This is a genomic window from Anabaena sp. 90 (assembly GCF_000312705.1).
Classification (GTDB): Bacteria; Cyanobacteriota; Cyanobacteriia; order Cyanobacteriales; family Nostocaceae; genus Dolichospermum; species Dolichospermum lemmermannii.
Genome location: NC_019427.1, coordinates 807,402 through 865,072 on the forward strand (window position 1 = coordinate 807,402; position 57,671 = coordinate 865,072).

Below are 57,671 nucleotides of genomic sequence, written 5' to 3' on the forward strand. Positions count from 1 at the left end.
ATGTGTGCTTTATTTATGTACAAAATACTAGAAAATAAATTTCAAGTTAGATATATAGGACTAATATTTGATTTTTGAAATATACGTAGGGTGGGCATTGCCCACCGTAGGGGGATTTTGGTGGGCAATGCCCACCCTACACTACTTAAAATTTTTCAAATATCATTTATGATTCCTATAGTAAAATATAATAATATATAAAAAGACTAAATTTTAAACCAATGCCAGCTAAAGATATTTTTCATGATGCTGTGAGGAAAGGATTAGAAAAAGAAGGTTGGGTAATCACGGATGATCCTTTGAGGATTGAAGTTGGTGATGTAGAAATGTATATTGATCTTGGGGCTGAAGAAATTCTCGCTGCTGAAAGAACTGGAGAAAAAATAGCAGTGGAAATTAAGAGTTTCACTGGTACATCTAATATTTCTCAATTTCATACAGCAGTTGGCCAGTTCTTTAATTATCGTTTCGCATTAGAACAAAAAGAATCAGAAAGAGTTTTATATTTAGCTGTTCCTTTGGGTGTTTATCACGCTTTCTTTCAATTGCAATTTATCAAAACAGTTGTCGAACATTATCAACTTAAAATCATTGTTTATGATCCGATTCAGGAGGCGATTCTAGAATGGAAAAACTAAAGCAATATCAAAATTATGTTCAACAAGTTATCAGAGAGTATGCTCAAATAGGTTCAAAGAAAGATGAGATTGAGCAACAACTGATTTTTGATCCCGTTGGTAATCATTATCAGTTAATGTATGTTGGTTGGAAGAACAGACGCAGACAGCATGGTTGTGTTTTACATCTTGATATTAAAAACAACAAGATTTGGATACAACATGATGGAACGGAGATTGGTATTGCCGATGAATTAGTTAAATTGGGCGTACCAAAAGAAGATATTGTCTTAGCTTTTCATGAGCCTTTGATGAGACAATATACAGGCTTTGCAGTTGGTTAATTTCAGATCCCCGACTTCTTTGAGAAGTCGGGGATCTAACGGGATCTAACTACTTATTCCAAGCAGGATGACACAACAGAGAAGACATCACCCGCACACCACGCAATTGATTAGAGAGGGGTAAATGACCTCTAGGGGCGGTTAAATCCCAGGTGAACCCGTTAGGATATCTTGTCCAGTTATTACCATTCTTCCAGTCAATTTTTGGCCACAAGTTGACCCAATTTTTACTTAAACCTAACCAAATTTCGCGCTGGACAGAAAAGCCAAATTTACCTTCTGAGTGAACTACCCAGAGTTGATTAATGGTGCGTAAGTCTTGAATTGGTAAACTTTCTACTTCTGTAAAGTATAGCCATTTTCTTTTTACTGCTTGGGGACCTGCTGCTTCACACATCTTTTGAATTGTCAAGAGGTCAGCGGCTTGAAAATCTTGATCTGCAAGTAGCTTTTGCAAAGAATTGTAACTGATCCCACAGTCCGATTTTAGAGGTACAATTCCTTCAGGAAAGTTAGTTTGTAGAAATCCTTGACTTGTCGGTGCATCAGTATTGTAGATGACTTGGTAGACTTTGCCATCAATCCAAGTTGCTGGGGTATCACGACGTTTCAGCAAAAATTCCTTCAACACATCTAACCCATCATTACCCAAGTCAGCTAACTGCGGGATGATTTGTTGTTGGACTTTTTCGGACCCAGCGATTAACTTTTGGCGGAGGGAGTCGAGATCATTTGTAGTGCCTGATACAATCATTGGGTCTGTCATGCCGTTACTCGTGTTAGCGTGAGCGTGAATAAACTATCTACTGCTATCGGTTATTCTACAAAATGAAAGCCGAATAGCGAAAAGTAGTTTACTCCGAATCTTGGGTAAAGTTGGCAAGCCCTTGAGTATATATCTGAAAGAATCACTCACGGTGGCTTTAGCGAAATCCTAGCCCACAATACTTTATCAGGTAAGGAGTTACAGAATCCAGGAGTTACAGAAATTATGACTCCTGACTCCATACCCGGTGAATTTCTTCTATTTGGAATTTGTGAATTATGTACGAAAAGATTACTCCTCCCACCACCGGCGCGAAAATTACCTTCAAAAATGGTGAACCGGTTGTTCCTGAAAATCCCATTATTCCCTTTATTCGCGGTGACGGTACGGGTATAGATATTTGGCCGGCGACGGAAAAAGTGCTTGATGCTGCGATCGCTAAAGCATACAATGGTCAAAGAAAAATTAGCTGGTTTAGGGTTTATGCTGGTGATGAAGCCTGTGATTTGTACGGCACATATCAGTATTTGCCCCAGGATACATTGACGGCTATTAAAGAATATGGCATAGCAATTAAAGGACCTCTAACTACTCCCGTTGGTGGTGGAATTCGGTCTTTAAATGTGGCATTACGCCAAATCTTTGACCTTTATACTTGCGTGCGTCCTTGTCGTTATTACGCTGGGACACCTTCTCCCCACAAAACTCCTGAAAAACTGGATGTGATTGTTTATCGGGAAAATACGGAAGATATTTATTTGGGGATTGAGTGGAAGCAAGGTAGTGAAATCGGCGATCGCCTGATAAAATTCTTAAATGAAGAATTGATACCCGCTACCCCAGAACACGGTAAAAAGCAAATTCCCCTCGATGCTGGTATCGGTATCAAACCCATCAGCAAAACTGGTTCTCAGCGTTTAGTTAGACGTGCTATTAAACACGCCTTATTATTGCCCAAAAATAAGCAACAAGTCACCTTGGTGCATAAAGGCAATATCATGAAATACACAGAAGGCGCTTTCCGGGATTGGGGTTATGAATTAGCCACAACGGAATTCCGTCAAGAAACTGTAACAGAACGGGAATCTTGGATTTTGGGTAATAAGGAAAAAAATCCCCATATTTCCGCAGAAGAAAATGCCCATGAAATTGATCCCGGTTTTGATTCTTTGACTCCAGAGAAAAAAGCGCAAATTGTCAAAGAAGTAGAAACAGTTCTAAATACAATTTGGGAAAGTCACGGAAACGGCAAATGGAAAGAAAAAATCATGGTCAATGATCGCATTGCTGATAGTATCTTTCAACAAATTCAAACTCGTCCAGATGAGTATTCTATTCTGGCGACAATGAACCTCAACGGTGATTATTTATCTGATGCTGCTGCTGCTATCGTTGGCGGTTTAGGCATGGGTCCAGGGGCAAATATTGGCGACTCCTGCGCGATTTTTGAAGCTACCCATGGGACAGCCCCAAAACACGCTGGGTTAGACAGAATTAACCCCGGTTCTGTAATTCTTTCCGGTGTAATGATGCTGGAATATATGGGTTGGCAAGAAGCCGCAGATTTGATTAAAAAAGGATTAGGTGATGCCATAGCAAATGGTCAAGTTACCTATGACTTAGCGCGGTTAATGGAACCACCTGTACAACCATTAAAATGTTCTGAATTTGCTGACGCAATCATCAAACATTTCGGTTAATTTCCGTTATCGTGAAATTAAGATTCCCGACTTCTTCAAGAAGTCGGGGATTTGAGTAGCGTTTGCTTAGACTGTCTGAATCAGGATAACCAGGATTTAAGGATTAACAGGATGTGATTTTTTATTTAAAGTGGGGTTTTCGGATCATAGAGAAGCTGCTATTACTTAAATAATAAATTATTATTTAAGTAATAGTTTACAAAATAACGTTTTCAATTTGAGAATATTCAATTTATCAATCTGTGCTAGTAATTTTTCCAAAGTTTCAGATTCTTCATTTGACAATTGATTATCAGAATTTTTTATTAATAAATCATCTTCGTAAGAAATTACTAAAACCTGGAATAATAACTCCTTTTATGATTCACCACTAGAAAAAAACAAAGGTAAAACAAATGCTGTGATAATTCCCGCCAATACAATCACCTCGATTATTTTCATTAATAAACCAACTGCCATAAATTGATTAATTTCTTCTCTAAGATTATTAGAAAAATCATTGAACCAAGCACGTAAACGATCATACCAGTTAGCAGGGCTATCTTCTGGACGAAATTTCCATGATAATATTGACAGTAATAATGGCACACCACCAACTTTAGCAGACATCAAAACATGAATTGCTAAACAACAAATCATGATTAACCAAGCTATTAAATGAGCATAATACCAAATATGATCAAGTTCTCCTGTGGGCAGCCATTCTTCTTTCATCATTCTTCCAGATACTACCGCCAAAACAGCAGCGAGTAACATTTTAGTATTTACTAAACGTTGGAGACTTACCCACCAAATTGGTTTACCAAATTGAGTTAAATTTTGGATAGAGTCTGGTTGTAATAGTCGTCTTTTTCCAGCATGAAAACTATAAACAGCAAAAAATGGCAGTAAAATCAAGAAAAATACTGCCAATGTCCCATGAATATCCTGTATAGGATTGATTTTGGGAATGGGAATATATCCAAATCTTTTGTCAAAAGTGTTGTACACTAAGAATCCACTAATAATTGCGCCAATGACTAAAATCCCGCTTATACCATGCAGGATTCTGAATATTAATGGTTGATAGGGGGCTGAACGGTTCATAGATTGATGTAGTAAGTTTGAAGAAGGGTAATTTTGTTGTAAATATTAAAATGTAAAATATATATTATCACTTCTTGAACATTGAACAAAATGAATATCAAAAGTCCTCTCCGTTATCCTGGTGGAAAATCAAGAGCAATTAAAAGCATCGCTGAATGTCTCCCAAAAAAGTTTTCTGAATTTAGAGAACCCTTTGTTGGTGGTGGTTCAGTTTTCATCTATCTTAAACAAAAATTTCCTCATCTCCAGATTGCTATTAACGATTTAAACCCAGAATTATATCTATTTTGGCATTTTGTAAAATCTGATTTATCAAAATTAGTTTCCGAAGTTTGGCAAATTAAAAAAACCTCCCAAGATGGAAAATTACTCTTTGCCAAATTAGCTCATGTAGATGTTAACACCTTATCTGATTTAGAAAGAGCAGTGCGCTTTTTTGTTCTTAACAGAATTACATTTTCGGGAACTATAGAATCAGGAGGTTTCTCCCTAGAATCTTTTCATAAAAGATTTACTAACTCATCAATAGATAGACTGGAAAAATTAGAACATATACTAACACAAGATGTGAAAATCACCAACTTAGATTATAGTCATCTAATTAATGAACCAGGAAAAGACGTATTTATATTTTTAGATCCTCCTTATGTTAAAGCCGAAAAATCTAAATTGTATGGTAAAAAAGGAGATTTACATATAGGATTTGATCATCAAAGACTTGCACAAATATTAAAGCAATGTCCCCATAACTGGTTAATTACATACGACGATTGCCCAGAAATTAGAGAAAATTTTCAATGGGCAAATATCATCGAATGGGAATTACAATATGGCATGAATAACTATAAACAAAAAAAAGCCGAAAAAGGTAAAGAACTATTCATTAGTAATTATGAAATAAAACCAAAACCCGAAAAATCTCTTCCTTCTCTACCTCTGTGACCTCTGTGCCTCTGCGGTTCGTTCTCATTCCATAAAATATCCACTAACAGCGATAGCGCGAAACAAAAAGCCATTTTTCGGTAAAATCACATGGAACATCATCAAAAACCCGAACAATGGATTTTAGTATTTGGTCTAACTTACTCAAACAATTATTAGAACGTCAATCATTATCCCGCACTCAAGCCGCAGAATTGATGCAAGGATGGATAAATGAAACAATTCCCCCAGAACTATCAGGGGCGATTTTAATGGCCTTAAACTTCAAAGGCGTTTGTGCAGAAGAATTAACAGGAATGGCCGAAGTCTTAAAATCCCTGTCTTCCGTACCCATAAACAAACGTGAGCATACCCCATTTGTCCCGTTAATTGATACTTGTGGTACAGGTGGTGATGGAGCATCAACCTTTAATATTTCCACCGCTGTCGCCTTTGTAGTGGCTGCTGCTGGTGTACCTGTCGCTAAACATGGTAGTCGTTCAGCCTCCAGTCTTACAGGCAGCGCCGATGTTTTAGAAGCACTGGGAGTAAACTTGACTGCTGCGAGTGAAAAAGTCCAAGCAGCAGTGCAAGAGGTAGGAATTACATTTTTATTTGCCCCTGGTTGGCATCCAGCCCTGAAAGCAGTGGCCCCATTACGGCGAAATCTCAAAGTGCGGACAGTGTTTAATTTACTTGGACCTTTGGTAAATCCCCTGAATCCCACCGGTCAGGTAATTGGTGTTTTTGATTCTCAACTGATAGAAACCGTTGCCGAAGCCTTAAATCTCTTGGGGACGCAAACAGCAATGGTTCTCCATGGACGAGAAAAATTAGATGAAGCTGGTTTAGGCGATATTACCGATTTGGCGATCTTAAAAGATGGTAAAGTATTGTTAACTACTGTTGATCCCCAAGAAGTCGGTGTCACACCTGCCCCCATTACCGCCGTCAAAGGTGGTAACGTTCAAGAAAATGCGGTGATTCTGAAAGAAGTTTTGCAAGGGAAAGGAACACAAGCGCAACAGGATATAGTGGCGTTAAATGCTTCCCTAGCATTACAAGTAGCAGGTGCAGTTCCCTGGCTAAATCATGCTCAAGGAGTGACTTTAGCTAAAGAAATTTTACAAAGCGGTAGCCCTTGGACAAAGTTGGCACATTTAGTGGAATTCCTGGGGGATTAGCTTCTGAGTGGGCTTGGGGACGAAATTCCACAACGTTACGTTTGATAGTTACATCGTAATTACCGAAAAAGTCATGTCCTAAAAGTCCTGTGTCTAATTCTGTCCCAGCGATCGCTACTGGGACTTTATTTACCGTCATCCCCCCAACTTCCATAGAATCAAGATAGCCAATGGGGAATTCCACAGCCTTAGCGCTGGCCGTATTCGCTTTAGCTTTTCCTACCGTTACCACTCCTAAAGCCGCTGCTATCTTTTGGGTGATTACAGTCCCACTAGCTCCCGTATCCACAATCATCTCAAATCGCTGTGTACCGTTGAAGGTAACTTCAATAATTGGTGTACCACCAATTCGCCGCTTAATTGGGGCAATAAATACCTCATTATTGCGGGGGAGGATAGTTGATGACGGGAAACTAGGCTTAGATAAGGATGGTTTTAGGGTTTTGACAGAGGAACGGGGGGGAACTATGCCATGACTCTGTGGCTGAGGAACATCAATGACAACCGATTGCGGTTGAGTTAAAGAAGATGCTAAATTTTTGGGGTAGGCTTTGCGGCGAGCAAAAGCAATTTGACGGCGATATTCACCGATTTGGCGTTGAGCAAAGGCAAAATTGCCACTATCACGGCGGACTTGCTTCATGAGAGCGATCGCATCTTGCAACTGACTCACTACCAAATTCCAATCATCCACAGACACAGCAGATTGGCTGATACTTTTAGCACCAGCAGCTTTATCTAGTGCCATTGCCAAAGGACTTAATTGGGTGAGAGAAGATTCTCGTGGCGTTGATTTCGGACTAGCTAACAATTGTTGACGTTGACGGGGAGAATGGATGGCTGCCAAACTCCCAGTTGACAAAGATTGCTTAGATTCATCAGTTGTCGTTGTCTGCTGATCTTGATCACAGGCAACAGTCAAAACCGCTAAACTAACGGAACAAAAAATGAGGGCTGTCCGGGACAAAAAAGACTGAAGCATAGTGAATGTTTTAACCGCCCTGGCTGCTCTTCCCAAGTGTACTCCTCCCACCCAATTAAAGATGCGTGACTATTGAATCATTTTAAAATTAAAGTTTTGATGAAGAATTTTTGGTGATTTTATATACATATATATGATTTATATGATTTTTTTTGTAAAGGATTGTATAGTAACTACGGGAAGGTTCTGAGTTTTCGATCAACAATATGAATATATTGTCTGTCTGGCATTACCAGATATTATAAGGGAAATGCCGAAAACATAGACTGAAACTCTCTATAGAATCTCCGCGTCTAAAGACGCGGAGAGTGTCAAATACAAGTAGAGGTATTAACCATGTCTAGCGCAGTTTTAATTGATTTTGGTCAAATTTATCAAGTTCGAGGCAACAAGGTTGCTTCTGCTGCAAAATTTGATGAAATTACTTCACGTTTAAAAAAAGCATCAAGAGAGATCAAGACTGAATGGAACAATTTTTCTTCTGAACAACGTGATTACTTAACAGATTTTGCCTACTCTTTCATTGAACCAACGCAGGAAGCTACAGGGTTTTTGGATATCCTCAAATCAAAAATTTATTTGCTTTTTTTGAATCTTACCTCCCAAAGAGAATCTTTTGATGCTTGTGTTGATGCTATTGATTTCTTGGTTGATACAATTCTTGATTGTATTGAGCAAGATGATCCCGGCTATCAGGCTGTTTTATCTGATACTTTAGAGGAATTGCGTTTAAATTACGAACGGATTCCAGAAGTAAAGCCGGAGGATAGTAGTGCCTGGTTGCGAAATATATTCGATAAGGCCATTGCCGAAGTTTGAGATTAGTCTTGTTAAACTTGTTAAAACTCACTACAAAAAAAATAAAAGAGCTAGAGATTCATTTGAGACTTTGATACAAAAGTATATAGAGACTCTTGCAAAAGATCCGCTTTTTGATGAATCAGATAGCGAGAATTTTCCTAAAGGTGCTTACAAACCAGATTTTGAATTTAGAAAAATTCGGTTTTTAATGCCGGAACTTCAAGGTGCTTCTCGTCAAGGCAGATTTATGTATGTTGTTCATCAAGCTTCTTGCTCTGTCTATCCTGTATGGATTTATACACACGAAGAATATCGGCAAAGACCTAGCGATCAGGAATTGAAAGAGCAATTTGCAATTATAGAAGAAATGAATATTGTAGATGTAGACTCTCCACCTTCATAAACCATGAGAAGATATACCTTTGCTGTCTTCTAAAAAAATAATTTATAGAAGATATAAAACCCTTTTTTCTCTCCAATTACTAATTACAAATAATCTATGCCCCTATCTGACGCAATACCTGCTCTACTTGTCCTAGCAGATGGCTCTATTTATCGCGGTTGGTCTTTCGGAGCGACAGGAACTGCCATTGGCGAAATCGTATTTAACACAGGCATGACCGGATATCAAGAAGTGTTAACCGATCCTAGTTACTGTGGTCAAATTGTCATTTTTACCTATCCCGAATTAGGTAACACTGGCATTAATTCCGAAGACGAAGAATCAAATCAACCCCATGTTAAGGGAGCGATCGCTCGGAATATTTGTCATAAACCCAGCAATTGGCGTTCCACCCAATCCCTCCCCAACTACCTCCAACAGCACCAAATTCCAGCTATTTACGGCATAGATACCCGCGCCCTCACTCGGAAAATTCGCACCTTTGGGGCGATGAATGGCGGCATTTCCACAGCAATTCTCGACGAAGCAGAATTGTTAGAAATGGTACAAGCTGCTCCCAACATGACAGGCTTAAACCTAGTCAAAGATGTCACCACACCAACCGTTTACGAATGGCTGGAAGCCACAACAGCCCCTTGGGAATTCAATTCCGCAGCAGTGGCTAAAATTGGCGAAACCTTCACCGTCGTCGCCCTAGACTTTGGTGTCAAGCGGAATATCTTGCGTCGTCTAGCCAGTTATGGATGTCGCGTCATAGTTGTTCCTGCCGATACACAACCAGAAGAAATTCTCAAATACAATCCAGATGGTATTTTCCTCTCCAACGGACCAGGAGACCCCGCCGCCGTCACAGAAGGTATCAACACCACAAGAGCCTTACTAGACAGCCAAAAACCCATATTTGGCATTTGTATGGGACACCAAATTTTAGGTCATGCTCTCGGTGCAGAAACATTTAAACTAAAATTTGGACATCGGGGTTTAAATCAACCTGCTGGTTTACAAACAAGAGTGGAAATTACCAGCCAAAATCACAGTTTTGCTCTTGATCCAGACTCCTTACCAACTGCTACAGTCGAGGTCAGCCACTTGAACCTCAATGATCTGACAGTAGCTGGAGTTCGTCACAAGACCCTACCTGTGTTTTCTGTTCAGTATCACCCAGAAGCCAGTCCTGGACCCCATGATGCTGATTACTTGTTTGAGCAGTTTGTACTAAAAATGCAAGCAGCACGTCAAGGCGCAATCGCCTAACTTGAGGATAAAAAATGTCATGATGGATATTGGTAATTAGTAAAAATTTTTGCCAGTCCCCAACATAGACAAATTGCTCAAAAACCATCTACACTAGAACGTTTACTTTTAGTAAAAAGAACGAGGAGAAAATCATAGCTGAACCACTGAATCTAACCGTGAGCCTGAGAGGTACACGCGAAGTCCGCGATAGCTGTCAGCTATTCCGCCTCACAGGTTTATTAGACGCTTTCTCTGAGCCAACATTCATTAAAGTAATCGGCAGTAAAATTGAGGACGGTCCAAAAAACATCATTTTGGATCTTTCACAGATCGACTTTGTGGACAGTTCTGGCTTAGGTGCGCTCGTAAGACTAGCCAAACTGGCTAAACCTGAACCAGATGGTGAAGGCAGTTTCCAAATTGTCAGTAATGCCCGTGTAACCCAAACGGTTAAGCTTGTTCGTTTAGAAAAATTTCTCTCCTTACAACTTACAGTTGAAGCAGCCCTAGAAAACATCCCCTCTGCGGCTTGATTGCTTAAATGGAAAATCTAAATTAGGCTGTCCGATGTCAAATCTGGATAGCCTAATTTTTGGATATAGTAGGGAATGGAGTTGAAAGTCTTTTAAGTGCATACTGTTATATCAGGGAATAACCCTTATAAGAAAAATGCTGAAAACCCTTGAGAAACAGCAACGCAGTTGCATTTTTCGGACTTCAGGCAAGGGATGAAAGCTGATTGCAGCATTTATACTGCGCTAAAAATGCTAGAATGCTCTTATCAGTACAAGATTTAAAAACCTACCCCCGGACTGGGGGAAAGTCTACGCCCAGAAAATCTTGAGGAGATATCAGCACGCCCAAAGGGCAAACGTGTTGAGCCTGGGAACCTTAGTGATAAGGATATTAAGAGCGTAATCTCTTAAGAATCCCCGTCTCTTTAGAGCGGGGAGTGTCAAGTTGAGAGTTAAATATAATTTAAGTTGTTTTAGATAATGCCGGCAAAAATTGTCTCCCGATGTAGTGCTTTTTTAAGGAATGATTAATCTGTGAAGTCCAAGGAGGAAACAGGCGAACACGAAGAAGATGAAACCGCTACACAGCATTCATCAGATATTTTCCCGTGGTTGGTAAATGCGACGCAACTGCCCCAGCAAATATCCCCAGCCCAAATAAAACAGATATCTCCTTCAGCTTTAGCCTACTTGGGGGATGCAATTTATGAATTATATGTTAGAATGTTTTATCTGTGGCCACAACAACGACTAGACAACTACCATCGTTCCGTCGTGGATCAGGTAAGAGCAGAAACACAAGCGCTACATTTGCGAATGTTAACTCCTTACTTGAGGAGTAACGAATTAGAAATTGTTCGCAGAGGTCGTAACTCTGCTACGAGTCGTCATAAACGACTGAATCCCGAAATTTATCAACAGGCAACTAGTTTAGAAACCTTAGTTGGCTACTTATATCTTACTGATTACCCCCGTTTAACCGAGCTATTACAAAAACTTCCCCTAGAGAAATAGTGAGAAGCTACATCTGGCGATTGTTACTGATTTGTAATTGTTCATTAAATTGATGTCATCGGGCTGTTCCCTCATTTAAATCAAACCTCAATACTGTTATGACAAGTCAACCAAAGAAAAGTAATTCTGGCGGACAACCAAAACGTGGTCAGCCAGTGAAAATCAAGGGCAAACGCGTTGTCCCTCAACCTAGCCGTAATCAAGGCAAAAGTGATGGTAAACCCATTACTGCAAAACCTCGCTCTCGCTACGGTTCTGAACAATCCCCAGAAGTGAAAGTAGACAGAGAAGGTAAATCCTATTCTGCAAAACCTCGGACATCTCGCTACGGTTCTGAACAATCACCAGAAGTGAGAGTAGATAGAGAAGGTAAATCCTATTCTGCTAAACCTCGCTCTCGCTACGGTTCTGAACAATCCCCAGAAGTGAGAGTAGACAGAGAAGGTAAATCCTATTCTGCTAAACCTCGCTCTCGCTACGGTTCTGAACAATCCCCAGAAGTGAGAGTAGATAGAGAAGGTAAATCCTATTCTGCTAAACCTCGCTCTCGCTACGGTTCTGAACAATCCCCAGAAGTGAGAGTAGACAGAGAAAGTAAGTCATTTTCCGTGAAACCCCGCACATCTCGCTACGGTTCTGAACAATCTTCAGAAGTGAGAGTAGACAGAGAAAGTAAGTCATTTTCCGTGAAACCCCGCACATCTCGCTACGGTTCTGAACAATCTTCAGAAGTGAGAGTAGACAGAGAAAGTAAGTCATTTTCCGTGAAACCCCGCACATCTCGCTACGGTTCTGAACAATCTTCAGAAATCGCATTACCAACGGGCGGTAAATCCTTCACTGCTAGATATCGTCCCTCTTCCCAATTTTCCGAGCAATCCTCAGAAATCACACCCACAGAAGAAACTGATCTAATCTATGGTCGTCATCCAGTTTTGACTGCCTTGGAAAATGAACACAGTATCAACCGTCTTTGGATTACTACTCGTCTCCGTTATGATCCCAGATTTCATCATTTGATTTTGCAAGCCAAAGATAATGGCGCAGTTATTGATGAAGTTGAACCAATGCGGTTAGACCAAATTACTGGTCGGGCAAATCACCAAGGAATAGCGGCTCAAATTGCTCCTTATTCTTATATTGAACTAGAGGATCTGATTAGCAACGCTAAAGCTGTGACTGATCCTGTAATTGTAGTTGCTGATGGTATTACTGATCCCCACAATTTAGGGGCAATTATTCGCACAGCAGAAGCGATTGGCGCTCACGGTTTGGTGATTCCTCAAAGAAGGGCAGCGGGAATTACTTCTACGGTAATGAAAGTCGCAGCAGGGGCATTAGAAACCTTTCCTGTATCTAGAGTTGTCAACCTTGGTCGCGCTTTAGAACAGTTAAAAGAAGAAGGCTTTTGGATTTATGGAACTGCGGTTACAGGTAGCGAACCATTACAAAGTGTTAAGTTTAGCGGACCTGTGGTTTTAGTCGTGGGTGGTGAAGGCGAAGGTCTGGGGATGTTGACACAACGTTCTTGTGATGTTTTGGTGTCCATTCCCTTACAGGGCAAGACTCCTAGCCTCAATGCTTCGGTGGCGACTGGTATGGCACTTTACGAAATTTATCGCCAAAAATCTCAAAATACACTGTATCTTGATAAACTACAGACAATTGCTTTGAAAAAACAATAGTACAGTTACTGATTTCGTAGACAAATATCCACGAAATCAGTGACTATAAACAATGTAAAAGACAATAAATCTCACCTATTTTCACACATCCAGTCACACGTTTATAAATCGGCGAAAACCATGAAAACGATTTGGCATAACTTCCAAGAGGGGTTGATTAATACATTCAATGGACTCGGCCTTGCTTGGTGGGTAGAAATTGTCACACAAAATCCCAGTTGTACATACTACTTTGGTCCATTTTTCAGTTCTGTGGAAGCTACTAAAGCCAGCAATGGCTATATAGAAGATTTGGAAATTGAAGGAGCGCAGGGAATTATAGTGAATATCAAACGCTGTAAACCTACTGTTTTAACAATTGCTGAAGATTTGGGGGAATGGATTGACCGTAAAGTAAAGCCTGTCTTTAGCGGTCAAATTTAGTCTAATCAACAATTCCAGAGGCTGTTATCGTTCCTGGGCTAATCCTGGGAACGAACTATGGCTAATTTAAACTTCGATTATTTGGGGGTTGGTTACTAACCAACTATCAATGTCTCCTAATAACTGTTGGGGTATTTCCCAAGGAAAGAGGTGGGCTGTGTTGGGGTAACATTGCCATTGAGAGTTTTTGATGTGTCTGGCTGTTTCTAAACTGGCATCAGCGGTAATGTGACGGTCTTGTTCACCAGCAAGCACTAGGCTAGGACATTGGATTTGCCAAAGGTCGGGGGTGCGATTATAACCTGCTCTAATGGCACTGTAGAGGGCGTTTGTAGCTGCTGATGAGGTTTGTAAGTAGGCTGGTAGGGCATCCCTAGCTATGTAATTGTATGCTGTGGATGTGTGTTGTTGAATTAAGTAGCGAAAGAGCGATCGCTTGCCGAAAGTATCAATATTCCATTGCCAACTGGGTTTTATATAGTTCAATATACCAGCAATGCCTGTATAAATATTGTCTTGCCAAGAAATCCGGGGATGATTGCCCCAAGGTCTAGCGGCAGTGGCTACTAAAATTAAGCCTGTCACCCGTTGCGGTAGGCGCATGGCCAGTTCCATGGCTAAAATGCCTCCTAGCGACCATCCCAATAATAAACATTTTTCTATTTTAAATTGGTCTAATAGGGCTTCTAGGTCGTCTAAATGGTCTTGCATCTCAAATTTGCCCTGAAACCGACTTTTGCCATATCCACGCAAATCTGGGGCAATGGTTTGGTAGCGTTTTGATAGATGATTGGTAAAGATAGAGAGGCTACGTCCCGAACCAGGATGACCATGTAAACCAAGGATGGGAAATCCTTGACCTTGGATGTAGAAGTTAAGTGGTACAGCCATAAATCCTGATTGTAAGTTCTATTTTTCGATATAACCACCAGCATAGGTAATGACGCAGATAGTTCTGTATTGTTTGTGAGAACCGTAAGCTACACCAGTTACCCGAAAAGATGGGTTAAAAATATTTGTCCGATGTCCACGGGAAGGTACACCATCATCAATTATTAGTTGCATGACAATGTCTTGGGCTGTATTTGGTCCATAACTGATATTTTCACCAGCGGTAGTTTGCCATTTCCCATAACGATTGATGCGAGTGTCAGGTCTGCTACCATCACTACCATCATGACCTGTTGTTCCCTTTGGTCCTTGGTCTTTAGCATGATCTCGCGCACCTAAAGACATTCCTTTGGAGGCACGTAATGCACTGACGGGACGGACGGATTTTAAAAAAGTTATCGCTTCATTAACCGGTTTTACGCCTTCTTGGGTGATTAAATAGGTATTATAGGAAATTTTGACGCGATTTCCCTGAAACCGCTGTTTATAATTTTCTAAAATGGGCAAATATGATTGAGGATTTGTTCTGACTTTGTTAGTTTCCGCAATTACTTGTTTTTCCAAGGTGGACAGATAACTTGTTTGTGCTAATGAAGTTTGATTATTTTTATTAGCAAGCAGTTGAATGGTAGATTCTGGAGGTTTTAGTAATTGATCAGAAAAAGTAGTTGCCAGCGTAATAGGTAATAATATCAAAAATCCCAGGTAACGCATTCATGACCCCGTTTTCTTGTTTACTGTAGTAGTAATCTTTTTGGATAACTACCTATTACCTGTTGTAATATTTTTGGTTATTAAATGTAAAGGGTTATTTGTAAATAAACTGATGATTTGTCAAAATAGGAATTGAGAAGCGAAAAGTTATCCTCATCACTTCTCATAAGACTACTCCTTACACTTATTGCAATTAGAACAGTTAACCAATACGTGCCACCTCTAGCTAAAGGTGCAGATTTATTGGCAACAACGATAAAATTGGTATAAAGTATTGCTTAACCATCAGATTTTATTATTTACCTTGCAATATTTCTTCCACTTCTGTGAGTTTTACCGGTCCAGCAAAATTTGGACTGGTCATAATAAAAGATGGTGTGCCACCCAATCCTAATTGTTGGGCTAATAATAGGTCTTTTTGGATGGATTTATTAGCTAATTTGCGATCATTGCCAAATTTTGTGAGGTTTAAATTGAGCTTTTTAGCAGTGTCTAAATATAAAGTCTCACCCAATTGTTTTTGGTTGGTAAACAAGGCATCATGATATTCCCAAAACTTACCTTGTTGATATGCGGACCAAGCTACTGTAGCTGCGGGTAATGCTTGATCATGAATTTGATAAAGGGGAAAATGCTTATAAACTAAGGTGAATTTATTTGGATATTTTGCCAATAAATCTTTGAGTGTTTGATGGGCTTCGGCACAATAAGGACATTCAAAATCTGAAAATTCTATCAATAAGGTTTTTGATTTGGTTGCACCAATTGTGGGAGAATCACCAATTACAGATTGAGGATTTGTTTGAAAATCATTGATAAATTTTTGTCGTGATTGTTGTAGTTTCTCTTGCTGTTGCTGCTGGTATATTTCTACAGATTTAATAATGATTTCGGGATTTTTGCGGATAATTTCTAAAACTTGTTGTTCTAGTTGGGGGTTGATTTTGGTATCAGCTTGGACAGGAAGTGACCAGGTTAATATCAAGCCGATCAAGCTAACAATTGCTAAATTTCGGAAATGAGTCAAAATTTTGAACATTTTTTTTCAAGGTATAGCACTAGCAATGTGATTTTATCAAGTAGCGGATAAAACAGCAATTATTTCAAGTTTCTGAAATAATGCCTTTAGTTAATATACATTTTTTAAATTAAAGTTTACATAGAATTTAATTCTGGACAAAATTTATCAGTAAATATCCCAATCAAACAGGAGTGAGATCACAGTTATGCTAATTAGTTGGCTTTATCTGATAGCAGCAATTATTTTTGAAGTTTCTGGTACAACTTGTATGAAACTGTCAGAAGAATTTACCAAAATTATCCCCTCAATTTTTATTTTTGTATTTTATGGACTTTGCTTAACGTTTTTAACTCTTTCTCTCAGGACAATTCCGGTGAGTATAGTTTATTCTATTTGGGCAGGTTTTGGTACTCTGATAATTGCTACGATTAGCGTGATTTGGTTTCATGAGTCTTTTACGCTGGTAAAAATTATCTCTATGTCTTTTATAATTATCGGTATTATTGGTTTAAATTTGGCTGAGTAAAGGGACGAGGCAGAGGCAGGGGGAAATAATTACTAACAACCACTGACAACTGTACGGGCGAAGCATTTGGAGAACTATTTTTGGCAATGACCGATAATTTATCTTCCAAATGCTTCGCCCCTACTGACAACTGATAACTGACCACACTAAACCAGAAACTTAGATTAATACAAAAATAAATTATGAACAGTAAAATTTTGCTAACATCTGTATTTTTAGTCACAGTCAGCTTATCAGGTACAGTGCAAGCGGCAAATTATGAAGATATTAGACAGTTATTGGCAAATAAACAATGTCCAAAATGTCTTCTTGGTAACGCTGGGTTAGTAATGGCTGATTTAGCTGGGGCAAATTTAAACGGTGCAAATCTTGCGGGTGCGAATTTAAGTCGGGCAAATTTGGCTGGTGCGGATTTGCGAGGTGCGAATTTAAGCGGTGCGAGTTTATTTGGCGTGAATTTAAGTGAGGCTAAACTTGGTGGTGCAAATTTAAGCGGTGCTGATTTAAGAGATACTTATTTAATGAATGCTGAATTGAAAGGTGCGAATATTACAGGTACAAATTTTCAAGGTGCGGTAGGAATACCTTCGCAAATTGCTAAATCAGAAGATTTTTATGCTTGGGGTGTAGCAGCAGCAGAAAAGGGGAATCTTAAACCAGCTATTGATTATTTTAGCCAAGCGATCGCACTTAAACCAGACTATGCTGGGGCATATTTAGCCCGTGGTGTCGCTAGTTACCAAAGTTTAGATAGAAAAAACGCTTTAGAAGATGCCCAAAAAGCAATAGAACTATTTGAAAAAGAAAAGAATAGTGAAGGAACACAAACAGCCAAAGCATTTATTTTAGAATTAAAAACCCCTTACACAGAAACAGTGAATACAGGTAAACCTAGCTTTATGGATTTTGCGGGTAGTCTAGGTTCAGTCTTATTACAATTTTTGCCCTTCTAATACCCAGTTCATTAATCTATCATTATCTGCGGTTAATGATTATGAAAATCTTGTTCTATGCAGCTTCGTCTTAACTTAGGATACTAACTAAGAAGCAATAATGGCACAGAAGGGAAAAAGATAAATGTCAGAAAATCTTAGAAGTAAAACTATCACACAAGGGGTACAAAGATCGCCTAATCGCGCCATGCTTAGGGCTGTAGGTTTTGAAGATGCAGATTTTAACAAAGCCATTGTCGGTGTAGCCAATGCCTATAGCACCATTACCCCTTGTAACATGGGGATAAACGAACTGGCACAAAGGGCGCAAACCGCGATTAAAACCGCCGGTGCAATGCCCCAAGTTTTCGGGACAATTACCATTAGTGACGGCATTTCCATGGGAACAGAAGGGATGAAATACTCCCTCGTTTCACGGGAAGTTATCGCTGATTCCATAGAAACAGTCTGTACTGGGCAAAGTATGGACGGTGTATTAGCAATTGGTGGCTGTGACAAAAATATGCCAGGGGCAATGTTAGCCATGGCGCGGATGAATATCCCTGCTATCTTTGTTTACGGTGGTACAATCAAACCCGGACACTATGAGGGTAAAGATCTAACCGTTGTCAGTTCCTTTGAAGCCGTTGGTCAATACAGTGCTGGTAAAATTGACGAAAATGAACTGTTAGCAGTTGAACGCGGTGCTTGCCCCGGTGCGGGTTCATGTGGAGGGATGTTTACAGCCAATACCATGTCTTCAGCTTTTGAAGCCATGGGCATGAGTTTACCCTACTCCTCCACCATGGCTGCTGAAGATCCAGAAAAAGCCGACAGCACCGAAAAATCAGCCGTTGTCCTCGTTGAAGCTATACGAAAACAAATATTACCTCGGCAAATCATCACCCGCAAATCCATAGAAAACGCCATTTCCGTGATTATGGCTGTGGGTGGTTCTACCAATGCAGTATTACATTTTTTAGCGATCGCCCGCGCTGCTGGTGTTGAACTAATTTTAGACGACTTTGAAACCATTCGCGGTCGTGTTCCCGTCATCTGTGATTTAAAACCCAGTGGTAGATATGTAGCCACCGACCTACACAAAGCCGGCGGTATTCCCCAAGTCATGAAAATGCTATTAGCCCATGGCTTGCTGCATGGTGATTGTATCACCATTTCCGGGCAAACAGTCGCCGAAGTCTTAGCAGATATCCCCGCAGAACCACGGACAGACCAAGACGTAATTCGTCCTTGGCATAACCCCATGTATGCCCAAGGACACCTAGCCATTCTCAAAGGCAACCTGGCCATAGAAGGGTCAGTAGCCAAAATTACCGGAGTCAAAAAGCCTGTAATTACAGGACCCGCGAGAGTATTTGAATCGGAAGAATCCTGTTTAGAGGCAATTCTCGCCAAAAAAATCCAAGCTGGGGATGTTATAGTTATCCGCTACGAAGGACCAAAAGGCGGACCCGGTATGAGAGAAATGTTAGCCCCCACCTCCGCTATTATTGGGGCTGGTTTAGGTGACTCTGTAGGCTTAATTACCGACGGACGCTTCTCCGGTGGTACTTACGGCATGGTAGTCGGTCACGTTGCCCCAGAAGCGGCTGTAGGTGGTAACATCGCCTTAGTAGTAGAAGGTGATAGCATTACCATAGATGCCAATGCCCGATTGTTGCAACTGAATGTATCAGCAGCAGAATTAGCTACTCGTCGCGCAAATTGGCAACCACTTCCACCCAGATATACTAAGGGCGTACTTGCGAAATATGCCAAACTTGTAGCTTCCAGTAGTGTGGGTGCAGTAACAGATTTGGACTTATTTGCTAATTAGTAATTATATGAGATCCCCAACTTCTTTGAGAACTCGGGGATCTGAAATTTAGTTAGTATATTTTAAGATTATACTTCGACAGGCTCAGTAACCATGCAGCTAAATTCAAACTTATCAGAAACAGTTACTCAACGTTGGCAAATATTGAAAAATGGTATTAATCACAATTTAGATTCTTTCACTCAATCTGTACAACAACAAGCGACAAAAACAACTGATAATACTAAAGATTATTTAGAAAATAATTGGCACAATGTCGAGAGAATTAGTAATAATACATCAGGAGTAATTCAAAAAACTATTAATACATCTGTGCATGATTTTTTATCACAATATCCCTGGTTTTTCCAAGTATTAGAAATATTCACATGGGGAATAAATCACCCTGTCAGGGGTGGAATAATTTTATTATTTACAATTGCAGTGATTTGGAGTATCATTAAAGCAATTGTTAGAATCATAGAAACTGCCAGTTGGTCAATTTTAAAAATTCCTTTTATATTACTACAAAAATTATTAAAATCTCTTTGGATAACATTTCCTAAAGTGGGAATTTTCGGCATTGGTAAAATTCAAAGTAAACAGCAACGGTTAGCTGAAATTTCCCAGCGTTTAGAAGTTATTCACAACGAACAAAAAGCACTATTACAAGAAGCTGCTAAACTCATGAAATCAGATCCAGAAAATATGATGACTAATTCTAACGGTCAGGAGACATCTGTTTAATTATCTCATCTTTTTGACCAGATACAAAATTAGCAAACCGGACAGCTAAAGGTGGTACAAAGAGAAAAGGACTACTAAAACCGGAAAATATATGTAGTCCTGAAAGTTCAGAAATAGCACCAATTAAAGGCAATTTATCCTGAGTAAATGCCACTAAACAATGATGCCATGTTCCTGGTAAATTTCCTAAACTTGGTAATATGTTCGTAATACTTTCTCGTAACCATTGTTCACTTGCTGTTGAGTTAATTTCCGCTTGCGGATTTGTTAAAACCCGGCTAATTTGACCTATGCGTAAACTCCCGTCCAGAAATTGCACCACACCAGCATCTAAAATTGGTGATACTATTTCATGATTGGGGTTATCCCATAATTCATCAATTTGAGTAGATTCTGCTTCTAGTTCATATCTTTGCAAATTTGCGGGTGATACTAAGCTATGTAATTGAATATCTGTAGATGGTATTTCAATGATTTCTGCATGAGAAAAATATATTTTCGCAGCAATACCCATTGATTTTAGTAGTTTACGAGTAATTCCCCCAGCACAAATCACAACATTATCACTATGAAAAGTATTAGTATTTGTTTTCACTCCTGTACATTTTTTTATGGGAGTAGTGATTAATTCTATAAATTCCCCAAATTGGATTTCTCCTCCTAAATCTACCATTGCTTGAATGTAAGCTTGGGTAGTTTTTTCTGGGTGAACATGACCATGTTTAACAGTTAATGCACCAGATATAGCTTCGGGGTTTAAAAAAGGTTCTAATTCACAAGCTTCTTGAATACTAATTAAATGCGGAGGAATAACAACATCTTGATAAGATTTAGCCATTGTTTCGGGATTAATATCTACAGGAATAGTCATTAATAAATTTAATTCCCGAAATTGAGTATCTGCATTTAATTCTTCTGATAATATCCGATGACGGGTTAACCCTTCTGTAGATAATTGTTTTGTAATTGCTGTTGTTGCTGACCAAAAACTAATGCCACCATAACTATAACGGGTAGCATTTTGGGGTGTTTGGTATTGTTCCAACAAAAGTACAGAAAATCCAATTTTTGTTAATTCATACGCAAGTGCAGCACCAGTAATTCCCGCACCAATAATAATCCAGTCGTAAGTTTTCATAATTTAGTAAAAATGTATATTGCACATGAATTATTAAATGTTTTATTCATTTTAATGAAAGCAAGAATTCTTTTGTCATAAATTCATCAGCGATTTTTCCATCAGTGGGTAAGTATATACAAACTTGAATATCTAACTCTTTTAAAAACTTGCACATCAATGGTCCAACATCTTGCCATTGTAAATTACCAAGTCCACAACCTAAAGCCGACATTGCCAAAGATTTTATACCTTGTTGTTTATAATTATCCTGAATCCATTTTAACACCAATCCACTTATCTCAGAGTAGTTACTCAACTACGTAGAAGTTTTGCTTGTATACTAGGAATTAAGCAACTGAGCTTTACGCTTACCTGGAAAGGGTGTAAAGTCTATTTATAATTCCTAGTGTTGATGACTCAGCAGCTTACAATTAAATAGACTGAAATTATAAATATCATAACTGCTTGACAACGCTTTCAATTAAACTATTTCAGAGTATTTAAAACGATGAATATGCAAGAACAACCTAACGGTGCAGATAATAAACGCGCTGACAAGACAGAAATCGCTCTGCATCTAGATTCTGAATTAATAGAGCAAATTCAACATCTCACTAATGACCCCAGTAAAGTGATTGAAGTGGCTATCCGTCAATGGTTACGCGGTGATTTCACCAGAGATGATGAGTTAACACGTACACCCCTACGCACACCCGTTCCCCCTCGTGGTGAATGGAATGATTAAAATCATCCGACAAGTGTCAACAAATAATAAGAAATGTAAAATTTAATGCCTTGAATGCCATAAAGGTCAAAAATCCACAGTTTAAAAATGGGAAAGCTGTAAAAGTTTATGCCAGAATTCAAGTAGCGTTAGTTTGACACTCCCCGTGTCTGTAGACCGGGGGGTGTCAATAAACAGAACTACCAGAAATATTCGCCGAACACTAGATTTAGTGAAATTAGTGGTTTTGTTGATAATTGTTTACAGGTTGCCAAATTATGGTAGAATAGTGTACTGTTGTTGAAGTGAAGTTATAAATCAATGACTAAACTAAAACTACAGGGTTAAAATCCAAGTAAATAAGCGCCTTTGGCCGATTGGGGAGGCAACGAACTCATAATTCGTCTTCAGGCTGGTTCGATTCCAGCAGGGCGCACTTTGCAAAATCCTAACTATAATAAATCACGTTTTTCAGGTTTTTGCCTGTTAATTGCCCATTCTATCTGTCGTAAAATCCCCCTTAACATTCTCACTTCCGCAGTTTGTGGATAAGCACGATTATACAGGTAGCGGAATTTTTCCATGCGACTAGCTGCGGTATGAGGATAAAGATAACCAATGGACAGCAATAAAGATTCCAATTGTTGATAGTATGCTTCCATCGCATCTAACGGGGCAATTTCTGAAACAGGTATATTCTCATCTATAAATAATTCTGTAGATTGTGACAATTCATAACAACAAATAGAAACCGCAGTAGCTAAATTCAAAGATGGATATTCTGGATTAGTGGGAATAAAAACTAATTTGTGGGCATAATTTAATTCTTCATTAGTTAATCCCCTATCTTCCCTGCCAAAAATTAAAGCTACAGGCTTTTCTGCTGCTGCTAATAACCAGGGTAAAGCGGTGCGAGGGGTTTCTAGAGGAATTTCTCCACTGTAGTCCCGTCCCATGGTTGCAATGGCACGGACACAGCCCTGTAATGCTGCTGGTAATGTATCTACTATGATCGCAGATTCTAAAATGTCTTTGCCACGAACTGCCATTTTTATAGCATCCGAGGATGTGCGATCGCATTGAGGATTGACTAATATTAATTTAGATAAGCCAAAATTTTTCATAACTCTGGCCACTGAACCTATATTCAATGGTCCGGCTGGTTCTACTAATACGATAATTACGTTATGGCAACTGGGTTGTATATTAAAACTTTCTGTCATACTTATTTACTTTTACTGGCTCTAATCATCATAATTCAACATTTCTGGCATTATCTATATGCAAAACTAGTGGTTTAAGTAAAAAAATATCAAATACTAGAACTTATGCACAATATTCAAAAGTTAAAAAACCTTGGCAAAACTTGGAAAAATATCAAGTCCTGCCAAGGTATTTAGTTACAAGTAATTACTATTAAATGCTGGCTTTAATTAAACCAGGACAAACTGATTAGGATTAGCCACACTCAAAGCACTGGCTTGAATACCAGTTAAAGTGGCTAAAGTTTGACCACCAAAGATAACCGCAGTATCAGCACCAACTTGAGTCAAAGTTAGATTGGCTGTAGTGATACCTAAACTGGCAGCGCCAGAAATACCAATTACATCAGTACCAATTTGGAAATCTAGAATGGTGTTAGTAGCTTTGGTTAATTCACCAAAAACAATCCAGAATTGGTCAGCGCCAGCACCACCAGATAGGGTGTGACCACCACCAAGACCGATTTCAAAGGTATCATTACCATCACCACCCAAGGCACGACCACCAGTACCATTACCCAGGAAGAATAAATCATTACCAGCGCCACCAGAGGCACGGAAATTATTGGCTTCATCTCCAAAGAATGTGTCGTTATCAGCACTACCAAAAGCGCGATCGCCATTGGCTAAAAACACGGTATCATTGCCACTACCACCGTCAATAATGTTATTACTGGCAAGAGCGCCCGCAGCCGCACTATCAACCTCGTCATTACCAGCGCCACTAAACACGACATCCTTAATACCACCAAAGCCAGGAGTTTGCTTGGCTACAATCGTATCGGCATTAGGTGTACCAGCAAAGAATTGTGTGTCCTGAATCAAATTGGCATTAGGCGCAGTCAAGAAAGATAACTGACCACCTTCAACCAGGTTTTCTTGTCTAGTTTTTGTGCCATCACCATTACCATCAATATTTGTGGCGGTAATAATTGTTCCAGAACGAATACTATGCGCCTGGACATCAAACACAAACTGTGTACCAGGAGCGTTACCAAAAAGACTAGAAACGTCTAGAATACCTGAAGTTTCCCAGTTACCGATATCAGTGGGGCTAGAATCAGTTTGACCAGAAGGAACAGCCGAGCGATCAACTTGTGCAATTTTAGTTAAGCTGTCCGCTGGATTGGCAGCAGCAGGATCAAGAACGTAAATAGAGGCTTCTTGCTTAGAAGTTGCACCCCAGATATCTGCTCCTAGTGCGCGGTCTTCTTGTAAGTAAATTTTGCCATTATCAGCCCAGTCGAGGTTATCAGGACTACGCATACCGAAATCTTGTTTACCAGCGTCGTTGCCATCGTAAAGGATGTCAATTTTTGCAGTGATTTCTGGTGCAGTTGTAATCTTCCACAGAGCATCATTTCCAGATGTGGGGTGTTGAATGGCAACGATAAATTCATTGGGATTGTTTGTAGAAATCAACCCAGTAGGTTCAGATCCAGGAACTCCCAAACTAGCCCAACGAGTAATTGATTCAGCTACACCATCCTTATTGCTATCAGATGCCTTCCAGATATCGCCAGGACCGTTGTCTTCGATAATGTAAAGATTACCAGCAGCATCACTAGCCAAGTTGTCAGGGTTATTGAGGTTGGTACCCGCAGCTAAAGCAGTACCACCATCAATTGTGCTACGACTAGCAAAAAGCTTAACTTCATTAGTTTTGAGGTTAATGCCATAAACTGCGTTTTCGCTAGTTGTAGCTACATAAAGAATGTCACCAATAATTTCTAAGTCTTCTGGACGACCGTAGGGTGTACCACCAACTTCATCCGCTGCTGCCCGTCCGCCCGTAGTAGTGCTACTAAAGTCAAAGGGATCGGCGGTGGTGGTTTTCACGCCATTAGCATCGGTAATCGCCACCCAAGTAGCTGCACCAGTGCGAGTAGTAGCTGTATTTGTAGCAGAGTCCCAGTTTTCCGAAGCAATACCTGTAAAGGCAGTTACCTTCAAGACAAAACTTTGTCCAACACTCAAATCACCAGCAGTCTTAGGTACAAACTTGTAGATAGAACCAGTGTTGCTCTCATCAATAAAGTACAAAGTACCAGAAGCATCAAACTTCAAGCCTTCATGGGAAACAGCAGGAATATTACTGCGCCAAACCACATTAGCTGTATCACCAGCAGCCATCAAGGGGTTAAGCCACTCAAATAGACGACCATTGGTTCTTTCTTCGGCTGTAATAACTGTTCCATAGGGAGTATATACCGCAGGGTCAAAAGGACCAAAATCATCATTATTCTTATCCCAAACCGTAGGATTGGTGGTGTAGGGTAAGGCCGCTTGACCAGTCAAGGCTGAAACAAAGTCACCAGTTTGGGTGTCGTAGCGAGCTAAACCAGCGCCTTGACCTACTTCCATCGGAATGTAGATGTAGCGGTTGGTGGGATCGAGTGCCACCATGTCCCAGTTACCAAAGGTGGCAGCAAATTGAGGATCTAGATTAGCTTTGTTGCGGTCAACAATTTCTGTCTGAGTGAATCCTGTTGGTAGTAAAAAGGGTGCAGTGTCTTCTGCTGTAGGAACAGTAGCAGTAGTAGAAAGAAGTTGGCTAAAGTCAACATCAATTTTGTAGGTTGTACCCCAAACATCAGGTCCTGCAGTAATACCAGTGGAGGCTAAAACAGCTTGAGTACCATCGGAAGGATTTGTAGCGATATCTTCAGGACGAGAAAACCTGAAGGCATTAACTGCGGTAGCTAACTCATTTTGTTTTGTTTGTGTAGCAAAACCTTGAGAGTCATAACCTGTAGTATTTGCTTTTGTGGGATCGTAGTAAGAAATTTCTACAAATTGACCGTTTGTGCTGTTACCACTGCCTTTGAACTGGCTAGGATTAGCTTCAATTGCATCAGTAGCATTTGCAGGATCGTCAGCCACCCATACGAATAGTTTACCCTGTGCTAAACCATTGCGTTCCAGGAAACCGCCAGCTTTTTTATCGCCAACATAGAGATATAAAGGCGCGTTATTGCTATCGTCACCAATTAAAAAGGCAACTTTATCAGTGCGGCTTGTATTTAGTTCTGTGACGTTTTCCCACGAAGCGCGACCAAATGCGGGTACTGCATATAAAGTATTTGTTTGTGTATCCAAGGCGAATTGTGTACCATTACTGGTTTCTTCACCAGAGAAGAAAATACGATCAGCTAAACCAATACCTGCACCAAACTGGTTGGCTTCAAATAAAGCAGCAGAACAAAAACGTTGAATACCAGCGTTCTCTAAATCAGCAGCAGCATCAACAACTTCACCTTTGCGGTTGATAATGGTGTCATGGGCTAATCCAGCATCGACGATTTGCAATGTGCGCTTGTCAACATCAAAATAGTTAACTCTTGCACCGGGGAGTTGAGTACCGTTTTTCAGGGTGTACTTATAACCATCAGCAGCCCCTACTTCATTAACAACTAATACACGAACAGTTGTATCGTTGAGTGAAAAAGCACCAATACCGTCAAGAATACCGGGAGGAACATAGTTGCCAATTTTGTCGCCAACTGTAAAAATTGGGTCAACTGTGTAACCGTTTAATCCTTTGACTTGAGACGGTTCGGTTGTATCGAATGGTGTGTTAGCCATAAAATCCCTCAGTTTTCTTTGTAATGCTTACTGAATCAATGCTTGGTAAATTTAGGAAAACCTATATTTACCGAATATGAATATTACCTTCCAGTAGAATCTCACGCAGAGGTTAAGAAGGCACTATGATTTAGCTATTTCTTAATTAAAAATTTTTCTAGAAGTTAATTTTAGATTAAGAAAAGAGAAAAGATTATCTATTGATCGGTACTATGCCAATATTAAAACTAATACACACCCGATCTTCATCACTCATATTCATTTCCACACCATGTAACAGCCAACTGGGAAATATTAACATTGTCCCTTCACGAGCTTTATAAGTGATTTTGGGGAAAGTCCAGAGATTAAACTCTATAGATGGTGGTACGATCATTTGTGAAGCTGGTCGAGGATCAGAGAAAAATATGCCACCACAATTTTCAGGAGTTTTCAGATAATAAACTCCACTTAAAATTGAGTTGGGATGATTATGTACAGAGTTGGAAGCAAGTTTACGATTAATAATTCCCCAACAAGTTGTAATTTTGAGACTAAACTTTTGTAAGTCCCATTGTAAAAATGTGGCAACTTCTAAGACATTTTGATTAATGATTTGTATCAGGTTGTCAAAACTATCCCTTTCATGCAACCTATCTGTACTATGCCATCCTAGTATATTTGACCATTTCTCACCCTGACTATCTCGACGTTCTTCCGCATAGATAGTTTGTAAGAGTGGAGGATTTAATTGTTGATAATTTTCTAGGGAAAAATGCCAAACAGAAGTGGGAAACCAATCATTTCTAGAACCAACCATAATTTTGATTTATGTTTATATTGACTTGTGAACTTTGTCGCTGGGCAAAAAACATGGACGGCTAAAAACAAAAAAAGCCTAAGTCCTGTTAAGCTCAATAGGTAACTTTCCTGCACTGAACTGTTTTATGCACCTACCTTCCTTTCTATGGTTATGGAAAATAGCCGCTTGGTCAATGGGATTATCTTTACTAGCCTATTTATTTTTAGCCATAACTGGTATTTGGATGTTACGGGTTAGAACAAACCCAGAATCTTTCGGTATTCTCTTACCTTGGTATCGTCAGCAGGTGCGATCGCTCCATTATATAATCGGCATCACGATGGTTAGTCTAGTATTACTACTTCTAGCTGTTGGCATTGTGGGTACATTAGGACACTTTGGTTCACTGGGACATTCACCACATTTAGCCGCTGGGTTAATAGTCGTCATCTTAGTTTTAGTATCCGCATTTAGCGCCACTCAAATTAATACCACACAACTTTGGGCTAGACCATTACATCTTGGTTGTAATTTCTGCTTATTACTAGGATTCGCTTGGGTATCTCTCAGTGGTTGGACTGTGGTGCAAAAGTATTTGCCTTAATTCTCAGTTTCTACCATGCTTCTATTATGCCTGGGAAATTGTGCAGACCACACACAAATAATTTATCCTGAAAATCCTGATTCAGCCCTTGACAAAATTCTCAGTTTCGATTACACTTATGTTATGAGTGGAAAAGTGTGCGCCCATATATATAGGGTTTTCATTTATCAAATCATTTAAAACAGTAAAACCTTTATAAATGATTCATGCTTTCAAGAACTTGGGTACGCAAGACATTTTTGATGGTAAAGATTCTAAAGCTGCTCGAAAAACCTGTCCCTCAATTTTGTCTGATAGCGAAGCGTGGCGCAAGCCATATCAGGATGTCCAGGATTTGAGGATTTTCAGGATGTGATGGCAAGATTGTTTTTGAGGAAGTCGTGATTTTTTTAGTCAGAATCAGGATATCCAGGATTAAAGGATTTACAGGATGTGATTTAAGGATTGTTTTTGAGGAAGTGGTGATTTTTTTAGTCTGAATCAGGATATCCAGGATTTGAGGATTTACAGGATGTGATTGAAAGATTGTTTTTGAGGAAGTGGTGTTTTTTTTGTCTGAATCAGGATATCCAGGATTTGAGGATTTACAGGATGTGATTTAAGGATTGTTTTTGAGGAAGTGGTGATTTTTGGAAGTTGGGATATTTTAAAGATGTTGTTTTATGCTCTTCTTTAGATGGTTAGTTTACAGCATTTTCGCAATTACCAATTACCCATATTGAAAATCCTAATTCTGACAAAATCATCTCCAAAATCCCCACAAACAATCATTAAACAACATCCTGTAAATCCTGTAAATCCTGTAAATCCTGATTCTGACAAAATCATCTCCAAAATCCCCACAAACAATCATCCAACAACATCCTGAAAAATCCCAAAATCCCACAAACAATCATCCAACAACATCCTGAAAATCCTGAAAATCCTGGATATCTTGATATGGCTTGCGCCACGCTTCGCTATCAGACAAAATCAAATCATCAACTCCCCACCAAAAATCATCCAACAACATCCTGAAAATCCTCAAATCCTGGATATCCTGATTCAGACAATTTTACCCCTTGACAAAATTCTCAGTTTCGACTATGCTTAGGTTATAGGTGGAAAAGTATGCGCCCACATATATAAGGTTTCCACATCCAGTATTTATCCAAAAGAAATTCCGCCTAACTGCGGGACAAGGGAAAAGAAAAAAGAGCAGAGGGCAAAAGAGCAAGAGTATAAAGGGCAACTAAGTCCTCGCCGCACCACTACATACAACCCGAAAACCAATAGTGTAGGAGTAGTCGAGACCGTTGTTGTTGCGATAAGCAGAACGGCAATCTTCAGGATCGAAGCACCACGAACCACCGCGCAGCGTGTTTTTATCGCTTTGACTAATCAAAGCACTGCCATTTATAGGCGCGTTTATATAATTTTCCTGCCAGTCATCTTCGCACCATTCCCACACATTTCCGTGCATATCATACAAACCAAAAGCATTAGGGGGAAAAGTTCCTACATCTGTGGTTTGTTTTCGATATTGTCCTTTTGGTGCAGCAGCGTAGGGATAGTTACCAACACAGTTTACCAAATCTGGGGTAATACTTTCACCAAAATAAAAAGGTGTGGTTGTTCCTGCCCTACAAGCATACTCCCATTGTGCCTCACTGGGCAACTTATAGTTTTTACCTGTTTTTTGGTTTAACTTTCGACAAAATGCCACTGCATCATCCCAACTCACTTTTTCAATAGGACGATTAGCACCTTTGAAATGAGCAGGGTTATTCCCCATAATAGCTTGATATTGTGCTTGAGTCAAAGGATATTTACCAATAAAGAAGCTAGGAACAGTAACTTGATGTTGGGGACTTTCTATATTGGATCTTCCCATTTCATTTTCCGGTGAACCCATGTAAAATGTTCCTGCGGGTATTTCCACCATTTCCAACTTCACCCCATTTCCCAAATCTTCCACAAAGTAATTTGCTGAGTGGTTGCGTTTGTTGATAATGCTTCCTTTCGCGTTCGTTGTGACAACTTCAAAAGTGAAAGTTTTCAGGTTAGTTAAAAACCTCTCTCCCAACCTCTCTCCTACAAGAAGAGAGGCTTTAATATCCCCCTTCTCTTGTAGGGAAGGAGGGTTAGGGGGGTTAGGTTTTTCATTTGTTTGAATACCTAAAAACCTAAACCATTCTGTAATAGACTGAGGACGGTTTTGATAATCTAACTCCATTCCCTTGAGAATAGCATCATTTACCTTTTGACTAATTTGAGAATTGTATTTTTGCGGTGGTTCAATCGCCATTTTCATATCTAGCATTATCTTAGCATTCAGATAAGGACTAGGCAGAGGAATGAAAGGAGGTTCATGAACAGCGATAATTACATATAATGTGGCAGCTAAAGCATAAATATCTAAAGCCGGAGTGAAATTACTTCTATTTTCAAATTGTTCTGGTGGTGCAAAAACCGGAGTTTTGGCATTAGTTAAACTCATCAATTCGGCAAAGTTGACTTCTCTGGCTAAACCAAAATCAATTAATATGGCTTTATTGTCTTCTTCTCTTAGTAAAATATTCGCAGGTTTAATATCTCGGTGCAGATAATTACGACTATGAATATAAATTAAAGCTTCTCCAATGCCTTTAATAATTTCTAAACCCGCACTTTCACTAAAAACACCATTCGCGTATAAATATTGTTCTAAATTTTTGCCTTTGACATATTCCATCACCATACAAGATAAACCATTTTCTTGAAACAGTTCAGGATACACTTTGACAATGTGAGGATGATCAAAGGTAGCTAAGACCATCGCTTCGGTGTTAAACTTGTCCTGTTCTTCTGCTAAAAATTCTCCAAAACCTTCTGTATTCCCATATTTATCTCGATAGCGTTGTTTCAAAAAAGAGACATTGAGACTTTTGATAGCTACTTGTTTTTTGCGTTTATGGTCTTGCGCTAAATAGGTAATACCAAATCCTCCCTGTCCAAGAGTATCAATAATTTCGTATTGTCCTTTTTTGAGTAGTTGCCCTGGGGTAAAATAAGCCATAATAAAATTTAAATTGTCTGAATCAGGATTTGAGGATTTTCAGGATAAAGAGGAAAATAATTATATTGGTGTTGGAAAAGTCTATATATATGGGCGCACACTTTTCCACCTATAACATAAGGATAACTCAAGCTTTGAGCTTTGTCAAGTCTTGATGGATTAAATTGTCAGAATCAGGATGTCCAGGATTTGAGGATTTTCAGGATAAAGAGGAAAATAATTATATTGGTGTTGGAAAAGTCTATATATATGGGCGCACACTTTTCCACCTATAACATAAGGATAACTCAAGCTTTGAGTTTTGTCAAGTCTTGATGGATTAAATTGTCAGAATCAGGATGTCCAGGATTTGAGGATTTTCAGGATAAAGAGGAAAATAATTATGTTGGTGTTGGAAAAGTCTATATATATGGGCGCACACTTTTCCACTCATAACATAACTATAATATAAACTTTTGGCTTTGTCAAGTCTTGATGATGATTTTAGTGATTTTGAATTAAACCGCATCTACTTTGAACCCCATAGTTTTTTCTTAATCGGGTTTTTGCTGATTACCTATCCACCAAGCCAAACCACCCATAAATAATACCCCCATAACTCCCTGTAAAGGATTATTATTCACACCAGTCACCCAATCAGGAACTTGACCCGAATATTTGGTTAATTGTCCCACATTAATGATGTAATAACCCCAAACCAACCCACCATGTAAACCAATAGGTAAACCCAAACGCCCCCGTTTCCAACGTTTTCCCCATACCTGCGTTAAGCCCAACAGCACCAAAGCCGGAAACTGGGGTAAAGTGTGAATAATTGCCTCCAAAGGTTTAATAAAATGGGATACAGCAAATAAAATTGCATCTATCCAGAGAGCGATATTTAATTTATAATCTCGTTGTAACTCATCCAATAACCAACCCCGAAATAATAATTCCTCTGCAAAACCCACACCCAAACTTACTAATAAACCTTCTAAAATTATTCTCCCTAAAAATACTTGTGGTTGTTGCCATACCAACCAACCTAGTACACCTTCCAAACCAAATAAAACTAAAACAGTAGTTAGTCCAATAGCCAACCCCTGCAACACATTCACCCCATTCAGGTGTGTAAATTCTAAACCATAATGGCTGAATATTTTTGGTTGTTGATAAACTTGCTTACCCCAAATATTCAGCAGAAAAATAAACTCTACATATAATATCACCAGCGTCAAAATACTTTCTAAATTGGTATCTTTGACTAGCAAATAAATTGGTACAGCTAGGGGTAGCCATAAAAATAGTAAGGCCAGTATAAAACAAACCAGCCTCACAGGAACGGGGTATTGGGTAAGTTGAGTGAGATTAATTTTCATAAAGTTAGTCAGTTATCATTAGTCAACAATATACTGCTAATGACCAATGACCAATGACTATTCGTCAGGTTCAATCGTACTACTTAAACCATGATTATTGAGGGTTTCAGAATAGAACTCCGCGTGTTCTTGAGCGCACCTAATTACTAAAGCTAACCCGTTATGGTGAGCTTCCATCATAATACTAACAGCTTGCGGTTGGGTGATGCTATTAACAGTAGTCATTAGCACCTGTACTACATACTCCATCGGATTATAATCATCATTATGGAGCAAGACGCGATACTGAGGCGCAAGCTTGCGGGATGTAGAACGCTTCTCAATGGTTTCGACTGACACGATTCTTTGCTCTTTTATTGTTGATTTACTACAATACAGTCCTGTTAGGCATTTGCTCAACAGTTATTTACTTCTGCACTGCCGCGGTTTCACCTGGAAATACTTTTGGCGTTGCTGAGAAGTTTTTTCCTAAAACATCATAACACAAATAAAAGAAATTTGCATTGATAATGGGACAGAGAAAATTTTTCTTTGCCTTCTATCTCCTCACTAGCAACAGAAATTATTAAAATCAAGGAAACTGCAACATAGTTCCTACTCTAGATAGTTATGGATATCAGCCCAAAATTTCAACCAGGACAAATTGTGTCCTTGGATTATAGTCGTCAAAATCTTTATGCAGAAGTTATTGAAATCGTGGTTTCCCGTCAATTGTGCTGGGTGCGTCCTTTACTGCTTGTGAACTCTACCCAAGAATTACCACTTGTGATGGATTTACGAAATGTATCTGATTTGTTATGGCCATTAGATTTATTTAGACCGGCTCTAGATACAGAAGTTATTGCTTTTTTAGGGCAACTTTTTCCCAAAGAACTCAAATTTGAGCCTGATTTAGGAGCTAAACAACAATTTAATTTATTTATTCATCAACTGTGGCAAGCATATCAACAAGGACAAGAAACATAAAGAGACTTAATTGCATAGGTAATACTAGCAATATAGGATGTTAGTAAGCAGCGTTGATGCCCAGTGCGATGAGACTTATCCCCAAGTAGGAACTAACTGTACTCTACCAGCATCCATCTCGGCCATTAGTAATTCTAAAGCTTCATAGTCAACATCAGAGATATGACCAAGCTTTGTTAATTCTGAGTTAATCTCATTTTCGATTTCTGGCGTTAGCTTGCGGATATGCAGGGCTTTTTCTACCAACTGACGAATCACGTATCGAGTTTTCATAACAAATAAACCAAATTGCAGTTACTAGTCATTATCTCAGACAATGTTCGGTATAAAAGGTGATTTATACCTCTCGACCCTGTGATTTAGATCACTACTAAATAATCAAGACCAGTTATTCGGTAACTCTGTTTTTATCAGCGACAAGGGTAAAAATCAGGGCTGACAACTACAGAGAAATTTTACTGAAACCACCTCCATTCCTAGCTTCAGCAATAGTATTGCTATAGCGACAGATGATTAATCTGCATTCAGAAGGCATAAGTAGATTGTTTTTTAACTCGCTAAAAAAAAATGTATATATAAGTACACTTTACCATTGACTTATGACAATCTTTAAATAAACCCACTCAACCGATAAAGATTGAGTAAAGAGACTTCCAACTTGTAGCCAAGTGAGGAAAAAAAGTTATCTTCAAACCAAATGCAAATTTAAACTTATAAAAGCTTATATGATAATTTCAATATAATTCCTAAAACTTTGCGCCTTTGCTTCTTTGCGTCTTTGCGCGAAACATAATTCATGCAGCACCAAATTTGCAAGATAAAATTATTGAACTCAAGTTAAAATCTCTAATTAATGCTATTCTTAGATTGGTTAGCTGTAATTTATGGTAGCTAGAAGATAGCAAGTGGCTGTTTTAGTTGAACAATTAATAACATCGGATATTTTAAAACCTGCTCGTTACCTGGGTAATGAGCGTTTAGCAGTCCATAAGCCTTGGGATACGGCAACAATTCGTTGGGTTTTGACCTATCCAGAAGTGTATGAGGTAGGAGCATCAAATTTAGGGCATATCATCTTATACAACATTTTGAATGCCCAACCTCGTCAATTATGCGATCGCGCTTACCTACCAGGAGCGGATTTAGCCGCAAAACTCCGCACTACGCAGACACCCCTGTTTGCAGTGGAATCTAAACGGTGGTTAACGGACTTTGATATTTTAGGCTTTAGTCTCAGTTACGAATTAGGCGCAACTAACATCTTAGAAATGTTAGATTTAGCCGGAATTCCCGTCACTAGAGAAGAACGGTTACAGGGAAATTACCCGCTAATTTTTGCCGGTGGACAAACAGCAACATCTAACCCCGAACCTTATACAGATTTCTTTGATTTCATCGTTTTGGGAGATGGTGAAGAACTACTTCCCGAAATAGGCTTGGTTTTAGAAGAAGGGAAAAAAACAGGCTGGAATCGAGAAGAACTATTATTAGACTTGGCACAAATCCCTGGTGTCTATGTGCCGCAGTTCTATGAAATGGGTATTGGTGGGGCTGTATATCCCCTGCGTCCAGATGTCCCCAAAAGAGTCCTGAGAAGAGTAGCTACGCCCATTCCTGCCTATTCTATTGGCTTAGTACCTTATGTAGAAACAGTCCATGATCGCCTCACCATTGAAATTCGTCGAGGTTGTACTCGCGGTTGTCGCTTCTGTCAACCAGGAATGCTAACTAGACCAGCGAGGGATGTCGAACCGGAAAAAGTAGTAGAAGCTATAGAAAAGGGAATGCGGGAAACTGGTTACAATGAGTTTTCCCTGTTGTCTTTAAGTTGTTCTGATTATTTAGCCCTACCAGCGGTGGGGATGGAAATTAAAAATCGCTTAAAAAATGATAATATTTCCTTAACCTTACCAAGTCAAAGAGTAGATAGATTTGATGAAAATATTGCTAATATCCTGGGAGGTACGCGCCAAGGTGGGTTGACCTTTGCCCCGGAAGCGGGTACACAAAGAATGCGGGATATTGTTAATAAGGGTTTGACAAATGAAGAATTATTGCGGGGTGTAAAAACAGCTTGGTCACAAGGTTGGGATAAAATCAAGTTGTATTTTATGATTGGTTTACCCGGTGAAACAGATGCCGATGTGATCGGTATTGTAGAAACGGTCAACTGGTTAAAACAGGAATGTTGGGAAAAAGGCCGAAGATCGTTAAACTTTACCTTGACCATTTCTAATTTTACCCCCAAACCCCATACTCCCTTTCAATGGCATTCAGTCTCCACAACGGAATTTGCGAGAAAGCAAAATCTCCTGCGACAAGAGTTTCGCAAAATGAAGAATGTGAAAGTAAATTTCACGGATTTTCGCATCTCCGCCATGGAAGACTTTATTGGTAGAGGCGATCGCACTCTGGGGAAAGTGTTACGTCGCGCTTGGGAACTGGGTGCAGGTATGGATTCTTGGTATGATAATGTAGATGCAGCATTTACAGCTTGGGAAACAGCCATTACCGAAGCCGGTCTAGACTGGAAATACCGTCAAGTTGAAAATGGCGAATGGAATCTGTTTGCTGCTGACAACAAAGAACCAGAAACCCTCTCACCTCTGGATACTCCCTTACCTTGGGATCATATTGATACTGGCATTGATAAAAAGTGGCTACAAGAAGACCTCCAACGCGCTCTAGAAGCCGCAATTGTCCCCGACTGCTCTTTTGAAGGTTGTTCTCATTGTGGAGTCTGTGGCACTGATTTCGGTCATAATGTGGTTGTGGCTGCACCACCCATTCCCAGCTTTACCGGTGATTTTGTTCCCAACACCACCAAAGCTCAACGATTGCGAGTATGCTTTGGTAAACAAGGGGATATGGCTTTGGTCAGTCACTTGGATTTAATGCGTCTATTTGATCGAGTTATGCGCCGTGCCAGTTTACCAATTACATTCACAGGTGGTTTTCATCCTGGTCCGAGGATTTGTCTAGCCAGTGCTTTGACTTTAGGTGCTACCAGTGAAGGGGAAATTGTTGATTTTGAGTTGACCCAAGCCATTGATATTGAAACTTTTCATGCCCAATTGGTTAAGCAGCTACCTACTGACATCCCTATATATAATGTGGTAGAAGTAGATATCAAGTCTCCCTCTGCTACCCAATCTCTAGAAGCAGCCGAGTATTTACTAACAGTGTCTATACCCCAAAGCGAGGTACAACTGGCACAATGGCAAGGTTGGATTGAAACTATTAAAAATCAAGAGGAGATTTTATCGGCACATACAACTAAATCCGGTAAGCAGCAATTAATAAATCTGCGCTATCGCCTGTGGGAGATAGAATTAGTATCATCCTCTCACCGAGAATCAGACTCAACAGCAGTATTGCGTTATTTGGGTGTCTGTCGTCCCGACGGTGTGATCTTGCGTCCTGAGCAAATATTGTCTATGCTAGAAACAGTGGCGAATGGAGAATTTCACCTCTTGCATATCCACCGCAAGCGTCTAGTTATTGGATAACTTGCTAGTAGTTGCCAAAAATTAGGACATTGTGGGAATTGATTTTTCGCAAGGTTGCGTTAGAATGATAATCAAGAGAAATTTTCTGGTGCTGCCTTGAATGACCGAAAAGACGGGACACAAGCCTCGTCCTTCCAGGACGGCTTTATGTTAAAATTTGGTCATAGTCGCCATAGGGCATTGGGAGACTTTAAACGGACATGGAGGGACGATAAGACCACTTGTGGCGTGTTCTGGCGAAGTGTCAAGAATCACCGCACCTTCAGTTCGGTGAGTATGTCAATTGATTCACTACCTGTGATCATCACGGGAGCGAAGGCAAAAATATAAGAGTGTAACTTCTAAGATTGTATCCCAGACAAATTCCGCTGCTGATTACAAACCACTCTCTCTATAGCTACCTTGTGAATCAATCACTAACAATAGCTTTCGTCAACTTCTCCATTCACTGATACATTCTATCTCTTAAATAAGACTTGCTTTGATTGCGGGCTTTTATGCAATTGCTGCAAATGCAAGTGTGTTTAATTGTAAAAAATACCACGTAAGTATTGACAGAGATTAAAACCCTGCCAAAATTCTTGTAAAGATGACTCAGTGAGTTATCTGCACCCAGCTAGACTTTCTAGTAAAAACACGGATAGTGAATCCAGTGCTAAAGGCAGATTTCCCTCCGTCAGCAGATGGTAAACCCAAAAAGAAACCGTGTCTAAACGCGGAGGTTTTCCACAAAGTGTGTGCTATTTAAATATAGTCAACTTTACTTGATGAAGCGTTAACTTTGAAATAGATATCTACGGATATCCAAAGTTTAAATAGCAGCGTATAGTATGGAAAATCGGCCAAAGGCGGTTGATTGAAGTCTGTAAAATATATGCAGCTATTCAGGAATAATCCGGCGTATAAACGCATCCAAGGTATCATTAGTTAGCTCTTCATAACTTTGCAGAGCTACTCAAATTGCGAATTTTTATTACTAGTAGCGTCTTGTAGCAGCGACCGTCAGGACAAGCGGGATAACAGAGAACTTCCTTGTAATTCCCAGCGGTGCTGCCAATTTTTGAGGAAATTGAATGCCAAAACAAATTATCATCGCGGAGCAGCATCAAATCGCTGCTGTATTTTCGGAAGATCAAATACAAGAACTCGTTGTAGCTACTGGTCATCACCAAATTGGTGATATCTATTTAGGTGTAGTAGAAAATGTCTTACCTGGGATAGATGCGGCTTTTGTCAATATCGGCGACCCAGAACGCAACGGTTTTATTCACGTCACTGATTTAGGTCCATTAAGGCTAAAACGTAGTGCAGCAGCGATTACAGAACTGTTGACACCACAGCAAAAAACCTTAGTGCAGGTGATGAAAGAACCAACGGGATCAAAAGGACCCAGACTGACAGGTAACATCACCTTACCTGGTCGTTATGTCGTGTTGATGCCCTACGGACGGGGAGTAAATTTATCGAGACGGATTAAGAGCGAAAGTGAACGTAATCGCCTGAGAGCTTTGGCAATTCTAGTAAAACCAGCCGGAATGGGGCTGCTGGTACGCACAGAAGCAGAAGGCAAGCCAGAAGAAGCAATTATTGAAGATTTAGAAGTGCTGCAAAAGCAGTGGGAATTTGTGCAACAAGAAGCAGTAACCTCTCGTTCCCCAGCTCTACTGAATCGTGATGATGACTTTATTCAGCGCGTTCTCAGGGATATGTATGGTGGTGATGTGAATCGCATTGTTGTTGATTCCAGCACGGGCTTAAAACGGGTCAAGCAGTATTTACAAAATTGGAGTGGTGGACAAACACCCCAAGGATTGCTAATTGATCATCACCGCGATCGCTCTCCTATCTTAGAATATTTCCGGATCAATGCGGCTGTCCGCGAAGCCCTCAGACCGAGAGTAGACTTACCATCAGGTGGTTATGTCATCATCCAACCGACAGAAGCCTTAACCGTCATAGATGTTAACTCTGGTTCTTTTACTCGTTCCGCAACCGCTAGAGAAACAGTGCTGTGGACAAACTGTGAAGCTGCGGCGGAAATTGCTCGTCAGTTACGGTTGCGGAACATTGCTGGGGTGATTGTGGTTGATTTCATTGACATGGAATCTCGACGTGATCAAATGCAAGTTTTAGAACACTTTAACAAAGCTCTAAAAGCTGATAAAGCTCGTCCCCAAATTGCTCAACTGACTGAACTAGGTTTGGTTGAACTCACTCGTAAACGTCAAGGCCAAAACATTTATGAATTATTTGGCGAAACTTGTCCTACTTGCGGCGGTTTAGGACATACCGTCAGATTACCGGGAGAAACGGAAAACCGCTCACCCATTCCGGCTGCGGACATCCCAGAGCGGTTTGTACCGATGCCACAAAGGGAATCTCGGACACCTGCACCTACCCGCATTCCTGATATTGGTAGCGTAGCCCAAGCCACACCCCGCGATACCTATGATGGTTTTGGAGATGGTTTTGAAACTGAACCAGAATTTAGCTCTCTCCATTTGATCAATCATCCTAGTTACCAAGAACTAAATGATAAGCGCCGGACCCGGACTCGTCGGAGTCGTATTGGTGTGAATGGCGCTAATGATAAAGATGAATCCCGCTTACCTACCAATCCTTTAGCTTTTGTCAATGATGCAGATTTAGACTTAGAAGAACCTGAATTACCAATCCCAGAAATCGCTCCACCTACTATTAATAAATCCGGTTGGACAGAAAGGCCAGAACGGGCAAAAGTCAAACTAGAACCGATTAAGGTAGAACCACCAGAGATTATTAATGTGGAAATGTCAGCAAAGGAACAAGATACTTATGCTGAAATGGGAATTTCTCCTTTACTCAAGTTAGATCGGGAGGGAAAAAATCCAAGATCGGTGATTATTAATGTTGTTCAACCAGGACAATCACCTATTGAAGAAACTGAATTTATCCCCGAACCAATTGTAATGGAAAAGACAATTCCTGAAGTTGTCACCATTAAAATACCGCAACCAACTTTTGAGCTAGAAGAAGAATCATCTTTCCCACCATTAGCAATATTCCCAGAATTGACAATAGTTCCCCAAGTAAAAGCAACTGAAACTGAAGGAAAAACTGAAATAGAAGCTGAAATAGAAGCTGAAACTAATAATGGATCTACTCCTAATCGTCGTCGTCGTCGTCGTTCATCAGCCTTAGATCCAGATGTTTTCGGACTATGATTTTCATGATTTGTGTGATTTATGTGATTGATTGATTAATTAATTAAGTAGGTAGGTAGAACGGCTTGAATAATTCAAAGTTTGTAGTGAGGAATAAATTCCAGATTTTTTACATTACTTAATCTACTTTGATTTATTTTCGTCTACTTACTTACTTAAATCAATTACATAAATCATAGTTACGACTAATCATCTGAATCAAACAAATCACACAAATCACAGTTTAGACAATGGGAGAAATTAAACCTGCACTCTGGGATAATTCGAGTTGGTTAGAGTTTTCTAGCTACTCAAATATGCAGGGTGCAGTTGGGGGTGTGGACGAGGTAGGAAGAGGGGCTTTATTTGGTCCTGTGGTGGCAGCGGCAGTTATATTACCAGTAGAGGCTTTATCAATCCTGATGGTAGATAACATTAAGGATAGTAAAAAGTTGTCTAGCTCTCGCAGAACTAAACTAGCTGAAAAAATTAATACCCTGGCGTTAGACTGGAGAATTGGTTATGCTACAACTGCGGAAATAGATGAGTTGAATATTTTACAGGCAACTCTATTAGCTATGAAGCGGGCTGTTTTGAAGTTGAAGGTAAAGCCTGAACTGTGTTTGATTGATGGTAATCAGTTGGTGAAGAATTTGCCAATACCACAAGAAACAATTGTTAAGGGTGATGAACTATCGCTTAATATTGCCGCAGCTAGTATTATGGCTAAGGTTTGGCGTGATGATTTGGTGCAACGGTTAGCATTAAAATACCCTTTATATGATCTAGAACGGAATAAAGGTTACGGAAGTCCGCGTCATTTACTGGCACTTCAAAAATACGGACTCTCACCTTTACATCGGCGTTCTTTTCGTCCTTGCCAAATTCCATCTTAAAACTACTCAAAATTCAAAGTTGGTAATATGGCTTGGTCACTCTACCGCTATCAGGAATGTTATGATCAATCTCGTTATTTTGAGTTTGCGAGATTACCCAATGCCGATAATCTGCTAAGAGGTGATGTAACAATCTTTGTTTAATTGTCAGTAGCACACTTTTGAGTAATCCATTCCCTGTAGTTTCTAAAATTGATTTGGGTGTAAAGGAAAATGGTTGTGGTATGTCTACTAAAACTTCCAAATCAGCTTTCCCTTGCAAGTGAGTTTCACCATTGAGTTGAACTGGTGATAAATAGCCTTTTAAATTCAGCGCAAACCTTTCGTTAATATACTCAAAACCCAGTATTTCACAACCGAGCGATCGCAAATAAATTGTACCGCTGGCATCTGCCCAAACTCGCATATCTACGGTTGGCTGAATACTCAGTGACATAAAAGACAGAGGACGCATTTTTAACCGAAAAACTTCGTCAGAAAGTTGTTGAATTCTTGTATTATCAGCTAAGGCATTGACCAAACGTTGAGGTTGACGCAAGTAGTGTTGAATAGGAATAGATTGCTTAGGAACGGAAATTTCCACCGATTGAGAGGCAATAAACTTAGTAACCATGAGCAAATTAAACCATTTGTTTTTTTTATTGTAATATTTTTTAACAATTTAAATTGCTAAAAAATCAAACTTTCATTTCATTATTAATTAAATTCGCCAAATTTAAAAGCATGAATCTGAAAATCGCTCATTTAGGTCCACAGGGAACTTATACCGAACAAGCAGCTTTTTTTTATCTCAACTGGTTAAAAACCCATCAGGGCATTATCGCTAATTTATATCCTTATCCTAGCATAGCTCAATCACTACAAGCTATAGCAGATAAAAAAGCAGAAATAGCTGTTGTCCCTGTGGAAAATTCTATTGAAGGTAGTGTCAACATGACACTGGATAGCTTATGGCAATTGGATAATTTAAAAATTCAGTTGGCGTTAGTTTTACCAATTCAACATACATTAATTTCCTATGCAACTAACTTAGATACTATTAAAACTGTCTATTCTCATCCCCAAGCGTTAGCTCAATGTCAAGGATGGTTGTCACGTTTTTTACCAAATGTCAATTTAATTCCTAGTAATTCTACTACTGAAGCACTACAGAGATTAGAACAGGAAGTAACTACAGCGGCAATTTCTTCTAGTCGAGCGGCGCAATTGTATAATTTACCTATTTTAGCTAAAGGTATTAATGATTACCCAGAAAACTGCACTCAGTTTTGGGTGGTTAGCACGGAGGAAAATCATCCCATTGATTGTACTCATACATCCTTAGCATTCAGTGTACCAGCTAATATACCGGGCGCATTAATGAAAGCATTGGCGGTATTTGCTCGTTTGGGTATTAATCTCAGTCGGATTGAATCGCGTCCTACAAAACGCTCTTTGGGCGAATATTTATTTTATTTGGATATTGAAGCAGATGTGAATGCACAGATGATGAAATCTGCTTTAAGAGAGTTACAAAATTATACAGAAATCTTGAAAATCTTTGGTAGTTATAGCGTGTTACCCATTAGTTTATAATTGGTGATTGGTGATTGGTGATTGGTGATTGGTGATTGGTGAAAACTATTCTTCTTTTTTCTTCTTTTTTCTTCTTTTTTCTTCTTTTTTCTTCCTTCTTCTTCATCCTGACTCCTGACTCCTGACTCCTGACTCCTGACTCCTGTAATAGAATCTTCTGCAAATATCCATTACATTACTTTTTAAAATGTCAAGTTTTCAGACTTCTACCTTAATGCAATTATCTGTATCGCCAAAACTTTGTCAACCTTTAAAGATTGTCGCCTTGGGAGATAGCTTAGTATATGGATACGGTGATCCAGAAAAAGGTGGTTGGGTGGAACAACTGCGACGGTGGTGGATGCTACCGGATAGTGTGGGTCATGTGCTTTATAATTTGGGAGTAAGGGGCAATCGCACACAGCAAATTGCCCAACGCTTAGAAGTGGAATTTCGCCACCGGGGAGAAATCCGCAATCGTGTACCAGACTTGATTATTTTATCTGTCGGTGTCAACGATACACCTCGATTAAGAAGTCCCAAGGGCAGAAACTACACAGATTTTAGTCAGTTTGAATCAGAAATCGCCACATTACTAGATCAAGCTCAAAAACTTTGTCCTGTGGTGTTTGTGGGGATGGTTCCCGTAGACGAAACAAAAATGCCTTTTCTGGATTGTTTATTCTACAATCACGCTGACCAATACCGCTACAAAGAAGCAACACGGCAAGCTTGTGAACAAAGACAAATTCCCTATTTAGATATTTTTGATCAATGGATGCAACGTAGTCAAGGATGGAGAAGTGAACGGATTACCAATGACGGACTGCACCCGAATACACTGGGTTATCAGGACTTACTAGAATCTGTACTTAACTGGAAAGAATTATCGGAATATCATTGTCAAGCTGATTATGGGGCAGAATTGCAACAAGAATTTAGATGAAAATAGGGATTTTATTTATTAACTTACCTTTGGGGGTTAAAGTCCCCTGCTTCTACAAGCAGCGGGTTTTGCGTCGGGGTAAAATCCCCGTTGCAAAACGTAATTCTAAATTCTAAATTCTAAATTCTGCATTCTTTTAATTACCCTTAATTTGACACCAATGAGCATTGCTAAACCCCTACAGTTTAATGCTGTTTACCTACTTAACTTGAGTTGATACCGTTAAAACCTGTGGTGGTGAAGCATCTGGTGGATACAGAAAGTCAACTTGGACTAAAGATGTATTTCCTGGTTTTATATTCAACGATACCAAAGGTTCTCCCGTTTCACCACGCTTTTGAATTAAATGCACAAATTTATTTTGCCATTTTCCCTGGTCTTGATAACGTAAGCGCACAGTCCCTCGGAAGAAGATTTGACGCGCTGGTAGCTTAAAAAAGCGAAGTCCAGGTTTACTTAATTGATTTTCTTTGAGGGGAGTTTGGACTGCAACACTTACGGTTTGTTGATTTTGAGTATTGTTGTATAAAGGTAACTTGAGACTATATTGAATCCCATAATTACCATGAGCGTAATAAGCAGTATCAGGATAGCGCACTAACATGGGTGCGGTTTGAATTTGATTTGTTCCTAATGTTCCCCCATGTAAGGTACTCAAACCGTAGGAAAACGCTGCACCCGGTTGAGGAATAGTTAAATACTTGCTTTTTGGTGTATCTACTATATCGGCTAACCATCGAGAACCCTTAGATACTCCCGCTACACGTCCGTAAATTGTCGGTTTGTTGTTTCCTGTGATAGGAGTGGGGACTTTATCTCTAGGGGTGGATAATTCACCATTATCTAATAAATTTTGCCATTCTGCTAAATTAGGCGATCGCTCACTACCGTCAGTATTTGTCCGGGCAAACATCGCCAAACTTGCGGCGTAAACATTACCATTACTTCGCAGTCGCAGATATGTAGAACGACCATTTAAAGGGGGTGTTAGTCCTTGGACGGGAATTGGTAAATTTAATAACATCTGACTTGTCCCTGGGGGAATGACAATTTGGGAGGGAAAAATATCTTGTCTTTTTCCTCTCAAAATATCAGACATGACTCGACTCCCTGGACCTGCAAAAACTGTTCCTAAATCATTAGGGATTAAAGATGGTAATTCCTTAAATGGGGCATCTGGTTGACTTAAATAACTCGCACCTTGCCATATATTTACTGTCACCGGTTGAGAACCAGGATTATGTAAGATGATGCCCAAATACAAAGAACGTAAATTTTCCGGTGGGTCAGCTTTAGCAATATGATGGGCAAAAATATCAAACTGTCCACGCAAGGGAAAATCTAAATGGGCTGATGTGACTTTTTTTCCCGTTGCGGGAAAGGTAGAAAGTAAAATTCCTTCTTTTAATACCAGTTCTGGACTATTGCTATTAAATACCGGCACTGAATCCAATTTTCCCGGTAAAGGACGGACTGATTGTATTTGTAATATTTCTTCTGGTGGTGGTGTGGCAGGAACAGCTTGAGCAAGAGTTAAAGCTAGTAATAGTGGCAACATAATAATACTGAGTAATTTTTTTTTAACAGACGGGAATTTTTCTAAAGAAGTGCCAAGTTATTCATGATCAAAACGAAATCGGCAATTATCTTGAGCGAATTTTCTGGATTTAAAATTGGGACATGAACAAAAATACACTTAACTGACAGTTGAGACCGGTGTAAATAGTCTAAAACTGAATAATAAAGTCCCTCGCAGACAAACTTACCACAGTCGTAGCTAATCTCAACTGCGGCTGTTCCGACTAATAATTTTTCTAAATCCACGCTGGTTTGGAAAATATTTTCGGGGGAATTTCTAGACTCTTGAGGTAAGATGTCGGCAGAATTTGTAGACTCTACAGGCAAGGTGCTTGTGCTACTGGCAAGGACTTCTACGCTTAATTGGGAACGACTTGCAGCCATACCACAACAGATAATATAGTCAGGTTGGAGTTCATTAATTTTGGCAATGACGAGAGAACTTGCCAGTTGCACATCGACAGGGAGACGGTGCAAAAATTCTAAATCATGGGAGAGTGAAGCCATTTTGGCTAGTCCGAGTAACAAGTCATCGGATGAATTTGACTCTTGTTGGCTTAACCAAATGTCAAAAGAAGTTAATAGTATTTTTTTTTGCATTATAAATAATAATTAGAATTAGAATAATTAAAAGCCCTGCCTCATAAATTTACAAGGAGCAGCTAAATGGCAGTGATTGCAGTTGTTGATTACGATATGGGAAATTTGCACTCTGTTTGCAAAGGATTAGAAAAAGCTGGTGCGACCCCTCTCGTTACTTATTGTTCTCAAGAGTTGGCAAAAGCAGATGCTATAGTTTTACCAGGAGTGGGAGCATTTGATCCAGCGGTACAACATTTGCGATCGCGTGGTTTGGAACAACCGATTAAAGATGCGATCGCTTCTGGTAAACCGTTCTTGGGTATTTGTTTAGGATTACAAATTTTGTTTGAATCCAGCGCCGAAGGAACGTTACCAGGACTAGGAATTGTCCCCGGAAAAGTCCGCCGTTTTCGTTCTCAACCGGGGATGACAATTCCCCACATGGGTTGGAATCAACTCCAACTTAACCAACCAAAAAGTCTTTTATGGGAACATTTACCTATCGATCCTTGGGTTTATTTTGTGCATTCTTATTATGTTGAACCCACAAATCCCCAAGTTCGCGCGGCAACTGTGACTCATGGTGATCAAAGTTTTACAGCAGCGATCGCTCATGAAAATCTCATGGCTGTCCAATTCCATCCTGAAAAATCATCAAATGTCGGATTGCAAATTCTATCTAATTTTGTGGCTCAAGTCCGTGAAAAAGTTTTTGCTTAACAAAAGTTTGTAATATTTTCAGGTGTTTATTTGCTCAAAGTTGAAGATTTAATGATCAATTAAGTAATGAGTCTAAGAATTTACGGGAATCGTCTGCTTAAAACTTTACCAGGTGAACATACCAGACCTACCAGTGCGCGAGTCCGGGAAGCATTGTTTAATATTTGGCAGGGAACAATCGTTGGTTGTCGCTGGTTAGATTTGTGCGCCGGTAGTGGTTCTATGGGTGCGGAGGCTTTGTGCAGGGAAGCCAGCGTCGTTATCGGCATTGAAGAATCTAGTCAATCCTGTGCCATAATTCAAGAAAATTGGCAGCACGTGGCCAAGCCAGACCAAAAATTTCAGCTATTACGGGGAGATGTCACCCAACAGTTAAAAAAATTATCAGGTCAAAAATTTGACAGAATATATTTTGACCCACCTTATACTAGTGGATTATATGAACCAGTATTACAAGCGATCGCTCAATATCAGCTTTTAGATTGCCAAGGAGAAATAGCCGTCGAACATCGTTACAGAAATTGGCAACCAGCAAACATTGACAACTGGGAAATCTGCCGTCAAAAAAGCTATGGCAAAACAGCTTTGACATTTTATCAAGAACAGGGAACAGGGAACAGGGAACAGGGAATAGGGAATAGGGAATAGGGAATAGACGGAGAATTTTCTTCTTTCTTCTTTCTTCTTCCTTGACTCCTGACTCCTGACTCCTGACTCCTGACTCCTGACTCGGTGACTCCTGACTCCTGACTCATCAATTAATATCAGCCGCCCAATTCGGTGGGACGTTTGTATTGTCTATAAGCAGCGTAGAATAATCCGCTTAAAGTTACAAAAACTAAACCAAGCACAATACCTGATAGTAGGGGTTCAACCACTGTAAAGCTCCTTGTTGTAATTATGGAAAGATTCGTGTCCTGTTTTTGATTTTACCAAATTTGGCAATAATCTCCCATCCCATAACAGTTTTAAATCTAAATACTAGTTGACACTCCCCGCGTCTTTAGACGCGGGGATTCTATAGAGAGTTTCAGTCTATATCCCTCAGTTATCCCAGTTTCAGGCAGGATTCCTTAAATATTTGGGTTCTTGCCCTGATCCTGTTTGCCATTACTGGCAGAATCATCTCTGACAAGCGTAACTTTCCGAGAGTCCCCCGGTAGGTTTTTAATGTCTTTGCTGACAATTTAATTGTCTCACGAATATGGATTAAAATTTGAAATAATTTCAAATTTTTCAATTAATGTCAATGCAGGATAAAGGAAAGCCTCTAGCCTTCATCCCTTGTCTAAAGCACAGATGTAGCTGACTTAGTCAGCTACATCTTCAAGGGTTTTCGGCATTTCCCTTATAAAAATTATCATTTGTACTTGCGAACACCATCAAGAAATTTTAAGCTATGTGTAGGAAATGAAAACTTGCACATTGTCAAAGCAACCCTTTTGGATAACCAGCTCATCAAACCTGAAACCCTAATTCAACAGTTCGTTATGTTCACCGTAGCGATGCTGATAGCCCTCCCATTAATCCTGTTTGGGATTGAGATAGTAAAAGCCTCTGATCCTTATGTTAAAAGTGTTCTATCCCTCCAGGGAAACCCAGTCCAGGGAAAAGCTATTTTCCAAATCAACTGTGCTGGTTGTCATGGTTTAGAAGGAAATGGACTAGTTGGTCCGAGTTTACATGAAATCTCCAAATATAAATCCCGCTATGGACTAATTCATCAAGTAACTAGCGGTGAAACTCCCCCCATGCCAAAATTCCAGCCCAGTATTCAAGAAATGGCAGACCTTTTAAGCTATCTAGAAAGTCTATGAACTTTTGTCAGACAAAATTAAATTCACTCGTTAAAAGAGGCAATAGGGAACAGAGAACAGAAAAATTAGTTGTGTATACTAAGTAAGTGAACAGAAAAATTCAAAGGTATGTAACGATATGTAAAGTTGTCTTAATACGAGATTCTGGTTGAGGGTAAAACGCAAAGATTGTAAAGTTTTATTGCAGGATTCAACAATTGTGGATTTGTATTAACTGATAATCAATAAGAAGTATACATGATATGATATGACGGCGTTACATAATAGCTATATAAATTATGTTTCGCGTCAAGGCGTAAAGACGAAAACTTTAAGACTCTTTGTGTAATAATTCTGATACACACTATTTAATGGGCTATAGGGTTTGTGACTTTGACAAAAATTACCCCTGGACAACCACTGACTGATACGCAAAGAAATGGCTTACAGTTAGTATCCCTGTGGGGTGGGGGTAAACGTGATGTGGTTTTAGCTATTGATATCACGGAAAGTGTAGGTTTAAATGATCAAGGTCGGATTCATTTACGTCAAATAGTTGAAGACAGTCTCAAACCTGGTGATTCTGTTTATGTTGTTCCCTTTGCTCAAGATTTGGTTTTTGATGCCGTTATCTCTGTTGAAAATCCATTAGGAACACCCATATATTTTAGAGATAAAAATTCGGAAAATATTAATAAAGTATTAGCGAAAATTCCTTTTAATTCTGACCCTAACCGCTATGGAACAGATATTCAAAGAGCAGAGTTAATAGTATATCAAGGTATTGCCCAGATTAATCAAAATCGAGTTTCCAAAAATCAACTAATTAAGCCGCAATCGGTTGTTTGGATTACTGATGCACCGTTATTTACTCAACCAGGAATTACTTCCCAAGTTTGGATAGAAACTCCTGCTAATAGTCCTTTGAGAATTGCGACATCACCGGAAAGTCAGGAAAGACAGAATTGGATTAAGGCTTTATCATTCAAAGAGCGATCGCTCATCATTAAAAACCAAGATAATAAAGATTATACATTATCTGTAGTAGACATTAATCCTACAGTTCAAGAAGTTTGCACACCAGTACCAGGAGGACAAGAAACTTGTTTAGTTAATCCTTATTTATTCAAACAGCTATGGCTACCAAGTTTAATTTTATTATTCATACTTGCATCAATGGTAGGGGGTATATTAAAATATGCTAAATTGCAAAAAAAATGGGAGGTACGAATTAAGTTAGAAGATGATGGAGAAGATGAAGAACGAATATGTAGATTACCAAATAATAAAAAAATTGCTATTGGTGAATATGATCCTAGCTGTATACATTCTATTGACTTTAGAGGTGGAGAATTACAAGCATATTTAGAACGGAAAGGAGAAAAACTTTATTTAGTTCCCACAGAAGATACAAAAATTGAACTTAACAATAAAAAAGTTACATCACGAACTCTCATAACCAATTCTAGATTTACGCTAAATTGTCCAGATTCACGCCAGCGTGATTACCAAATAAATGTTAAAATTGAAAAATAGTATTCAGGGGAAAAACTATGACTCAAGCATCTGCAAAAGAAACCCAATCTAGAGGCATTAATCGCACAATTTGCATCGGTTTAGGGGGAACTGGTAGAGATGTATTAATGCGAATTAGACGGTTAATTGTTGACCGTTATGGAGACCTAAATAAGTTACCAATTGTCAGTTTTGTTCACATTGACACAGATAAAGCAGCCACCCAAGTCACAGGGATTAGAACAGGAAGTACCTATCATGGTGTTGACTTAAGTTTTAAACAATCTGAAAAAGTCAGTGCTACCATGTCATCAAGAGATGTCACCATGTTTGTAGAAGGACTAGAACGGCGTTCGGAATATAGTAATTATGGACCTTATGATCATATTGGCAGATGGTTTCCTTCTGGGTTATTGCAAGATGTTGGAGCAATTGAAGACGGAGCAAAATGTATAAGACCTGTAGGAAGACTAGCCTTTTTTCACAACTACCAAAAAATTAAAACATCAATTGTAACAGCAGAAAACCGAACGAGAGGACACGAATCTTTTTTGCTGAAATCGGGGTTAAGAATTGAACCAGGGTTAAATATTTTTGTTGTTGGTTCTCTCTGTGGTGGTACAGGAAGTGGGATGTTTTTAGATGTTGCTTATAGCCTTAGAGATATCTATAGAGATGAAACTGCTAAAATTTTTGCCTATTTAGTGATTAGTCCTGATTTATATGACAATAGCAACAAAATGATTACAAATACTTACGCGGCTCTGAAAGAATTAAATTATTACAGCACTCCCGGTACAACTTTTGAAGCAGTTTATGATCTTGAAAATTCGGTAATTGTACAAAATAAAAAAGAGCCATTTGACTATACTTATTTAATTTCTAATAAAACGCTAGGAGAATATCAGATTCTGACACAAGGTAAACTATGTAATGTGATTGCTCATAAGATTGCTCTTGATTTTTCAGGTGAATTAGCACCTGTAATGAAAGGCAACAGGGATAATTTTAAAGAAAAAATGATTGAATCAGATAAACATCCTCGTCGTAACACCCAAAGATACTTAACATTTGGACTGTCAGCAATTTATTTTCCTCGTGATACTATTATTGAAATTGCTTTAACAAAGGTAGGTTTAGAGTTAGTCAGGTTTTGGTTAAATGGTAAAGGTCAAAGTCCAGATCCTATTAACTTACTTGAGCAATTTTTGATTCAACATAATTGGCATAATGACTTAGGCAAACGAGATGGTTTAACTAATAAATTAGCAGAGTCTGTAGAAGAATCTAATAAGACCTTTAGTAATAGTCTTAAAACTTGGCAAAATAAATTATCCCGGTTAATTGCTGAATGTAAAAACAAAGATGACCGCACTAATATCCGTCAGCAATTAGCAACAGAGTTTTATAAACAATTTCGCACAGTGCAACCAGGAGAAACAGAAAGCAGTCGCGGTTATTGGTTGACGAAATTAATGCAAACTACTCCCAAGATTACCAAAGAACTTAATGGGAATATTGATGATTATGTGATGCAATTACTCACACCAGTAGATCCTAATTTCTCCATTAAAAATACACGCAATTGGTTAGATTCTCTGCGACACGAATTACATAAATATCAAGGGGATTTACAGGAGAAAATTACCGATTTTGGAGGCATGAAGCGCTTAGAAGATGTAGAAAGAAAATGGGATAATGCAGAAAAAACAATTGAAGATATGGAAAATAAAATAGGTATTCCCTTTGTTGATTTCAAAAACATTCCATTTCAGGAGGAGTGCAAAAAAGTGATGCAAGAAGTTTACAAAATTATCAAGCATAATTTTGAATTAACTGTATTGCAAGAAACTTTAAAAATTGTCAATCAATTACAAAAGCAAGTTCAAGAAAAAGAAAAGCGAATTGCAGCTTTTAGTAGTTTAGTAGAGGACTTAGAAAGTGCTTATGAAAAAGAGGAACGAGAATTAAAACAATTGAATTTTGATGAAATGAGTGGTGAGGCAATTTTTGACAGTGAAGATATAGAACTTTGCTATCAAACAATGATACCAGAAAATGATAGTCGTCCTCAATTAATATTAGCAAGTTCAGAAATTACTAAAGAAACCGATAGAGGAGCATCTTTAGGATTTTTCCTGAATATGGAACGCACTACTTATTCTCAGCTAAAAGAAAAAATTGACTTGAAAGTTGATAGTTTATTTGCTTTTCGTGGTAGAAATATCGTCAATTCCGTGATTAAACGCTTCATGCAAAAATACTCATTAGGTGCGCGTTCAACTCGTTTAGCGCAAATTATACAGGAAGCTCAACCACTTTTGCGTTTAAATTTGAATGATCCTTATTTCCGAGACGAAGATGCTAAGAGTAGCAAATTAGTAGGATCTAAAGATATAGATGAATCAGATGTAACAGAGTTTAAAAAACTGCTAACACAAGAATTGGGAATTTCCACAAGTGTTTTAAAAGCAATACAAGCAGATGATGAAATCCTAATTGTGAATGAGTATGCAGGGTTTCCGTTGAGATTAATTAGTAGTTTGGAAAGAATGAGAAACCCATATTTACGAGAACAAAATTCTGGGACATCTTTTTTGCATAATGATTATCGTATATCCTTTCCTGATATTATGCCACCTAATGCTGGAAAAATGGAAGAAGTGGAAAATATTTTTTATCCTTGTTTAGCATTAGAACTGTTAGCAGAAAATCATGCTACTCAAGAATTAGAGTTTCAATATTATGACCATTTTCAGAATAGTTATGATACTGTTTCCTTGAGTGGAATTTGGATAGAATCTTTGGAATATCTAGCTAGTAACCCCAATATGACTGAAGCATTAAAGCAAATTTTGGATAATACAATTTTAGAAATGGAAAATAATCCAACATTATGGGAAAATGAATATTTACCCAAATTGCGTCAATTTCCTGATAAGCTGACCAGAATTTCCGAAGATAGTCCTAATTCTCTCTATAAGACAAGAGTATATACAGATACAAGGAATACTAACGATAATACAAGGGAGGGGATTATAAATCGTTTTTTGAAGAAAATGGAAGCAAAATTTATAAACACAAAGTCAATTTTACCAAGAAACAATACAGGAACTCAAAAATCTATTGTGGGGGAAATAGTTGCTAATTCTTCTGATAATCGTTCAAGACGACGACAAGAATTAGAGCAGCTTAAACAAGATTTAGATGAGGGTTTTATGACTCCAGAAGAATACGAGCGAGAAAAACAAAAAATCTTTCTGCAATATCCATTATAGTTTTTCATGGGTAGTTCATATCTACCCAATTCTCACAAACTTCTTGCACTACCAAAGGTCATTTTTATGCCACTATTACTACTTTACTTAGTTTTCATCATCCTATCTATAGTTACTATAGTTACTATTTTTCTTCGCAGATCTCTTTATCGCTATTTAATACTTTTAACTGATAAAGTCCAAAGATTAATTAAGACAGGATTACGAGGAGAACAACCGAAAATTATCCAAACATTGGAGGATAGATTTCAGCAAGCTAGTAAACAATTAGAACAGGTAAATACAGGAGCATTAATAGACCAGATTTATAGTCAGGAAACAATCAAGGGATTTACCTGTGAACAAATAGATTATTTATGTCGAATTCTGCCAAATTTACTGTTAGCTTTTGGGTTACTGGGAACTTTTTTAGGTATCACTATTAATTTATCTACCCTTAGTCAAACGATTAATCAAACTAATGCTAGTGATGTTAGTAATTTAGTTACTGAATTAAAGAAACCATTACAAGGAATGAGTATTGCATTTAGTACGAGTTTGATAGGAATTTGCTTGAGTTCTATATTAACAATATCCAATGGTATCTGGAATACTAGTTTTGCAAAATATCAATTAATTAGTTCTTTAGAAGATTATCTAGATAATGTATATTTTCCTGAAGTACAGGGTGATACCCGTCTTGATAAAATAGTTAATAGAATGGTATCCCAGCAGGATGAATTTTTAACAAATTTTGGGGAAACAGTGCGAAAAGCTGTAGAACAATCTATGGGAAAAGTCGCAAAACAAATTGCTGACGGGAATAAAGAAACTACAGATTTAGCTAGACAGGTTTATGAAAAATTTACAGTTTCTGCTGGAACTATATCTAGTGCTGCTAATGAGTTCAGAAGTTCAATGTCAGAATTAAATATAACATCTCAGATATTTAAACAGTCTGCTGAAACTTTTAATAAAAGTGAGTTTCCTCTCAAATTATCATTAGCTACTGTAGATTTGGGTAATACACAGCAGAAATTTTCTGAGTCAGCTACAAGTTTAGCAGCAACAACGGAATTGATTATAAATGCCTTAGTTGAAATAGAAAATTCTAGTCAGAGTTTAATTAATTTAGGAGAAGAAATAAAATCTATGAACCAAACTTCAATTCAGGTACTAGAATTACATCAAAATAACCAAAATCTTCTTAGTGAAATTATCCCCCAACTTCATGCAGGAGCTAATAGTTACGAAAAAGCGGTTAATAAACTCGATGATTTAGATCAAAGAGTGGGAGATAAGTTCAATAATTTTGATCAATTAATCACAGCTATGAGTCAGTTATTAGAAAATGTGAAAACTTATACAACGGAATTAATTAGCAAAGTTGCAGCGGAAACTGAAAATTCTAGTCAGAGTTTAATTAGTTTATCTGAAGAGATAAAAGCTATGAACCAAACTTCAATTCAGGTATTAGACTTACATCAAAATAACCAAAATCTTCTCACTGAAATTATTCCCGGACTTCAGCAAGGAGCTAATAGTTATGAAAAAGCAGTTAATAAACTGGATGATTTAGATCAAAGAGTGCGCGATAAAGTTAATAGTTTTGATAAATTAATCACAACTATTGAGCAGTTATTAAAAACTGTGAAAACATATACAAATGATGTGAATACTGCTACTAGTATAGCATCTAATCAAATAGATGCTAATAATCAAAAACTGATGAAATTATTAGAGAATAATAATTCTCAACTAATTGCTGAATATCAAAATGTGAGTAATACCATTATTCAAGGAATTGACAGACAAACTAATATCAACAAGAAGGGTTTTGATGCTAATATTAAAGGTTTGGAGCTATTAATCAAGAATCTTGAGAAATATCAACAAAAACTTGATGACACAAATACCGATACATAAGGTGCGTTACGCTGGCGCTAACACACCCTACTGTTTAAATTGACTAACAAATTTACAAAAATAAAACATTGCAATTATGGCTCGTCGTTCACGCTACACAGAATATAATGAAGATCTAAACGTTTGGCCAGCATTTACTGATTTAATGTCTAATGCGTTTATGATATTGGTTTTATTTTTGTTTTTAACTATTATCATATCACAAATCAATAAATCACAGATTAGTAAAAATATCAATCAAAGTGTTCAAAATTCAGAACAGTTAGCTTTAAAAATCAAACAATTACAGCAGCAAGTAAAATATTTACAAATACAACTACAACTACAGTCTGAAAAACAATCAACAGATACACCTCCAATCATAGTTATAAAAGATCAAGGTGATTATAGATTTGCTTCCGGTAGTGCGGAAATTCCTGCGAAAATGTCAACTTATATATTTAACCAAATAGTACCGGAAATAGAAGCTAGAACTAAACAATATGGGATTAATGTAGTAGAAATAATCGGACATACAGACGGACAAGCTAATAGTAAAGTAACAAGTAATTTAGATGTAAATTTAGAAAATGTAGCTAGTGGTAACTTACAAGTAGGAAAACTACAAGCTGGTTCTAATGCTGATTTAGGATTAATGCGGGCTTTGTCAGTTGTGAAGGTGCTGGGTGATATCCAGAAAAAACAAGGTAAACTATCTGGACTATCATTTCGTGCTTATTCTGCGGCACAATTAATATTACCAAATGGAAAATTTGCAGGGATAGCGCGGAAAGAGGATGTCACTCGACGACGAATTGAAATCCGTTTTACACGGTTGGGAGAAGTGCGAGAAGTTAGATAAAAAATCATACTTCATCTATCAAAATTTTGCCTTCCCCCTTCCATCAAAAATCTATCACCTTCCCAGATTCGAGACTATTCCTAATTTGATCTAATTCTTCCGTCTGAACTCCTGAACTCCTAACTGAGAACCTTATGTCAAATGTAGCAAAAAGCAAATCCCACCGCCGACTAAAACGCCAACTACTTATCGTCATGCTGGTGATTTTTGCTTGGAGTGTGGCCATGGGCTGGATATTAGGATTCGCTACCAGCGCTCGCGGTGCAAATCCTGTAGACTCAATTGGGACTGTTGATGTCGTACCAACACAATACCAACCAGGACAAGAACTGTATTTAGAAAACTGCTCATCTTGTCATATCGCATTACCACCGGCTGTATTTCCTAGTTAAACTTGGAAAAACCTTTTACAAGACTCCCAGCACTATAGCGTACAAATTAAGCCTTTAGGCAAACTTGAACATCGTTTAGTATCAAAATATCTTTACACCTTTTCCCGTGTGCAACTACAGGAAGAAACAACACCCTAGCGTCTCAAGGACTCTCGTTATTTTAAGGCTTTGCATCCTGGTGTCAAATTACCCACTCCTATAAATATGGGTAGTTGTGTGAGTTGTCATTTTAATGCTGATAAGTACGACTTCCGCAGCCTTAGTCCAGAATGGAAGTAGGGGTAGGAGTTTAGGAAGAAGAATTTTCTCAATGACGAATGACCACTGACCAATTACCAATTACCAATGACATTCAAAGTCTATAATTATATAGCTAAAGCTTAAATCTCCATTTCCCTTGATTTAATTCTATAAACTGCCATGCTAAAACTTTTGTTGGGCGATCCCAACGCTCGTAAACTTAAAAAATACCAACCTTACATTACAGAAATTAACCTCTTAGAGGAAGATATTAAGCCGCTGTCTGATGAACAGTTAAAAGCGAAAACCGTCGAGTTTAAACAACGGTTGGCTAAAGGCGAAACTCTAGATGATATTTTACCGGAAGCCTTTGCTGTGGTTCGGGAATCGGGGCGGCGTGTCTTAGGATTACGTCACTTTGATGTGCAACTTCAGGGTGGGATAATTCTGCATACTGGGCAAATTGCCGAAATGAAAACCGGTGAGGGAAAAACTTTGGTAGCGACTTTACCAAGTTATTTAAATGCCCTGACTGGTAAAGGTGTCCACGTTATTACTGTGAATGATTACCTGGCGCGTCGAGACGCGGAATGGATGGGTCAGGTACACCGGTTCTTGGGGTTGAGTGTGGGGCTAATTCAGTCCACTATGACCCCCAGCGAGCGCCAAAAAAACTATGAGTGTGATATTACCTATGTCACCAACAGCGAAATAGGCTTTGATTATCTCCGGGATAATATGGCTACTTCAATGGCTGAGGTGGTACAACGTCCGTTTAATTTCTGTGTAATTGACGAGGTAGACTCGATTTTAGTGGATGAAGCCCGGACTCCATTAATTATTTCTGGTCAGGTGGAAAGACCAACGGAAAAATACTTACAAGCGGCAGAAATTGCTTTTAGTCTCAAAAAAGATGAGCATTACGAAGTTAATGAAAAGGATCGTAACGTTCTCTTGACAGATGAGGGTTTTGCAG

Annotated in this window: 53 protein-coding genes, 1 tRNA gene and 1 pseudogene (1 of these 55 only partly in view); 34 read left to right on the forward strand and 21 right to left on the reverse strand. The window is 38.8% G+C overall.

Going from position 1 to position 57,671, the window contains the following annotated elements:
• Positions 1-221: 221 nt before the first annotated feature.
• Both ANA_RS03670 and ANA_RS03675 read left to right on the forward strand, forming a co-directional pair.
• A complete protein-coding gene (locus tag ANA_RS03670) occupies positions 222-638 on the forward strand; it encodes a XisH family protein (RefSeq protein ID WP_015078707.1) in 417 nt (138 codons plus the stop codon).
• The gene (locus ANA_RS03675; protein WP_015078708.1) at positions 626-961 is read left to right on the forward strand and encodes a XisI protein; all 336 of its coding nucleotides are present in this window, start codon (positions 626-628) and stop codon (positions 959-961) included. Before ANA_RS03670 ends, ANA_RS03675 begins: the two co-directional genes overlap by 13 nt.
• 49 nt (positions 962-1,010) lie before the next feature.
• On the opposite strand, the gene ANA_RS03680 is transcribed toward ANA_RS03675, so the two are convergent.
• Complete coding sequence (locus ANA_RS03680) at positions 1,011-1,727, reverse strand: GUN4 domain-containing protein (RefSeq protein ID WP_015078709.1); 717 nt, start codon at positions 1,725-1,727, stop codon at positions 1,011-1,013.
• Between the two features lie 278 nt (positions 1,728-2,005).
• On the opposite strand from ANA_RS03680, the gene ANA_RS03685 reads away from it, so the two are divergent.
• On the forward strand, positions 2,006-3,427 hold the full coding sequence (locus ANA_RS03685; protein WP_015078710.1) for an NADP-dependent isocitrate dehydrogenase: 1,422 nt from the start codon (positions 2,006-2,008) through the stop codon (positions 3,425-3,427).
• 357 nt (positions 3,428-3,784) lie between these two features.
• Here the strand turns inward: ANA_RS03685 and ANA_RS03690 are convergent, their stop codons facing one another.
• Positions 3,785-4,513, reverse strand: coding sequence for a cytochrome b/b6 domain-containing protein (locus ANA_RS03690; RefSeq protein WP_015078712.1), 729 nt, complete (start codon positions 4,511-4,513; stop codon positions 3,785-3,787).
• Positions 4,514-4,603: 90 nt separating this feature from the next.
• Here ANA_RS03690 and ANA_RS03695 point away from each other — a divergent pair, with 90 nt between their 5' ends.
• Both ANA_RS03695 and trpD read left to right on the forward strand, forming a co-directional pair.
• Positions 4,604-5,455 carry a DNA adenine methylase gene (locus tag ANA_RS03695; protein ID WP_015078713.1) on the forward strand — a complete coding sequence of 284 codons (852 nt, stop codon included), beginning with the start codon at positions 4,604-4,606 and terminating at the stop codon, positions 5,453-5,455.
• A gap of 116 nt (positions 5,456-5,571) precedes the next feature.
• The gene (gene trpD / locus ANA_RS03700; protein ID WP_015078714.1) at positions 5,572-6,618 is read left to right on the forward strand and encodes an anthranilate phosphoribosyltransferase; all 1,047 of its coding nucleotides are present in this window, start codon (positions 5,572-5,574) and stop codon (positions 6,616-6,618) included.
• On the opposite strand, the gene ANA_RS03705 is transcribed toward trpD, so the two are convergent.
• On the reverse strand, positions 6,548-7,600 hold the full coding sequence (locus tag ANA_RS03705) for a retropepsin-like aspartic protease family protein (protein WP_041457644.1): 1,053 nt from the start codon (positions 7,598-7,600) through the stop codon (positions 6,548-6,550). The genes trpD and ANA_RS03705 overlap by 71 nt on opposite strands.
• Positions 7,601-7,936: 336 nt before the next feature.
• Here ANA_RS03705 and ANA_RS03710 point away from each other — a divergent pair, with 336 nt between their 5' ends.
• The 7 genes from ANA_RS03710 to ANA_RS03740 all read left to right on the forward strand — a co-directional run bounded on the left by ANA_RS03710 (position 7,937) and on the right by ANA_RS03740 (position 13,677).
• Positions 7,937-8,419, forward strand: coding sequence for a hypothetical protein (locus ANA_RS03710; protein WP_015078716.1), 483 nt, complete (start codon positions 7,937-7,939; stop codon positions 8,417-8,419).
• Positions 8,406-8,804, forward strand: a complete 399-nt coding sequence (locus ANA_RS03715) for a hypothetical protein (protein ID WP_174783315.1) — start codon at positions 8,406-8,408, stop codon at positions 8,802-8,804. Before ANA_RS03710 ends, ANA_RS03715 begins: the two co-directional genes overlap by 14 nt.
• A 96-nt stretch (positions 8,805-8,900) precedes the next feature.
• Positions 8,901-10,058 carry a glutamine-hydrolyzing carbamoyl-phosphate synthase small subunit gene (gene carA / locus ANA_RS03720; protein ID WP_015078718.1) on the forward strand — a complete coding sequence of 386 codons (1,158 nt, stop codon included), beginning with the start codon at positions 8,901-8,903 and terminating at the stop codon, positions 10,056-10,058.
• Positions 10,059-10,216: 158 nt separating this feature from the next.
• Complete coding sequence (locus ANA_RS03725) at positions 10,217-10,573, forward strand: STAS domain-containing protein (RefSeq protein ID WP_041457647.1); 357 nt, start codon at positions 10,217-10,219, stop codon at positions 10,571-10,573.
• Positions 10,574-11,089: 516 nt separating this feature from the next.
• Positions 11,090-11,569 (forward strand): Mini-ribonuclease 3, encoded by a 480-nt coding sequence (locus tag ANA_RS03730; protein ID WP_015078720.1) that lies wholly within the window; start codon positions 11,090-11,092, stop codon positions 11,567-11,569.
• Positions 11,570-12,333: 764 nt separating this feature from the next.
• Complete coding sequence (gene rlmB, locus ANA_RS03735) at positions 12,334-13,254, forward strand: 23S rRNA (guanosine(2251)-2'-O)-methyltransferase RlmB (RefSeq protein WP_051155230.1); 921 nt, start codon at positions 12,334-12,336, stop codon at positions 13,252-13,254.
• Between the two features lie 120 nt (positions 13,255-13,374).
• Positions 13,375-13,677, forward strand: a complete 303-nt coding sequence (locus ANA_RS03740) for a DUF1816 domain-containing protein (protein WP_015078722.1) — start codon at positions 13,375-13,377, stop codon at positions 13,675-13,677.
• 66 nt (positions 13,678-13,743) lie between these two features.
• On the opposite strand, the gene ANA_RS03745 is transcribed toward ANA_RS03740, so the two are convergent.
• The 3 genes from ANA_RS03745 to ANA_RS03755 all read right to left on the reverse strand — a co-directional run bounded on the left by ANA_RS03745 (position 13,744) and on the right by ANA_RS03755 (position 16,321).
• On the reverse strand, positions 13,744-14,568 hold the full coding sequence (locus ANA_RS03745; protein ID WP_015078723.1) for an alpha/beta fold hydrolase: 825 nt from the start codon (positions 14,566-14,568) through the stop codon (positions 13,744-13,746).
• A gap of 18 nt (positions 14,569-14,586) precedes the next feature.
• The gene (locus tag ANA_RS03750; protein WP_015078724.1) at positions 14,587-15,282 is read right to left on the reverse strand and encodes a CAP domain-containing protein; all 696 of its coding nucleotides are present in this window, start codon (positions 15,280-15,282) and stop codon (positions 14,587-14,589) included.
• 295 nt (positions 15,283-15,577) lie between these two features.
• On the reverse strand, positions 15,578-16,321 hold the full coding sequence (locus ANA_RS03755) for a DsbA family protein (RefSeq protein WP_015078725.1): 744 nt from the start codon (positions 16,319-16,321) through the stop codon (positions 15,578-15,580).
• Between the two features lie 187 nt (positions 16,322-16,508).
• Here ANA_RS03755 and ANA_RS03760 point away from each other — a divergent pair, with 187 nt between their 5' ends.
• Positions 16,509-16,829: a DMT family transporter gene (locus ANA_RS03760; protein ID WP_015078726.1), complete on the forward strand. Its 321-nt coding sequence runs from the start codon at positions 16,509-16,511 to the stop codon at positions 16,827-16,829.
• Here ANA_RS03760 and ANA_RS24075 read toward each other — a convergent pair.
• The gene (locus ANA_RS24075) at positions 16,804-16,959 is read right to left on the reverse strand and encodes a hypothetical protein (protein ID WP_233467043.1); all 156 of its coding nucleotides are present in this window, start codon (positions 16,957-16,959) and stop codon (positions 16,804-16,806) included. The two genes, ANA_RS03760 and ANA_RS24075, sit on opposite strands and share 26 nt — an antisense overlap.
• A 52-nt stretch (positions 16,960-17,011) precedes the next feature.
• Between ANA_RS24075 and ANA_RS03765 the strand changes: the two genes are divergently transcribed.
• From ANA_RS03765 to ANA_RS03775, 3 genes are all read left to right on the forward strand, one after another.
• On the forward strand, positions 17,012-17,782 hold the full coding sequence (locus ANA_RS03765) for a pentapeptide repeat-containing protein (protein WP_015078727.1): 771 nt from the start codon (positions 17,012-17,014) through the stop codon (positions 17,780-17,782).
• 124 nt (positions 17,783-17,906) lie between these two features.
• Complete coding sequence (gene ilvD, locus ANA_RS03770) at positions 17,907-19,598, forward strand: dihydroxy-acid dehydratase (RefSeq protein ID WP_015078728.1); 1,692 nt, start codon at positions 17,907-17,909, stop codon at positions 19,596-19,598.
• Between the two features lie 93 nt (positions 19,599-19,691).
• On the forward strand, positions 19,692-20,324 hold the full coding sequence (locus ANA_RS03775) for a hypothetical protein (protein WP_015078729.1): 633 nt from the start codon (positions 19,692-19,694) through the stop codon (positions 20,322-20,324).
• Here the strand turns inward: ANA_RS03775 and ANA_RS03780 are convergent.
• The gene (locus tag ANA_RS03780; protein WP_015078730.1) at positions 20,299-21,462 is read right to left on the reverse strand and encodes an NAD(P)/FAD-dependent oxidoreductase; all 1,164 of its coding nucleotides are present in this window, start codon (positions 21,460-21,462) and stop codon (positions 20,299-20,301) included. The genes ANA_RS03775 and ANA_RS03780 overlap by 26 nt on opposite strands.
• Positions 21,463-21,508: 46 nt before the next feature.
• A complete protein-coding gene (locus tag ANA_RS03785) occupies positions 21,509-21,760 on the reverse strand; it encodes a hypothetical protein (protein WP_148279023.1) in 252 nt (83 codons plus the stop codon).
• 192 nt (positions 21,761-21,952) lie between these two features.
• Between ANA_RS03785 and ANA_RS03790 the strand changes: the two genes are divergently transcribed.
• Positions 21,953-22,189 (forward strand): hypothetical protein, encoded by a 237-nt coding sequence (locus ANA_RS03790; protein ID WP_015078732.1) that lies wholly within the window; start codon positions 21,953-21,955, stop codon positions 22,187-22,189.
• Positions 22,190-22,531: 342 nt separating this feature from the next.
• Positions 22,532-22,604: transfer RNA gene (locus ANA_RS03795), tRNA-Ile, on the forward strand.
• A 16-nt stretch (positions 22,605-22,620) separates the two neighbouring features.
• On the opposite strand, the gene ANA_RS03800 is transcribed toward ANA_RS03795, so the two are convergent.
• The 3 genes from ANA_RS03800 to ANA_RS03810 all read right to left on the reverse strand — a co-directional run bounded on the left by ANA_RS03800 (position 22,621) and on the right by ANA_RS03810 (position 27,814).
• Positions 22,621-23,391 carry an RNA methyltransferase gene (locus ANA_RS03800; protein WP_015078733.1) on the reverse strand — a complete coding sequence of 257 codons (771 nt, stop codon included), beginning with the start codon at positions 23,389-23,391 and terminating at the stop codon, positions 22,621-22,623.
• Between the two features lie 210 nt (positions 23,392-23,601).
• Positions 23,602-27,015 carry an alkaline phosphatase PhoX gene (locus ANA_RS03805; RefSeq protein ID WP_015078734.1) on the reverse strand — a complete coding sequence of 1,138 codons (3,414 nt, stop codon included), beginning with the start codon at positions 27,013-27,015 and terminating at the stop codon, positions 23,602-23,604.
• Between the two features lie 193 nt (positions 27,016-27,208).
• Positions 27,209-27,814 carry a TIGR02466 family protein gene (locus tag ANA_RS03810; RefSeq protein WP_015078735.1) on the reverse strand — a complete coding sequence of 202 codons (606 nt, stop codon included), beginning with the start codon at positions 27,812-27,814 and terminating at the stop codon, positions 27,209-27,211.
• Between the two features lie 127 nt (positions 27,815-27,941).
• Here ANA_RS03810 and ANA_RS03815 point away from each other — a divergent pair, with 127 nt between their 5' ends.
• Positions 27,942-28,400 (forward strand): DUF4079 domain-containing protein, encoded by a 459-nt coding sequence (locus ANA_RS03815; RefSeq protein ID WP_015078736.1) that lies wholly within the window; start codon positions 27,942-27,944, stop codon positions 28,398-28,400.
• A gap of 1,231 nt (positions 28,401-29,631) precedes the next feature.
• Here ANA_RS03815 and ANA_RS03825 read toward each other — a convergent pair.
• The 3 genes from ANA_RS03825 to clpS all read right to left on the reverse strand — a co-directional run bounded on the left by ANA_RS03825 (position 29,632) and on the right by clpS (position 33,134).
• Entirely contained in the window at positions 29,632-31,437 is a 1,806-nt protein-coding gene (locus tag ANA_RS03825; RefSeq protein WP_015078738.1) for a bifunctional serine/threonine-protein kinase/formylglycine-generating enzyme family protein, read from the reverse strand.
• Positions 31,438-31,970: 533 nt separating this feature from the next.
• The gene (locus ANA_RS03830; protein ID WP_015078740.1) at positions 31,971-32,795 is read right to left on the reverse strand and encodes a CPBP family intramembrane glutamic endopeptidase; all 825 of its coding nucleotides are present in this window, start codon (positions 32,793-32,795) and stop codon (positions 31,971-31,973) included.
• 57 nt (positions 32,796-32,852) lie between these two features.
• The gene (gene clpS, locus ANA_RS03835) at positions 32,853-33,134 is read right to left on the reverse strand and encodes an ATP-dependent Clp protease adapter ClpS (protein WP_041457654.1); all 282 of its coding nucleotides are present in this window, start codon (positions 33,132-33,134) and stop codon (positions 32,853-32,855) included.
• A gap of 270 nt (positions 33,135-33,404) precedes the next feature.
• Here clpS and ANA_RS03840 point away from each other — a divergent pair, with 270 nt between their 5' ends.
• On the forward strand, positions 33,405-33,761 hold the full coding sequence (locus ANA_RS03840) for a hypothetical protein (protein ID WP_015078742.1): 357 nt from the start codon (positions 33,405-33,407) through the stop codon (positions 33,759-33,761).
• Between the two features lie 75 nt (positions 33,762-33,836).
• Here ANA_RS03840 and ANA_RS03845 read toward each other — a convergent pair whose 3' ends face one another.
• Positions 33,837-34,034: a hypothetical protein gene (locus ANA_RS03845; RefSeq protein WP_015078743.1), complete on the reverse strand. Its 198-nt coding sequence runs from the start codon at positions 34,032-34,034 to the stop codon at positions 33,837-33,839.
• A 632-nt stretch (positions 34,035-34,666) separates the two neighbouring features.
• Here ANA_RS03845 and ANA_RS03850 point away from each other — a divergent pair.
• From ANA_RS03850 to ANA_RS03860, 3 genes are all read left to right on the forward strand, one after another.
• On the forward strand, positions 34,667-37,270 hold the full coding sequence (locus ANA_RS03850; protein WP_015078744.1) for a TIGR03960 family B12-binding radical SAM protein: 2,604 nt from the start codon (positions 34,667-34,669) through the stop codon (positions 37,268-37,270).
• 1,073 nt (positions 37,271-38,343) lie between these two features.
• A complete protein-coding gene (locus ANA_RS03855) occupies positions 38,344-40,473 on the forward strand; it encodes an Rne/Rng family ribonuclease (protein ID WP_015078745.1) in 2,130 nt (709 codons plus the stop codon).
• 230 nt (positions 40,474-40,703) lie between these two features.
• Complete coding sequence (locus tag ANA_RS03860; RefSeq protein ID WP_015078746.1) at positions 40,704-41,348, forward strand: ribonuclease HII; 645 nt, start codon at positions 40,704-40,706, stop codon at positions 41,346-41,348.
• 13 nt (positions 41,349-41,361) lie between these two features.
• Here the strand turns inward: ANA_RS03860 and ANA_RS03865 are convergent, their stop codons facing one another.
• Complete coding sequence (locus ANA_RS03865) at positions 41,362-41,961, reverse strand: DUF1997 domain-containing protein (protein WP_015078747.1); 600 nt, start codon at positions 41,959-41,961, stop codon at positions 41,362-41,364.
• Positions 41,962-42,071: 110 nt separating this feature from the next.
• Here ANA_RS03865 and pheA point away from each other — a divergent pair, with 110 nt between their 5' ends.
• Positions 42,072-42,923, forward strand: a complete 852-nt coding sequence (gene pheA, locus ANA_RS03870; protein ID WP_015078748.1) for a prephenate dehydratase — start codon at positions 42,072-42,074, stop codon at positions 42,921-42,923.
• On the opposite strand, the gene ANA_RS26410 is transcribed toward pheA, so the two are convergent.
• Positions 42,913-43,086, reverse strand: a complete 174-nt coding sequence (locus ANA_RS26410) for a hypothetical protein (RefSeq protein WP_158310505.1) — start codon at positions 43,084-43,086, stop codon at positions 42,913-42,915. The genes pheA and ANA_RS26410 overlap by 11 nt on opposite strands.
• Before the next feature lie 24 nt (positions 43,087-43,110).
• Here ANA_RS26410 and ANA_RS03875 point away from each other — a divergent pair, with 24 nt between their 5' ends.
• Positions 43,111-43,848, forward strand: coding sequence for a GDSL-type esterase/lipase family protein (locus tag ANA_RS03875; protein WP_041457655.1), 738 nt, complete (start codon positions 43,111-43,113; stop codon positions 43,846-43,848).
• Positions 43,849-44,047: 199 nt separating this feature from the next.
• Here the strand turns inward: ANA_RS03875 and ANA_RS03880 are convergent, their stop codons facing one another.
• Both ANA_RS03880 and ANA_RS03885 read right to left on the reverse strand, forming a co-directional pair.
• Complete coding sequence (locus tag ANA_RS03880; RefSeq protein WP_015078750.1) at positions 44,048-45,406, reverse strand: DUF3370 domain-containing protein; 1,359 nt, start codon at positions 45,404-45,406, stop codon at positions 44,048-44,050.
• A gap of 41 nt (positions 45,407-45,447) precedes the next feature.
• A complete protein-coding gene (locus ANA_RS03885) occupies positions 45,448-46,026 on the reverse strand; it encodes a pyroglutamyl-peptidase I family protein (RefSeq protein ID WP_015078751.1) in 579 nt (192 codons plus the stop codon).
• 66 nt (positions 46,027-46,092) lie between these two features.
• On the opposite strand from ANA_RS03885, the gene hisH reads away from it, so the two are divergent.
• Positions 46,093-46,728 carry an imidazole glycerol phosphate synthase subunit HisH gene (gene hisH / locus ANA_RS03890; RefSeq protein ID WP_015078752.1) on the forward strand — a complete coding sequence of 212 codons (636 nt, stop codon included), beginning with the start codon at positions 46,093-46,095 and terminating at the stop codon, positions 46,726-46,728.
• 66 nt (positions 46,729-46,794) lie between these two features.
• Positions 46,795-47,376, forward strand: a complete 582-nt coding sequence (rsmD, locus tag ANA_RS03895) for a 16S rRNA (guanine(966)-N(2))-methyltransferase RsmD (RefSeq protein WP_015078753.1) — start codon at positions 46,795-46,797, stop codon at positions 47,374-47,376.
• 116 nt (positions 47,377-47,492) lie between these two features.
• On the opposite strand, the gene petG is transcribed toward rsmD, so the two are convergent.
• Positions 47,493-47,606, reverse strand: a complete 114-nt coding sequence (petG, locus tag ANA_RS24080; protein ID WP_015078754.1) for a cytochrome b6-f complex subunit V — start codon at positions 47,604-47,606, stop codon at positions 47,493-47,495.
• Between the two features lie 564 nt (positions 47,607-48,170).
• On the opposite strand from petG, the gene ANA_RS03900 reads away from it, so the two are divergent.
• From ANA_RS03900 to secA, 7 genes and pseudogenes are all read left to right on the forward strand, one after another.
• Positions 48,171-48,545 carry a c-type cytochrome gene (locus ANA_RS03900; RefSeq protein WP_041458229.1) on the forward strand — a complete coding sequence of 125 codons (375 nt, stop codon included), beginning with the start codon at positions 48,171-48,173 and terminating at the stop codon, positions 48,543-48,545.
• A gap of 366 nt (positions 48,546-48,911) precedes the next feature.
• Positions 48,912-50,060 (forward strand): hypothetical protein, encoded by a 1,149-nt coding sequence (locus ANA_RS03905; RefSeq protein ID WP_015078756.1) that lies wholly within the window; start codon positions 48,912-48,914, stop codon positions 50,058-50,060.
• A 17-nt stretch (positions 50,061-50,077) separates the two neighbouring features.
• Complete coding sequence (locus ANA_RS03910) at positions 50,078-53,317, forward strand: tubulin-like doman-containing protein (protein ID WP_015078757.1); 3,240 nt, start codon at positions 50,078-50,080, stop codon at positions 53,315-53,317.
• 66 nt (positions 53,318-53,383) lie between these two features.
• Positions 53,384-55,222: a hypothetical protein gene (locus ANA_RS03915; RefSeq protein ID WP_015078758.1), complete on the forward strand. Its 1,839-nt coding sequence runs from the start codon at positions 53,384-53,386 to the stop codon at positions 55,220-55,222.
• A gap of 76 nt (positions 55,223-55,298) precedes the next feature.
• A complete protein-coding gene (locus ANA_RS03920; RefSeq protein ID WP_015078759.1) occupies positions 55,299-56,063 on the forward strand; it encodes a hypothetical protein in 765 nt (254 codons plus the stop codon).
• A gap of 134 nt (positions 56,064-56,197) precedes the next feature.
• Positions 56,198-56,734, forward strand: a pseudogene (locus tag ANA_RS03925) (cytochrome C).
• Positions 56,735-56,875: 141 nt separating this feature from the next.
• Positions 56,876-57,671, forward strand: partial view of a preprotein translocase subunit SecA gene (secA, locus tag ANA_RS03930; RefSeq protein WP_015078760.1) — the 5' portion only. 1,985 nt of this gene lie beyond the right edge of the window; only the first 796 of its 2,781 coding nucleotides appear in the window; it begins with the start codon at positions 56,876-56,878; its stop codon lies off the right edge, out of view.

Excerpts from the sequence above, each read along its gene's own strand:
- ANA_RS03885 (WP_015078751.1), bottom strand. The coding sequence starts at position 46,026 with ATGCAAAAAAAAATACTATTAACTTCTTTTGACATTTGGTTAAGCCAA.
- ANA_RS03915 (WP_015078758.1), top strand. The coding sequence starts at position 53,384 with ATGCCACTATTACTACTTTACTTAGTTTTCATCATCCTATCTATAGTT.
- ANA_RS03815 (WP_015078736.1), top strand. The coding sequence starts at position 27,942 with ATGCACCTACCTTCCTTTCTATGGTTATGGAAAATAGCCGCTTGGTCA.
- ANA_RS03845 (WP_015078743.1), bottom strand. The coding sequence starts at position 34,034 with ATGAAAACTCGATACGTGATTCGTCAGTTGGTAGAAAAAGCCCTGCAT.
- ANA_RS03780 (WP_015078730.1), bottom strand. The coding sequence starts at position 21,462 with ATGAAAACTTACGACTGGATTATTATTGGTGCGGGAATTACTGGTGCT.
- ANA_RS03825 (WP_015078738.1), bottom strand. The coding sequence starts at position 31,437 with ATGGCTTATTTTACCCCAGGGCAACTACTCAAAAAAGGACAATACGAA.
- ANA_RS03695 (WP_015078713.1), top strand. The coding sequence starts at position 4,604 with ATGAATATCAAAAGTCCTCTCCGTTATCCTGGTGGAAAATCAAGAGCA.
- ANA_RS03865 (WP_015078747.1), bottom strand. The coding sequence starts at position 41,961 with ATGGTTACTAAGTTTATTGCCTCTCAATCGGTGGAAATTTCCGTTCCT.
- ANA_RS03840 (WP_015078742.1), top strand. The coding sequence starts at position 33,405 with ATGGATATCAGCCCAAAATTTCAACCAGGACAAATTGTGTCCTTGGAT.
- ANA_RS03680 (WP_015078709.1), bottom strand. The coding sequence starts at position 1,727 with ATGACAGACCCAATGATTGTATCAGGCACTACAAATGATCTCGACTCC.
- ANA_RS03670 (WP_015078707.1), top strand. The coding sequence starts at position 222 with ATGCCAGCTAAAGATATTTTTCATGATGCTGTGAGGAAAGGATTAGAA.
- ANA_RS03860 (WP_015078746.1), top strand. The coding sequence starts at position 40,704 with ATGGGAGAAATTAAACCTGCACTCTGGGATAATTCGAGTTGGTTAGAG.
- ANA_RS03855 (WP_015078745.1), top strand. The coding sequence starts at position 38,344 with ATGCCAAAACAAATTATCATCGCGGAGCAGCATCAAATCGCTGCTGTA.
- ANA_RS03710 (WP_015078716.1), top strand. The coding sequence starts at position 7,937 with ATGTCTAGCGCAGTTTTAATTGATTTTGGTCAAATTTATCAAGTTCGA.
- ANA_RS03920 (WP_015078759.1), top strand. The coding sequence starts at position 55,299 with ATGGCTCGTCGTTCACGCTACACAGAATATAATGAAGATCTAAACGTT.
- ANA_RS03875 (WP_041457655.1), top strand. The coding sequence starts at position 43,111 with ATGTCAAGTTTTCAGACTTCTACCTTAATGCAATTATCTGTATCGCCA.
- pheA (WP_015078748.1), top strand. The coding sequence starts at position 42,072 with ATGAATCTGAAAATCGCTCATTTAGGTCCACAGGGAACTTATACCGAA.
- carA (WP_015078718.1), top strand. The coding sequence starts at position 8,901 with ATGCCCCTATCTGACGCAATACCTGCTCTACTTGTCCTAGCAGATGGC.
- ANA_RS03745 (WP_015078723.1), bottom strand. The coding sequence starts at position 14,568 with ATGGCTGTACCACTTAACTTCTACATCCAAGGTCAAGGATTTCCCATC.
- ANA_RS03765 (WP_015078727.1), top strand. The coding sequence starts at position 17,012 with ATGAACAGTAAAATTTTGCTAACATCTGTATTTTTAGTCACAGTCAGC.
- ANA_RS03790 (WP_015078732.1), top strand. The coding sequence starts at position 21,953 with ATGAATATGCAAGAACAACCTAACGGTGCAGATAATAAACGCGCTGAC.
- ANA_RS03800 (WP_015078733.1), bottom strand. The coding sequence starts at position 23,391 with ATGACAGAAAGTTTTAATATACAACCCAGTTGCCATAACGTAATTATC.
- ANA_RS03805 (WP_015078734.1), bottom strand. The coding sequence starts at position 27,015 with ATGGCTAACACACCATTCGATACAACCGAACCGTCTCAAGTCAAAGGA.
- ANA_RS03750 (WP_015078724.1), bottom strand. The coding sequence starts at position 15,282 with ATGCGTTACCTGGGATTTTTGATATTATTACCTATTACGCTGGCAACT.
- ANA_RS03830 (WP_015078740.1), bottom strand. The coding sequence starts at position 32,795 with ATGAAAATTAATCTCACTCAACTTACCCAATACCCCGTTCCTGTGAGG.
- ilvD (WP_015078728.1), top strand. The coding sequence starts at position 17,907 with ATGTCAGAAAATCTTAGAAGTAAAACTATCACACAAGGGGTACAAAGA.
- ANA_RS03690 (WP_015078712.1), bottom strand. The coding sequence starts at position 4,513 with ATGAACCGTTCAGCCCCCTATCAACCATTAATATTCAGAATCCTGCAT.
- ANA_RS03810 (WP_015078735.1), bottom strand. The coding sequence starts at position 27,814 with ATGGTTGGTTCTAGAAATGATTGGTTTCCCACTTCTGTTTGGCATTTT.
- hisH (WP_015078752.1), top strand. The coding sequence starts at position 46,093 with ATGGCAGTGATTGCAGTTGTTGATTACGATATGGGAAATTTGCACTCT.
- ANA_RS03685 (WP_015078710.1), top strand. The coding sequence starts at position 2,006 with ATGTACGAAAAGATTACTCCTCCCACCACCGGCGCGAAAATTACCTTC.
- rsmD (WP_015078753.1), top strand. The coding sequence starts at position 46,795 with ATGAGTCTAAGAATTTACGGGAATCGTCTGCTTAAAACTTTACCAGGT.
- ANA_RS03880 (WP_015078750.1), bottom strand. The coding sequence starts at position 45,406 with ATGTTGCCACTATTACTAGCTTTAACTCTTGCTCAAGCTGTTCCTGCC.
- ANA_RS03705 (WP_041457644.1), bottom strand. The coding sequence starts at position 7,600 with ATGCTTCAGTCTTTTTTGTCCCGGACAGCCCTCATTTTTTGTTCCGTT.
- ANA_RS03675 (WP_015078708.1), top strand. The coding sequence starts at position 626 with ATGGAAAAACTAAAGCAATATCAAAATTATGTTCAACAAGTTATCAGA.
- ANA_RS03755 (WP_015078725.1), bottom strand. The coding sequence starts at position 16,321 with ATGTTCAAAATTTTGACTCATTTCCGAAATTTAGCAATTGTTAGCTTG.
- ANA_RS03760 (WP_015078726.1), top strand. The coding sequence starts at position 16,509 with ATGCTAATTAGTTGGCTTTATCTGATAGCAGCAATTATTTTTGAAGTT.
- ANA_RS03740 (WP_015078722.1), top strand. The coding sequence starts at position 13,375 with ATGAAAACGATTTGGCATAACTTCCAAGAGGGGTTGATTAATACATTC.
- trpD (WP_015078714.1), top strand. The coding sequence starts at position 5,572 with ATGGATTTTAGTATTTGGTCTAACTTACTCAAACAATTATTAGAACGT.
- ANA_RS03775 (WP_015078729.1), top strand. The coding sequence starts at position 19,692 with ATGCAGCTAAATTCAAACTTATCAGAAACAGTTACTCAACGTTGGCAA.
- ANA_RS03910 (WP_015078757.1), top strand. The coding sequence starts at position 50,078 with ATGACTCAAGCATCTGCAAAAGAAACCCAATCTAGAGGCATTAATCGC.